At 71.6% G+C, this 56,282-nt stretch carries 53 protein-coding genes and 1 riboswitch (2 of these 54 cut by a window edge); of the genes, 34 read left to right on the top strand and 19 right to left on the bottom strand.

Translation table 11 applies throughout. From position 1 onward, the window contains the following. Together cobT and ACFC0Z_RS22225 are read right to left on the bottom strand one after the other, a co-directional pair. Positions 1 to 173, bottom strand: partial view of a nicotinate-nucleotide--dimethylbenzimidazole phosphoribosyltransferase gene (gene cobT, locus ACFC0Z_RS22220; protein ID WP_376440593.1) — the 5' portion only. 904 nt of this gene lie to the left of the window's left edge; only the first 173 of its 1,077 coding nucleotides appear in the window; its start codon is at positions 171 to 173; the stop codon falls past the left edge of the window. Positions 174 to 230: 57 nt separating this feature from the next. Next, entirely contained in the window at positions 231 to 1,436 is a 1,206-nt protein-coding gene (locus tag ACFC0Z_RS22225; RefSeq protein ID WP_376440596.1) for a bifunctional adenosylcobinamide kinase/adenosylcobinamide-phosphate guanylyltransferase, read from the bottom strand. Between the two features lie 90 nt (positions 1,437 to 1,526). Between ACFC0Z_RS22225 and ACFC0Z_RS22230 the strand changes: the two genes are divergently transcribed. After that, on the top strand, positions 1,527 to 1,733 hold the full coding sequence (locus tag ACFC0Z_RS22230) for a hypothetical protein (RefSeq protein WP_376440599.1): 207 nt from the start codon (positions 1,527 to 1,529) through the stop codon (positions 1,731 to 1,733). A gap of 110 nt (positions 1,734 to 1,843) precedes the next feature. On the opposite strand, the gene ACFC0Z_RS22235 is transcribed toward ACFC0Z_RS22230, so the two are convergent. The 3 genes from ACFC0Z_RS22235 to ACFC0Z_RS22245 form a co-directional block, all read right to left on the bottom strand. After that, complete coding sequence (locus tag ACFC0Z_RS22235; protein WP_376440602.1) at positions 1,844 to 2,941, bottom strand: S1C family serine protease; 1,098 nt, start codon at positions 2,939 to 2,941, stop codon at positions 1,844 to 1,846. Between the two features lie 76 nt (positions 2,942 to 3,017). Further along, the gene (locus ACFC0Z_RS22240; RefSeq protein ID WP_376440603.1) at positions 3,018 to 3,794 is read right to left on the bottom strand and encodes a class I SAM-dependent methyltransferase; all 777 of its coding nucleotides are present in this window, start codon (positions 3,792 to 3,794) and stop codon (positions 3,018 to 3,020) included. 38 nt (positions 3,795 to 3,832) lie between these two features. Next, entirely contained in the window at positions 3,833 to 4,435 is a 603-nt protein-coding gene (locus ACFC0Z_RS22245) for a DUF3043 domain-containing protein (protein WP_376440606.1), read from the bottom strand. A 263-nt stretch (positions 4,436 to 4,698) separates the two neighbouring features. Between ACFC0Z_RS22245 and ACFC0Z_RS22250 the strand changes: the two genes are divergently transcribed. From ACFC0Z_RS22250 to ACFC0Z_RS22270, 5 genes are all read left to right on the top strand, one after another. After that, positions 4,699 to 5,472: a PspA/IM30 family protein gene (locus ACFC0Z_RS22250; protein ID WP_376440609.1), complete on the top strand. Its 774-nt coding sequence runs from the start codon at positions 4,699 to 4,701 to the stop codon at positions 5,470 to 5,472. A gap of 21 nt (positions 5,473 to 5,493) precedes the next feature. Further along, on the top strand, positions 5,494 to 5,772 hold the full coding sequence (locus tag ACFC0Z_RS22255; RefSeq protein ID WP_376440612.1) for a hypothetical protein: 279 nt from the start codon (positions 5,494 to 5,496) through the stop codon (positions 5,770 to 5,772). Between the two features lie 201 nt (positions 5,773 to 5,973). After that, positions 5,974 to 7,233, top strand: a complete 1,260-nt coding sequence (locus ACFC0Z_RS22260) for a sensor histidine kinase (RefSeq protein WP_376440614.1) — start codon at positions 5,974 to 5,976, stop codon at positions 7,231 to 7,233. Then, a complete protein-coding gene (locus ACFC0Z_RS22265; protein WP_376440617.1) occupies positions 7,230 to 7,925 on the top strand; it encodes a response regulator in 696 nt (231 codons plus the stop codon). The genes ACFC0Z_RS22260 and ACFC0Z_RS22265 overlap by 4 nt, the downstream gene beginning before the upstream one ends. Before the next feature lie 207 nt (positions 7,926 to 8,132). Then, entirely contained in the window at positions 8,133 to 11,297 is a 3,165-nt protein-coding gene (locus ACFC0Z_RS22270; RefSeq protein ID WP_376440619.1) for an efflux RND transporter permease subunit, read from the top strand. A 67-nt stretch (positions 11,298 to 11,364) separates the two neighbouring features. On the opposite strand, the gene nadA is transcribed toward ACFC0Z_RS22270, so the two are convergent. Continuing rightward, on the bottom strand, positions 11,365 to 12,558 hold the full coding sequence (nadA, locus tag ACFC0Z_RS22275) for a quinolinate synthase NadA (protein WP_376440622.1): 1,194 nt from the start codon (positions 12,556 to 12,558) through the stop codon (positions 11,365 to 11,367). Positions 12,559 to 12,807: 249 nt separating this feature from the next. On the opposite strand from nadA, the gene ACFC0Z_RS22280 reads away from it, so the two are divergent. Beyond that, complete coding sequence (locus ACFC0Z_RS22280) at positions 12,808 to 13,164, top strand: iron-sulfur cluster assembly accessory protein (RefSeq protein WP_360802149.1); 357 nt, start codon at positions 12,808 to 12,810, stop codon at positions 13,162 to 13,164. 244 nt (positions 13,165 to 13,408) lie between these two features. Here the strand turns inward: ACFC0Z_RS22280 and ACFC0Z_RS22285 are convergent, their stop codons facing one another. Both ACFC0Z_RS22285 and ACFC0Z_RS22290 read right to left on the bottom strand, forming a co-directional pair. Further along, positions 13,409 to 14,863 carry a hypothetical protein gene (locus tag ACFC0Z_RS22285; RefSeq protein ID WP_376440624.1) on the bottom strand — a complete coding sequence of 485 codons (1,455 nt, stop codon included), beginning with the start codon at positions 14,861 to 14,863 and terminating at the stop codon, positions 13,409 to 13,411. A gap of 65 nt (positions 14,864 to 14,928) precedes the next feature. Next, positions 14,929 to 15,135, bottom strand: a complete 207-nt coding sequence (locus ACFC0Z_RS22290) for a hypothetical protein (RefSeq protein ID WP_376440627.1) — start codon at positions 15,133 to 15,135, stop codon at positions 14,929 to 14,931. Positions 15,136 to 15,265: 130 nt separating this feature from the next. On the opposite strand from ACFC0Z_RS22290, the gene ACFC0Z_RS22295 reads away from it, so the two are divergent. Next, positions 15,266 to 16,240: a carbohydrate kinase family protein gene (locus ACFC0Z_RS22295; RefSeq protein WP_376440630.1), complete on the top strand. Its 975-nt coding sequence runs from the start codon at positions 15,266 to 15,268 to the stop codon at positions 16,238 to 16,240. Positions 16,241 to 16,295: 55 nt separating this feature from the next. Here ACFC0Z_RS22295 and ACFC0Z_RS22300 read toward each other — a convergent pair whose 3' ends face one another. Next, complete coding sequence (locus tag ACFC0Z_RS22300) at positions 16,296 to 17,681, bottom strand: cysteine desulfurase/sulfurtransferase TusA family protein (RefSeq protein ID WP_376440633.1); 1,386 nt, start codon at positions 17,679 to 17,681, stop codon at positions 16,296 to 16,298. A 358-nt stretch (positions 17,682 to 18,039) separates the two neighbouring features. Between ACFC0Z_RS22300 and coxB the strand changes: the two genes are divergently transcribed. From coxB to ACFC0Z_RS22320, 4 genes are all read left to right on the top strand, one after another. Further along, positions 18,040 to 19,005 carry a cytochrome c oxidase subunit II gene (gene coxB, locus ACFC0Z_RS22305; RefSeq protein ID WP_376440636.1) on the top strand — a complete coding sequence of 322 codons (966 nt, stop codon included), beginning with the start codon at positions 18,040 to 18,042 and terminating at the stop codon, positions 19,003 to 19,005. After that, positions 19,002 to 20,738 carry a cytochrome c oxidase subunit I gene (gene ctaD, locus ACFC0Z_RS22310; RefSeq protein WP_376440638.1) on the top strand — a complete coding sequence of 579 codons (1,737 nt, stop codon included), beginning with the start codon at positions 19,002 to 19,004 and terminating at the stop codon, positions 20,736 to 20,738. Before coxB ends, ctaD begins: the two co-directional genes overlap by 4 nt. After that, positions 20,735 to 21,133: a cytochrome c oxidase subunit 4 gene (locus tag ACFC0Z_RS22315; RefSeq protein ID WP_376440641.1), complete on the top strand. Its 399-nt coding sequence runs from the start codon at positions 20,735 to 20,737 to the stop codon at positions 21,131 to 21,133. Before ctaD ends, ACFC0Z_RS22315 begins: the two co-directional genes overlap by 4 nt. Positions 21,134 to 21,268: 135 nt before the next feature. Next, positions 21,269 to 22,522 carry an Ig-like domain-containing protein gene (locus tag ACFC0Z_RS22320; RefSeq protein ID WP_376440644.1) on the top strand — a complete coding sequence of 418 codons (1,254 nt, stop codon included), beginning with the start codon at positions 21,269 to 21,271 and terminating at the stop codon, positions 22,520 to 22,522. Between the two features lie 37 nt (positions 22,523 to 22,559). Here ACFC0Z_RS22320 and ACFC0Z_RS22325 read toward each other — a convergent pair whose 3' ends face one another. After that, complete coding sequence (locus ACFC0Z_RS22325; RefSeq protein ID WP_376440646.1) at positions 22,560 to 22,961, bottom strand: hypothetical protein; 402 nt, start codon at positions 22,959 to 22,961, stop codon at positions 22,560 to 22,562. A gap of 202 nt (positions 22,962 to 23,163) precedes the next feature. Here ACFC0Z_RS22325 and ACFC0Z_RS22330 point away from each other — a divergent pair, with 202 nt between their 5' ends. The 6 genes from ACFC0Z_RS22330 (at position 23,164) to ACFC0Z_RS22355 (ending at position 30,342) form a co-directional block, all read left to right on the top strand. Continuing rightward, positions 23,164 to 23,784: a heme-copper oxidase subunit III gene (locus ACFC0Z_RS22330; RefSeq protein ID WP_141296084.1), complete on the top strand. Its 621-nt coding sequence runs from the start codon at positions 23,164 to 23,166 to the stop codon at positions 23,782 to 23,784. 76 nt (positions 23,785 to 23,860) lie between these two features. After that, the gene (locus ACFC0Z_RS22335; RefSeq protein WP_376440649.1) at positions 23,861 to 24,670 is read left to right on the top strand and encodes a c-type cytochrome; all 810 of its coding nucleotides are present in this window, start codon (positions 23,861 to 23,863) and stop codon (positions 24,668 to 24,670) included. Further along, a complete protein-coding gene (locus ACFC0Z_RS22340; RefSeq protein ID WP_376440651.1) occupies positions 24,667 to 25,719 on the top strand; it encodes a Rieske 2Fe-2S domain-containing protein in 1,053 nt (350 codons plus the stop codon). Before ACFC0Z_RS22335 ends, ACFC0Z_RS22340 begins: the two co-directional genes overlap by 4 nt. Then, on the top strand, positions 25,716 to 27,338 hold the full coding sequence (locus ACFC0Z_RS22345; protein WP_376440654.1) for a cytochrome bc complex cytochrome b subunit: 1,623 nt from the start codon (positions 25,716 to 25,718) through the stop codon (positions 27,336 to 27,338). Before ACFC0Z_RS22340 ends, ACFC0Z_RS22345 begins: the two co-directional genes overlap by 4 nt. A gap of 140 nt (positions 27,339 to 27,478) precedes the next feature. Further along, entirely contained in the window at positions 27,479 to 28,543 is a 1,065-nt protein-coding gene (gene trpD, locus ACFC0Z_RS22350; RefSeq protein ID WP_376440656.1) for an anthranilate phosphoribosyltransferase, read from the top strand. Positions 28,544 to 28,630: 87 nt separating this feature from the next. After that, positions 28,631 to 28,747, top strand: a riboswitch (SAM riboswitch). A gap of 185 nt (positions 28,748 to 28,932) precedes the next feature. After that, on the top strand, positions 28,933 to 30,342 hold the full coding sequence (locus tag ACFC0Z_RS22355) for an aminotransferase class V-fold PLP-dependent enzyme (protein WP_376440658.1): 1,410 nt from the start codon (positions 28,933 to 28,935) through the stop codon (positions 30,340 to 30,342). 90 nt (positions 30,343 to 30,432) lie between these two features. Here the strand turns inward: ACFC0Z_RS22355 and ACFC0Z_RS22360 are convergent, their stop codons facing one another. Both ACFC0Z_RS22360 and ACFC0Z_RS22365 read right to left on the bottom strand, forming a co-directional pair. Beyond that, a complete protein-coding gene (locus tag ACFC0Z_RS22360; protein WP_024755605.1) occupies positions 30,433 to 30,714 on the bottom strand; it encodes an Lrp/AsnC family transcriptional regulator in 282 nt (93 codons plus the stop codon). Continuing rightward, positions 30,711 to 31,445, bottom strand: a complete 735-nt coding sequence (locus ACFC0Z_RS22365) for a rhomboid family intramembrane serine protease (protein ID WP_376440661.1) — start codon at positions 31,443 to 31,445, stop codon at positions 30,711 to 30,713. The genes ACFC0Z_RS22360 and ACFC0Z_RS22365 overlap by 4 nt, the downstream gene beginning before the upstream one ends. A gap of 157 nt (positions 31,446 to 31,602) precedes the next feature. Between ACFC0Z_RS22365 and ACFC0Z_RS22370 the strand changes: the two genes are divergently transcribed. The 5 genes from ACFC0Z_RS22370 (at position 31,603) to ACFC0Z_RS22390 (ending at position 37,032) form a co-directional block, all read left to right on the top strand. Then, positions 31,603 to 31,845, top strand: a complete 243-nt coding sequence (locus ACFC0Z_RS22370; protein WP_055644001.1) for a hypothetical protein — start codon at positions 31,603 to 31,605, stop codon at positions 31,843 to 31,845. A gap of 33 nt (positions 31,846 to 31,878) precedes the next feature. Further along, a complete protein-coding gene (locus ACFC0Z_RS22375; protein ID WP_376440664.1) occupies positions 31,879 to 33,243 on the top strand; it encodes an NYN domain-containing protein in 1,365 nt (454 codons plus the stop codon). A gap of 268 nt (positions 33,244 to 33,511) precedes the next feature. Next, positions 33,512 to 34,561, top strand: coding sequence for an NlpC/P60 family protein (locus ACFC0Z_RS22380; RefSeq protein WP_376440666.1), 1,050 nt, complete (start codon positions 33,512 to 33,514; stop codon positions 34,559 to 34,561). A gap of 196 nt (positions 34,562 to 34,757) precedes the next feature. Next, positions 34,758 to 35,771: an NlpC/P60 family protein gene (locus tag ACFC0Z_RS22385; protein ID WP_376440669.1), complete on the top strand. Its 1,014-nt coding sequence runs from the start codon at positions 34,758 to 34,760 to the stop codon at positions 35,769 to 35,771. A 46-nt stretch (positions 35,772 to 35,817) separates the two neighbouring features. Further along, positions 35,818 to 37,032: a hypothetical protein gene (locus tag ACFC0Z_RS22390; RefSeq protein WP_376440671.1), complete on the top strand. Its 1,215-nt coding sequence runs from the start codon at positions 35,818 to 35,820 to the stop codon at positions 37,030 to 37,032. A 4-nt stretch (positions 37,033 to 37,036) separates the two neighbouring features. On the opposite strand, the gene ACFC0Z_RS22395 is transcribed toward ACFC0Z_RS22390, so the two are convergent. Next, positions 37,037 to 38,323, bottom strand: a complete 1,287-nt coding sequence (locus ACFC0Z_RS22395) for a glycosyltransferase 87 family protein (protein WP_376440674.1) — start codon at positions 38,321 to 38,323, stop codon at positions 37,037 to 37,039. A gap of 102 nt (positions 38,324 to 38,425) precedes the next feature. Here ACFC0Z_RS22395 and ACFC0Z_RS22400 point away from each other — a divergent pair, with 102 nt between their 5' ends. Then, positions 38,426 to 39,568: a glycosyltransferase family 4 protein gene (locus ACFC0Z_RS22400; protein ID WP_376440677.1), complete on the top strand. Its 1,143-nt coding sequence runs from the start codon at positions 38,426 to 38,428 to the stop codon at positions 39,566 to 39,568. A 76-nt stretch (positions 39,569 to 39,644) separates the two neighbouring features. Here the strand turns inward: ACFC0Z_RS22400 and ACFC0Z_RS22405 are convergent, their stop codons facing one another. Next, the gene (locus tag ACFC0Z_RS22405) at positions 39,645 to 41,438 is read right to left on the bottom strand and encodes an AMP-dependent synthetase/ligase (protein WP_376440680.1); all 1,794 of its coding nucleotides are present in this window, start codon (positions 41,436 to 41,438) and stop codon (positions 39,645 to 39,647) included. Positions 41,439 to 41,692: 254 nt separating this feature from the next. Here ACFC0Z_RS22405 and ACFC0Z_RS22410 point away from each other — a divergent pair, with 254 nt between their 5' ends. From ACFC0Z_RS22410 to ACFC0Z_RS22435, 6 genes are all read left to right on the top strand, one after another. After that, entirely contained in the window at positions 41,693 to 42,460 is a 768-nt protein-coding gene (locus tag ACFC0Z_RS22410) for a metallophosphoesterase (protein WP_376440682.1), read from the top strand. Positions 42,461 to 42,549: 89 nt separating this feature from the next. After that, positions 42,550 to 42,990, top strand: a complete 441-nt coding sequence (locus ACFC0Z_RS22415; RefSeq protein WP_376440685.1) for an SRPBCC family protein — start codon at positions 42,550 to 42,552, stop codon at positions 42,988 to 42,990. 43 nt (positions 42,991 to 43,033) lie between these two features. Continuing rightward, positions 43,034 to 44,203, top strand: a complete 1,170-nt coding sequence (locus tag ACFC0Z_RS22420) for an ArsA-related P-loop ATPase (RefSeq protein ID WP_376440688.1) — start codon at positions 43,034 to 43,036, stop codon at positions 44,201 to 44,203. Positions 44,204 to 44,244: 41 nt separating this feature from the next. Continuing rightward, positions 44,245 to 44,748 carry a DUF5304 domain-containing protein gene (locus ACFC0Z_RS22425; protein WP_376440691.1) on the top strand — a complete coding sequence of 168 codons (504 nt, stop codon included), beginning with the start codon at positions 44,245 to 44,247 and terminating at the stop codon, positions 44,746 to 44,748. A gap of 66 nt (positions 44,749 to 44,814) precedes the next feature. Next, the gene (locus ACFC0Z_RS22430; RefSeq protein ID WP_376440692.1) at positions 44,815 to 45,756 is read left to right on the top strand and encodes an ROK family glucokinase; all 942 of its coding nucleotides are present in this window, start codon (positions 44,815 to 44,817) and stop codon (positions 45,754 to 45,756) included. Between the two features lie 88 nt (positions 45,757 to 45,844). Further along, a complete protein-coding gene (locus ACFC0Z_RS22435) occupies positions 45,845 to 46,609 on the top strand; it encodes an endonuclease/exonuclease/phosphatase family protein (protein ID WP_376440695.1) in 765 nt (254 codons plus the stop codon). Between the two features lie 156 nt (positions 46,610 to 46,765). Here ACFC0Z_RS22435 and ACFC0Z_RS22440 read toward each other — a convergent pair whose 3' ends face one another. Continuing rightward, the gene (locus ACFC0Z_RS22440; RefSeq protein WP_376440697.1) at positions 46,766 to 47,494 is read right to left on the bottom strand and encodes a hypothetical protein; all 729 of its coding nucleotides are present in this window, start codon (positions 47,492 to 47,494) and stop codon (positions 46,766 to 46,768) included. Next, positions 47,487 to 48,278, bottom strand: a complete 792-nt coding sequence (locus tag ACFC0Z_RS22445) for an alpha/beta hydrolase (RefSeq protein ID WP_376440699.1) — start codon at positions 48,276 to 48,278, stop codon at positions 47,487 to 47,489. Before ACFC0Z_RS22445 ends, ACFC0Z_RS22440 begins: the two co-directional genes overlap by 8 nt. Before the next feature lie 189 nt (positions 48,279 to 48,467). Here ACFC0Z_RS22445 and ACFC0Z_RS22450 point away from each other — a divergent pair, with 189 nt between their 5' ends. The 4 genes from ACFC0Z_RS22450 to ACFC0Z_RS22465 all read left to right on the top strand — a co-directional run bounded on the left by ACFC0Z_RS22450 (position 48,468) and on the right by ACFC0Z_RS22465 (position 52,230). After that, on the top strand, positions 48,468 to 49,199 hold the full coding sequence (locus ACFC0Z_RS22450; RefSeq protein ID WP_376440702.1) for a lysophospholipid acyltransferase family protein: 732 nt from the start codon (positions 48,468 to 48,470) through the stop codon (positions 49,197 to 49,199). A 36-nt stretch (positions 49,200 to 49,235) separates the two neighbouring features. Continuing rightward, positions 49,236 to 50,450 (top strand): MacS family sensor histidine kinase, encoded by a 1,215-nt coding sequence (macS, locus tag ACFC0Z_RS22455; RefSeq protein WP_376440705.1) that lies wholly within the window; start codon positions 49,236 to 49,238, stop codon positions 50,448 to 50,450. Beyond that, positions 50,447 to 51,121, top strand: coding sequence for a response regulator (locus ACFC0Z_RS22460; RefSeq protein WP_376440707.1), 675 nt, complete (start codon positions 50,447 to 50,449; stop codon positions 51,119 to 51,121). Before macS ends, ACFC0Z_RS22460 begins: the two co-directional genes overlap by 4 nt. Before the next feature lie 113 nt (positions 51,122 to 51,234). Further along, complete coding sequence (locus ACFC0Z_RS22465; protein ID WP_376440710.1) at positions 51,235 to 52,230, top strand: 2-hydroxyacid dehydrogenase; 996 nt, start codon at positions 51,235 to 51,237, stop codon at positions 52,228 to 52,230. 9 nt (positions 52,231 to 52,239) lie between these two features. On the opposite strand, the gene ACFC0Z_RS22470 is transcribed toward ACFC0Z_RS22465, so the two are convergent. From ACFC0Z_RS22470 to ACFC0Z_RS22480, 3 genes are all read right to left on the bottom strand, one after another. After that, positions 52,240 to 54,111 carry an anthranilate synthase family protein gene (locus tag ACFC0Z_RS22470; RefSeq protein ID WP_376440712.1) on the bottom strand — a complete coding sequence of 624 codons (1,872 nt, stop codon included), beginning with the start codon at positions 54,109 to 54,111 and terminating at the stop codon, positions 52,240 to 52,242. 98 nt (positions 54,112 to 54,209) lie between these two features. Further along, a complete protein-coding gene (locus tag ACFC0Z_RS22475; RefSeq protein WP_376441301.1) occupies positions 54,210 to 54,269 on the bottom strand; it encodes a trp operon leader peptide in 60 nt (19 codons plus the stop codon). A gap of 97 nt (positions 54,270 to 54,366) precedes the next feature. Next, a protein-coding gene (locus tag ACFC0Z_RS22480; RefSeq protein WP_376440715.1) for an N-acetylmuramoyl-L-alanine amidase crosses the window boundary here: on the bottom strand, positions 54,367 to 56,282 show its 3' portion. It continues 910 nt past the right edge of the window; only the last 1,916 of its 2,826 coding nucleotides appear in the window; its start codon lies off the right edge, out of view — the gene reads right to left on this strand; its stop codon occupies positions 54,367 to 54,369.

The following is a 56,282-nucleotide window of genomic DNA, read 5'->3' on the forward strand; positions in this document are numbered from 1 at the left end:
TCGATCGCCCGCACCTTGACCGTCGCCTGCGCCGCGGCCAGCCACTCGCCCAGTTCGTCGAGACGCCCGAGCGCCCCCGGCGGCACGCTCAGCCGCTCGCGGCGCTCCTCGGCGTCACGCCGGATCCCGCCGTCGGGGCGCTCGATCAGATCGGAGAAGTCGTCCAGGTTCAAGGGGTTCCGCCTTGTGGCAATCGGCGAGGGCCGTCAGGGATATCGGTGATCGGAACCCTACCCGCGCAGCACGACCGCCTGTCCGGCGACCACGAGGAGAACCTCCTCGCACTCGTCGGCGAAGGCCGCGTTGAGCCGCCCCAGCTCGTCCCGGAACCGCCGCCCCGCCGGGGTCGCGGGCACCACACCCGACCCGACCTCGTTGGTCACGGCCACCACGGTCCGCCGGGTGGCCCGCACGGCGGCGACGAGCTCGGCGGTCCGCTCCCGCAGGGCGGCCTGCCCGCCGTCGGCCCACCGCTCGTCGTCCCAGGCGCCGACCTCGTCCATGACGTGCGTCAGCCACAACGACAGACAGTCGATGAGCAGCGCGCCCCCGTCGTCCTCCCGCAGCAGCGGGACGAGCTCGGTGGTCTCGGCCGTACGCCACACCCCGGGCCGCCGCTCCCGGTGCAGGGCCACCCGCTGGTCCCACTCGGCGTCCCCCTCCCGGGTGCCCCCGGTGGCCACGTACAGCACCTCGGGGAAGCTCTCCAGCCGCCGCTCGGCCTCGACGGACTTCCCGGACCGCGCCCCGCCCGTCACGAGCGTGCGCCGGGGCACGTCGGGCACCTCGTGGTAGTCGCCGACGTACAGCGTCGTCCCGTCCGGAACGGCCCTGGCCCCCGCCGCCGCGAGCCGCCGGTCCAGCTCGGCTCCGGTGGGCGCGTCGTGGTCCAGGTGCACGGCGACGACCTCGGTCGCCGGACCGACGGCACCGGTCGCCCGCAGCCGGGCGAGCCCGTCGGGCCGGCCGGTCACGTCGGCGACGACCATGTCGTACGGGACGGCCTGCCCGTCCGGCAGCCCGGCGGGAGCGCCCCCGGGCGGCAGGTACAGCAACCGCAGCCCTTCCGCCGAGGTCACCTCGTACCCCGTCCCCGGGGAATCCATCGCGACGGCCCGCACCCGGTGCCCGCTGATCAGCGTCAGCTCCCGCCCGTCCGGCACCCGCCCGGCCGTCGGCAGCCCGGCGGGCACCTCGACGGCGGGCCCGTCGTGCGGGTGGGTCAGCAGCACCTGCCGTACGCCGACGAGCGAATGTCCGGAACGGGCGGCGGCGAGGGCGGCCCCCGGCGTCAGATCGAGCAGCAGGGCCCCGTCCACGAGCAGCGCGGTGGCGGCCCGCGTACGGGTCCCGCGGGAGAGCGCGCACACGGCGCAGGGGCATTCGGGGCGGGGGAGCCCGAGGGGGGCGCCGGTGCCGAGCAGAGTCAGTTCCACCCTCAGATCCTCCCGCGCCACCGCGAGCCGTGCGCGCCCGGCTACGCTGCGGGCAGGAAACCGATCACCGGTGAGCGCCTGGAGGCGGACATGGCATGGACGTGGCGGTTCGAGAAGGCCGACGGCACGGAGGTCGAGCCCTCGGTGACGCCCGAGGAGTTCAGCACGCAGAGCGACGCCGAGAGCTGGCTCGGCGAGTGCTGGCGCGACCTCCTGGGCGGCGGCGCCGACCAGGTGACCCTCTCGGAGGACGGCACCAAGATCTACGGCCCGATGCCCCTGAACGCGGAGGCCTGACCCCCGGGGGCGCCGCGCCCGGACCGGCGCGGCGCCCCACCGCCTCGCGTGTGGCGCGGCTCGGCGGTGGGTGGCTCGGCCCGGCGGTGGGCGGCTCGGCGGTGGGCGGTCTACATCTCGCCCAGGGTCACGTCCGCCTTGTGGGTCTGCGTGCCGCGGACGTACGCCACCGTCACCACGTCCCCCGGCCGCCGCGAGGCCAGCGCCTCCGACAGGGACGTGATCGTCGTGATCTCCGTGTCGCCGAACCGGGTGATCACGTCACCCGGCTTCAGGCCCGCCTTGCCCGCCGCCCCCTCCGGCGGCGCCTCGACCACCGCCACCCCCGCCGGGTTGTAGTCGTCGTCGAGGACCGTGCGCCCGGTGATGTTGAGCGCCGCCCGCCCCGAGTCCGTCACCTTCCCGTCCTTGATGATCTGGTCGGCGACCGTCTTCACCATGGACGCGGGGATCGCGAAGCCGATCCCGGGGGCCGAGCCCCCGCCCAGCTCGGGGTCGGTCGCCGCGAGGGTCGGGATGCCGATGACCTCGCTGTCGAGGTTCACGAGCGCGCCCCCGCTGTTGCCGGGATTGATCGCCGCGGACGTCTGGACCATGTTCCCGATGGTCGCGCCGGTGCCCCCGCCCGTACGCCCCTCGCTCACCGTGCGCCCGGTCGCCGAGACGATGCCCTGGGTGACGCTGCCGGAGAGCCCGAGGGGGGAGCCCATCGCGAGGACGATCTGCCCCATGTCGACGGCGGCGGAGTCGCCGAACCTCGCCGCCTTCAGCCCCTGCGGCACGGTGGTCAGCCTGATCACCGCGAGGTCCTGCTCGGGGTACGAGGAGACGAGCCGCGCGTCCACCGGCTGCCCGCCCGTCGCGGCGGTGACCTTGAAGGTCTTCTCCTCGCCGACGACGTGCGCGTTGGTGACGATGTGCCCCTTGTCGTCGTAGACGACCCCGGACCCGAGGCTGCTCGACGCGTCGATCTGGACGACCGACGGCAGGACGTCCTTGATGACGGCCTGGTAGTCGTCCTGGAGGTCGTTGGCGGCGAGGGGCGCCGCCGCCTGGGTGGACCGGGCGGGCCCGGCCGGGTCGCCGTCGGCGGAACAGCCGACGGCCAGCGCGGCGGCACAGATCCCGGCGGTCAGGGGCAGCAGGAGGCGCCGGGCGCGCGTACGGGCGCGAGTACGGGTGCGGGCATGGGCACGGGGTACGTCCATGTTCCGGAGTATCGATTCGCCCGGGCCCGCGGGCGCGCCGAGCGCACCCGATCAGGTCCCGTCCCCGGCGGGGGCCTCAGCCTCGCACGCCGCACAGGTGCAGCAGCGCCGCCACCCGGCGGTACGGCTCCGTCCGCCCGGCCCGTTCCTCCGCGGCGAGCAGCCGGTCCAGCTCCTCGGCGGCCGGCAGGCCCGTCTCGGCGGGGACGCCGTCGGTGAAGACCCGCACCCCGTACCAGGCGTGCAGCGGCGCCGCGATGCCCGCGAGGGTGGACGTCAGGGCGTCGAGCCGGTCGGCCCGCACCTTCACCCCGTCGTCGTCGGTGTAGACGTCGCTGTCGAAGCTCGCGAGCGCCCCGGACCAGTCGCCGGCGAGCCCCGGGCGCATGGAGAGCGCCTCCGCGTTCCGTACGACCAGGGAGAGCAGGCCGCCGGGGGCCAGCATCCGGGCCAGACCGGCGAGCAGGGCGTCGGGCTCGTCCGCGTACATGAGGACGCCGTGGCAGAGGACCACGTCGAAGCTGCCCGGCAGGAAGTGGACGCCGGTCTCGCGGCCGTCGCCCTCGATCATCCGGACCCGCTCGCGGATCCCGGCGGGCTCCGTCGCGAGCGACTCGCGCGCCGTCTTCAGGAGCTCGGGGTCGGCTTCGAGGCCCGTCACCGTGTGCCCGGCACGGGCCAGCCGCAGCGCCTGGGTGCCCTGTCCCATCCCGGCGTCGAGGATCCGCAGCCGCTGCCCGACGGGATAGCGGGCGGATATCTGCTCGTCGAGCTGGCGCGCGATGAGCTCCTGCCGGATGGTGTCGCGCAGCCCGCCGTGCCCGGCGGGCCAGTGCACGACGACGGGCAGCACGGGGCCGCCCGTCACCGACGCGTCGACGCCGAAGGCGCTCAGGGTCGCTCTCCGCGCTTGACCTGCGGCTTCGGAAGCCGCAGGCGGCGCATCTGGAGCGTGCGCATGAGGCCGTAGGCCACGGCGCCACGCTTCGGCTCGTTCGGGAAGCGCTCGTTCAGCTGCTTCCGGAGACGGATCCAGATGCCGATCGAGTCGATCACGATCAGAATGATCACGCCGAGCCAGAGCAGCAGCGAGATGTTCTGCAGCGAACGGTTGGCGTTGCCGAAGAGCGACAGCACGAGGATCACCACGGCCATCGGGAGGAAGAACTCGGCGATCGCGAAGCGGGAGTCGACGAAGTCGCGGACGAACTTGCGCACCGGACCCTTGTCGCGGGCCGGCAGATAGCGCTCGTCACCGCTCGCCAGCGCCTCGCGCTGTCGGGCCAGGTCCGAGCGACGCGCCTCGCGCTGACGCTTGGCGGCCTCCTTGCGGTCGGTCGGCACCGTCGCGGCGCGCTTGCGCTGGGTCTGCGCCTCACTCCGCTTCGGTGTCGGGCGGCCCTTGGGGGCCTCGGGGTCGCGGGGCTGCTTGGAGAGGTCCGCCGTCACCTTGTCGGTGGGGGCCTTCTCATCCTTCGAACGGCTACGGAACACAAAACCCAAGGGTACGGGGTGGTGGCCGGGAACCCGATGCCGGGCGGGAACGATCCGCTAACGGACGGCGTCTTGTGACGTACGCACCGGGGGAGGTACGGGGTCCCCCTACTCCCTGGGCGGGAGGACGGGCCGCGTCCAACTCGTCCTTGGGGAGGAGCGCATCCCGCTCCGAACAGTGCGGTAATGGAGACAGGGCCCGTAGTGTGGATCCTGTTGGAGAGCTGGAGCCGAAGTCCGTCAGAAGGGGGCGCGCGAAGCCCATGAGCGGTGTCATGAAGCGTATGGGGATGATCTTCCGCGCGAAGGCGAACAAGGCCCTTGACCGGGCCGAGGATCCGCGCGAGACGCTCGACTACTCCTACCAGAAGCAGCTGGAGCTGCTGCAGAAGGTGCGCCGCGGTGTGGCCGACGTCGCCACCTCCCGCAAGCGGCTCGAACTCCAGCTGAACCAGTTGCAGGGCCAGTCCGCCAAGCTGGAGGACCAGGGCCGCAAGGCGCTGGCGCTCGGCCGCGAGGACCTGGCGCGCGAGGCGCTGTCCCGCAGGGCCGCGCTCCAGCAGCAGGTCAGCGACCTCGAAGTGCAGCACCAGACGCTCCAGGGCGAGGAGGAGAAGCTCACCCTGGCCGCGCAGCGCCTCCAGGCCAAGGTCGACGCCTTCCGCACGAAGAAGGAGACGATCAAGGCGACCTACACGGCGGCGCAGGCGCAGACCCGGATCGCCGAGTCCTTCTCCGGCATCTCGGAGGAGATGAGCGACGTCGGCCTCGCGATCCAGCGGGCCGAGGACAAGACCGCGCAGCTCCAGGCGCGGGCCGGCGCGATCGACGAGCTCCTCGCCTCCGGCGCGCTCGACGACCAGTCGGGGCTCGGCAAGGACGACATCCAGGCGGAACTGGACCGGCTCTCGGGCGGTACGGACGTCGAGCTGGAGCTCCAGCGGATGAAGGCGGAACTGGCCGGCGGCTCGTCGGCACAGCAGCAGGCGATCGAGGGCGGCGCCACGGAGCAGCCGCACCCGCGCTTCGAGAAGTAACCCCGACCGACAGGACGCGTCATGATCGTACGGATCATGGGGGAGGGCCAGCGGACGCTGGCCGACAGTCACGTCGTCGAGCTGAACAGGCTCGACGACGAGCTGCTCGCGGAAGTGGAGTCCGGCGACGAGGAGGGCTTCCGCCGCACGCTGACGGCCCTCCTCGACGGCGTCCGCCGCCTCGGCGAACCACTCCCGGACGAGGCGCTCGAACCCTCGGAGCTGATCCTCCCGGCGGAGGACGCGACGCTGGCGGAGGTCCGAGAGATGCTCTCCGACGACGGCCTGATCCCAGGCTGAACCCTTTCAGCCCCGCACCTCGGCCCCGCCGGCACCTCCAGCCCCGCCGGCGTTTGAGGCGCGCTTTCAGCCCGTCCGGCGTGTGAGGACCGGGGTCCGGGGCAGAGCCCCGGTTTCGGGAAGGGGCGGGGTGGGGTGAAGGCCCGCCGCAGGCGCACCGCCCCACCCCCGACGGCCCGCCACCCCGTACCGTTCCAGCACGTGACCCCCACCGGCCCCGCCCCCGCCGACGCCCCCGCCGCCCGCCTCCGCGCCTGGTTCCCCGCGCACCCCCTCGCTTTCGACGCCGCCATCGCCACCGGCACCTTCGTCTGCATGCTCGCCGCCTCCTTCACGGACCCCCACGGCAGCCCCGAGGGCCCGACCTTCGGGGACCGCGCTCCCGACCTGTGGAGCGTGCTGATCATGGTCGCGGGGGCGGCCGCGCTGGTGCTCCGGCGCCGCAGCCCCTTCGCGGTGCTCTGCTTCACCGTGACGATCTGCCTGGTCGAGCTGGTCAACGACACCCGCCCCGCCCCCATCGCGATGAGCGTGGTCGTCGCGCTCTACACGGTCGCCTCCCGCACCGACCGCCCCACCACCTGGCGCGTCGGCCTCGTCACGATGGCCTTGCTCACCGCCGCCGCGATGATCTTCGGGCCGACGCCCTGGTACGCGCAGGAGAACCTCGGCGTCTTCGCCTGGACCGGCATGGCCGCCGCCGCGGGCGACGCCGTCCGCAGCCGCCGGGCCTTCGTCGACGCCATCAGGGAGCGCGCCGAGCGCGCCGAGCGGACCCGCGAGGAGGAGGCGGGCCGCCGCGTCGCCGAGGAGCGGCTGCGGATCGCCCGCGACCTCCACGACGTCGTCGCCCACCACATCGCCCTGGTGAACGTGCAGGCCGGGGTCGCCGCGCACGTCATGGACAAGCGCCCCGACCAGGCGAAGGAGGCCCTCGCCCACGTCCGCGAGGCGAGCCGCTCCGCGCTCGACGAGCTCCGCGCCACCGTCGGCCTGCTGCGCCAGTCCGGCGACCCCGAGGCCCCCACCGAACCCGCCCCCGGCCTCGCCGTCCTCGACGGGCTCCTCGACAGCTTCCGGAAGGCCGGCCTGCCGGTCACCCTGGCCCGTACCGAGAGCGAGCACGACCGCCCGCTGCCCGCGACCGTCGACCTCGCCGCGTACCGGATCGTCCAGGAGGCCCTCACCAACGTGCGCAAGCACGCCGGGCCGGACGCCGAGGCCGAGGTGAGCGTCGTCAGGGTCGGCCGTACGGTCGAGATCACCGTCCTCGACAACGGGACCCCGCAGCCCCCGGCCCCGGGCTCCGAAGGGGGCGGCCACGGCCTGCTCGGCATGCGGGAACGGGTCAGCGCCCTCGGCGGCACCCTCACCACCGCACCCCGCTACGGCGGCGGCTTCCGCGTCCAGGCGATACTGCCGGTGACCACGACCCGTACGGGAGAGGGGGAGGACGCGTGACGCCGACGATCCGGGTGCTGCTCGCCGACGACCAGGCCCTGCTGCGCAGCGCCTTCAAGGTCCTCGTCGACTCCGAACCCGACATGCGGGTGGTCGGCGAGGCCGCCGACGGCGAGCAGGCCCTCGCCCTGGCCCGCTCGGAGCGGCCGGACGTCGTCCTCATGGACATCCGCATGCCGGGCACGGACGGCCTCGCCGCGACCCGCGCGATCACCGCCGACCCCGAGCTCTCCTCCGTACGGATCGTCATGCTGACGACCTTCGAGGTCGACGAGTACGTCGTGCAGTCGCTGCGCGCCGGAGCCTCGGGCTTCCTCGGCAAGGGCGCCGAGCCCGAGGAGCTGCTCGGCGCGATCCGGATCGCCCACGCGGGCGAGGCGCTGCTCTCCCCGGCCGCCACGAAGGGCCTGATCGCCAGCTTCCTCGCGCAGGGCGGCGGCCTCGACCCGGCGGGCGACGGCGGACGCCCGTACCCCGAGCGGCTCGCCGCGCTCACCGCCCGCGAGCGCGAGGTGCTCGTCCTGGTCGGCGGCGGGCTCTCCAACGACGAGATCGCCGAGCGGCTCGACGTCAGCCCGCTGACCGTGAAGACGCACGTCAACCGCACGATGGCCAAGCTCGGCGCCCGCGACCGGGCCCAGCTGGTGGTGACGGCGTACGAGTCGGGCCTGGTGCGCCCGAGGGCGGAGTAGCCCCCTCCGTACGGCACGGCGAGACTGCCCGCGTACTCCAGACGCGGTATGCGCGAGGTAAGGAAGTGGGCCTGCGGGGCGAGGACTTCCGGCCGCGCATGGCGGAGGGTAGGGGCCGGGGGGAGGCACGGCCTCGGCTGCTCCCGCCTGCCGCCGCGTACGCCGAGTACGCCGCTTACGCCGAGTACGCCACAGAAGAGAGACCCCATGTCCTGGCTGTCCAGATTCAGCCTCGCGCAACGGGCCCTGATCGGGCTGATGTCCATCGTCGCGATCGTGTTCGGCGCGATCGCGATCCCGCAGCTGAAGCAGCAGTTGTTCCCCTCGATCGAGCTGCCGATGGTCTCGATCCTCGCCCCGTACCAGGGCGCCTCTCCCGATGTGGTCGAGAAGCAGGTCGTCGAGCCGCTGGAGAGCAGCCTCAAGTCCGTCGACGGGCTGAAGGGCGTCACGGCCACCGCCTCCGAGGGCATGGCCGTCGTCATGGCCTCCTTCGACTACGGCGACGACTCCACCAAGCAGCTCGTGGCCGACGTCCAGCAGGCCGTGAACCGGGCCCGCGCCCAGCTGCCCGACACGGTCGACCCGCAGGTCATCGCCGGTTCGACGGACGACATGCCGACCGTCGTCCTCGCCGCCTCCTCCGGCAAGGACCAGCAGGCCCTGGCCGACCAGCTGGAGCGGACCGTCGTCCCCGCCCTGGAGGGCATCGAGGGCGTCGGCCAGGTCTCCGTCAGCGGCGTCCAGGACCTCCAGATCTCCGTCGTCCCGGACCAGCGCAAGCTGGCCGCGGCCGGCCTGAGCTCCATGAAGCTCGCCGAGGCCCTCCGCTCCGGCGGCGGCACGATCCCGGCCGGCTCGTTCTCGGAGGACGGCAAGAGCCGCACGATCCAGGTCGGCGGCGGCTACACCTCGATCGAGCAGATCCAGGACCTGCGCATCCCGCCGGCCGTCCCCGGCAAGGGCAAGGCCGTCCGCCTCGGCGACGTCGCCGAGGTCCGCCAGGAGGAGTCGCCGGCCGTCTCCCTGACCCGTACCAACGGCAAGCCCAGCCTCGCCGTCATGGCGACCATGGACAAGGACGGCAGCGCCGTCGCCATCTCCGACGCCGTCGAGGAGAAGCTGCCGGAGCTCCGCCGCGACCTCGGCGACGGCGCCGAGCTGACCGTCGTCTCCGACCAGGGCCCGGCCGTCGCGAAGGCCGTCTCCGGCCTGACCACGGAGGGCGCGCTCGGCCTCGTCATGGCCGTCCTGGTGATCCTGGTCTTCCTGACCTCGATCCGCTCGACCCTGGTGACCGCGGTCTCCATCCCGCTCTCGGTCGTCCTGGCCCTGATCGTGCTGTGGACCCGCGACCTGTCCCTGAACATGCTGACGCTCGGCGCGCTCACCATCGCCATCGGCCGGGTCGTCGACGACTCGATCGTGGTCCTGGAGAACATCAAGCGGCACCTCGGCTACGGCGAGGAGCGCCAGTCGGCGATCATCACCGCCGTCCGCGAGGTCGCCGGCGCGGTCACCTCCTCGACCCTCACCACCGTCGCCGTCTTCCTGCCGATCGGTCTGACCGGCGGCATGATCGGCGAGCTGTTCGGCTCGTTCTCGCTGACGGTCACGGCGGCCCTGCTCGCCTCGCTGCTCGTCTCCCTGACGGTCGTCCCCGTGCTCTCGTACTGGTTCCTCCGCGCCCCGAAGGGCACCTCGGAGGACCTGGCGGAGGCCCGCAGGCTCGCCGAGGCCAAGGAGGAGAAGAGCCGTCTCCAGCGCGCGTACGTGCCGGTGCTCCGCTTCGCGACCCGGCGCCGGCTCACCAGCCTGGCGATCGCGCTCGTCGTCCTCGTCGTCACCTTCGGCATGGCCCCGCTCCTGAAGACGAACTTCTTCGACCAGGGCGAGCAGGAGGTGCTCAGCATCCAGCAGGAGCTGCCGCCCGGCACCAGCCTGAGCGCCTCCGACGAGGCCGCGAAGAAGATCGAGAAGGTCCTCGCGGAGACCGAGGGCGTCAAGGACTACCAGGTCACCGTCGGCTCCTCCGGCTTCATGGCGGCCTTCGGCGGCGGTACGGGCTCCAACCAGGCCTCGTACAAGATCAGCCTGGAGAGCTCCGACGCGTACGAGAAGACCCGCGACGCCCTGGTGAAGGCCTTCGACGGGCTGGACGGCATCGGCGACACCACCATCGCGGCCGGTGACGGCTTCGGCAGCCAGGACCTGAGCGTGGTCGTGAAGGCGGCCGACGCGGAGGTCCTCAAGGCGGCCTCCGAGCAGGTCCGTACGGCCGTCGCCAAGATGAAGGACGTCACCGACGTCCAGAGCGACCTGGCCCAGTCCGTTCCGCGGATCTCCGTGAAGGCCAACGAGAAGGCGGCCGACGCGGGCTTCGACTCCGGTTCGCTCGGCATGATCGTCGCCCAGGCGGTCCGGGGCACCCCGGCCGCCAAGGCGATCGTCGACGACACCGAGCGGGACGTCCTCATCACCTCGGCGAAGCCGGCCACCACCCTGGCCGAGCTGAAGGCGCTGCCGCTCGGCCCGGTGAAGCTGGGCGACGTCGCGACCGTCGAGCTCGTCCCGGGCCCGGTCTCCATGACCCGGATCGACGGCGCCCGCGCGGCGACGATCTCGGCCAAGCCGACCGGCGACAACACCGGCGCGGTGAGTGCGGCGCTCCAGACCGAGATCAACGCTCTCGACCTGCCCGAGGGGGCCACCGTCAGCATCGGCGGCGTCTCCGAGGACCAGTCCGAGGCGTTCACCAACCTGTTCCTGGCGATGCTCGCGGCCGTCGCGATCGTCTTCATGCTGCTCGTGGCGACCTTCCGCTCGCTGATCCAGCCGCTGATCCTGCTGGTCTCGATCCCGTTCGCGGCGACCGGCGCCCTCGGCCTGCTCATCGTCACGGACACCGCCATGGGCGTCCCGGCGATGATCGGCATGCTGATGCTCATCGGCATCGTCGTGACCAACGCGATCGTCCTGATCGACCTGATCAACCAGTACCGGGCCCAGGGCCTGGGCGTCGTCGAGGCCGTGATCGAGGGCGGCCGCCACCGGCTCCGCCCGATCCTGATGACCGCCCTGGCGACGATCTTCGCCCTGCTGCCGATGGCCCTCGGCATCACCGGCGAGGGCGGCTTCATCGCCCAGCCGCTGGCCGTGGTCGTGATCGGCGGTCTGATCACCTCGACGCTCCTCACCCTCCTCCTCGTCCCGACGCTCTACGCGATGGTGGAGCTCCGCAAGGAGCGCCGCGCGAAGAAGAAGGCGGCGAAGAAGGCGAGGAAGGAAGGCAAGGGCGACGACGTCCTCGACATCCCGCAGCAGGCGGACGTCGACCCGGCGACGGCCTCCCTGCTCGACATCCTCGACTGATCCGCTGAACACGGCGAAGGGGCGCCCCACCACGGTGGGGCGCCCCTTCCGCGTACCTGAGGAACCGTTACGGCAGAGCGAGCATCCGCTCCAGGGCGAGCTTGGCGAAGCTCTCCGTCTCCTTGTCGACCTGGATCTGGTTGACGAGGTTGCCCTCGGCCAGCGACTCCAGGGTCCACACGAGGTGCGGCAGGTCGATGCGGTTCATCGTCGAGCAGAAGCAGACCGTCTTGTCGAGGAAGACGATCTCCTTGTCCGGGTGGGCGGCGGCCACGCGCCGGACCAGGTTCAGCTCGGTGCCGATGGCCCACTTCGAGCCGGCCGGGGCCGCGTTCAGGGTGTTGATGATGTACTCGGTCGAGCCCACGTAGTCCGCGGCGGCGACGACCTCGTGCTTGCACTCCGGGTGGACGAGCACGTTCACGCCCGGGACGCGCTCGCGGACGTCGTTGACCGAGTCCAGCGAGAAACGGCCGTGCACCGAGCAGTGGCCGCGCCACAGGATCATCTTGGCGGCGCGCAGCTCCTCGACGGTGAGCCCGCCGTTCGGCTTGTGCGGGTTGTAGACCACGCAGTCGTCCAGAGACATGCCCATGTCGCGGACGGCGGTGTTGCGGCCCAGGTGCTGGTCCGGCAGGAAGAGGACCTTTGTTGTGCCGGGCTCCCCCTGCTCGAAGGCCCAGTCCAGCGCGCGCTTGGCGTTGGACGAGGTGCAGATCGTGCCGCCGTGCTTGCCGGTGAACGCCTTGATGTCGGCCGAGGAGTTCATGTACGAGACGGGCACGACCTGCTCGGCGATCCCGGCCTCGACCAGGACGTCCCAGCACTCGGCGACCTGCTCGGCGGTGGCCATGTCGGCCATCGAGCAGCCGGCCGCGAGGTCCGGAAGGACGACCTTCTGGTCGTCGCCGGTGAGGATGTCGGCCGACTCGGCCATGAAGTGCACACCGCAGAAGACGATGTACTCGGCCTCGGGCTTGGCGGCGGCGTCGCGGGCGAGCTTGAACGAGTCGCCGGTGACGTCGGCGAACTGGATGACCTCGTCACGCTGGTAGTGGTGGCCGAGGACGAAGACCTTGTCCCCGAGCTTCTCCTTGGCGGCGCGGGCGCGCTCCACGAGGTCCGGGTCGGAGGGCGAGGGAAGGTCGCCGGGGCACTCCACGCCGCGCTCGCTCTTCGGGTCGGCCTCGCGGCCGAGCAGGAGAAGGGCGAGCGGCGTCGGCTGCACATCCAGGGGCTGGGCGGTGGTCACGTCACGCACCCTTTCTTGAGGGTCTTCTGCTGAGGGTCTTCGGGAACGCTTTTCGTCGAAATGACGCTATCTATCATAACCGCTTCGCGTCAGCATGACGATGTCCATAGTGTCGATGTGACGAATTCGCCGTCCCCGCTCCCGGGCCGGGTGTGCGAGCATGAAAGAGGAAAGACCCCACGCGGCCCGGAATGAATCCGGGGCACCGACGGTTCCACCGTTGGCAAGCAGTCTCCGTACACACCGGGAGAGAAGCAGATGTCCGTATCGGACGAACAGACCACTGTCAGCGACGGCATCCTCCTGTCCGACGCCGCCGCGGCCAAGGTCAAGGCCCTCCTCGACCAGGAAGGCCGCGAGGACCTGGCCCTGCGCGTCGCCGTTCAGCCCGGTGGCTGCTCCGGCCTGCGTTACCAGCTGTTCTTCGACGAGCGTTCGCTCGACGGCGACGTCGTGAAGGACTTCGACGGCGTCAAGGTCGTCACCGACCGCATGAGCGCCCCGTACCTGGGCGGTGCCTCGATCGACTTCGTGGACACCATCGAGAAGCAGGGCTTCACGATCGACAACCCCAACGCCACGGGCTCCTGCGCCTGCGGCGACTCGTTCAGCTAAGCCCCTAGGGCCTGTCTGACAATTCCCGCCGGGTCCGGCCCGCCCGGCACGCACGCTCGCCGTACGACCGAAACGCCCCCGTAGCTCCGCTACGAGGGCGCCCCGGCCGCACGCCGATCGCACGCACCGAACGACCCGGCCTGATCCGACGCCAATTGTCAGACAGGCCCTAGCTGTACGTCCGTGAGGGCGGCGGTCCGGTTCCCCGGGCCGCCGCCCTCACGCGTTCCCCCGACCCCCGCGGTCAGCTCCGGGGGACGTCCTCCCCGCTGGCCCCGTCCACCACGGTCCGGGAGCCGAGCGGCCGGTCGAGGGTGACCGTCTTCGTCACCTCGACGGCGATGGCGATACAGGCCCGGTCGGGATCGCGGGGCGTCTCCTTGATCCGTACGGTGACCCGGTCGGCGCTCTCCTGGGCCGTGACCGCGTAGTCGCTGCACACCCCGCCCCAGAAGGTGACGGTCAGCTTCCGGCCGTCGTCCTCCGTCCGGTACGACTGGACCTGCCGGGCCGCGGTGGGCGTGGGCGTCGGCTCGCCCGGGGCCACCCCCTGCCCGGGGACGAGGGCGCTCTGCGCCACCGTGTAGGGCGCGGTGCCCGCCGGATCGGCGGTGAAGAGCCACGAGGGCACGAGCAGCCGCTCGCCCGCCACGTCACGGGCGGCGAGCCCGAACACGGCGGCCGTGACCGGGACCTGCTCGGGCGGGGCCGAGGCGGCGGTCGGGCAGCCCTGGGGCTCCGTGGGGTTGCCGGGCGCGATCGGCTCCACGGGCGCGACGGGCTCCACCGCGGTCCCGGCGGGCGGATCGGTGGCACACCCCCCGATCCCGATCGGTCCCGTGCCCTTCGAGGCCTCGTTCAGCTCGGCGAGGGCCTTCTCCGCCCCGACGACGGGGTACGTGGCGCCCTCGACCGGCTCCTTGAGCATCCCGCTGGCGGCGACGGGCTTGCCGTCGGGCCCGATCTGGAGCCCGGTGGACCAGCCGTACGTGGGCAGTCCGCCCACCACGGGATCGGCGTTCACCATCCGCACCGAGCCGTTGACGACCTGGGTGGCCGTCACCTTGGCGTCGTCCTGCCCGACGGCCTTGAGGACGGGCGCGGCGGCCGCCTTCGCGGCGGCCTCGCTCACCGGGGAGCCGCCGGGGGAGGGCTTCGTCTCGCCGGGCGGGGGACAGGCCTTGCCCTTGAGGCAGGTGTCGCCGACGGGCCCGCCGTCGTACCAGGAGTACGTCCAGTTCCCCGGCGCCTTCCGGGCGACGTCGAGGCGGGCCCCGGAGCCGTCCTTCTCGGGCCGGATGGTCCAGACGTCGCCGACGAGCACGGGCGTACCGGGAAGGCCGAGGGCCTCGGCCAGCCTGGTCACCTCCGCCGAGGTGACCAGGCCCTGCGGCCGGTGGACCGCGGCCGAGGAGGGCCCTTGGGGGAGTGGGCCCTTGGCTGTGTAGACGGTCCCGTGGGGACCGCCGTGGGGATCGGGCTCGCCGGGCGCGATGCCGGCGCCGCTCCCCGTGGTGCCGCCCGCATCCGGGGCGGGCGGAGTGGCCGCGGGGTCGGCCAGGTTCACCGAGCCCACACCGGGCGCGGTGGCGGCGAAGGAGAGATAGACCCCGCCGCTTATGGCGAGGACGACCCCGGCCGCCACCGCGGCGGTGACTCCTCGACGCCGCCGCTTCCCGTTCTCCGTATCGCTGCTCACCACACGCTCCCTCGATCGAGCCGACCGGACGGGAATGGGACGGAGCAGGCGGACGGACGGTTCCGTCAGCCGCCGTACTCGGCGGTGGCGGCGATGAGGCGCGCGGAGGCGGCCGGCACGACGACGCCGTGGATGGACGCGGCGGAGACCGGCGCGGGGGCGGGGGCGACCGGGGTGACCCAGTGGGGGGCCATCCGAGCGCCGTCGCCGCGCAGCTCGGCCAGGCTCCACTCGGACTCGTGACGCTCGCGAGGAGCGGGGTGGATGGTCATGGGCGCACCGTATGCATCACAACGCGTCGGGGAAAAGACCTACTCTGGGGTAGTTTCCACTGTTCGGAAGTGGCGTCCTCACCCGGTAGCGTGAACTGTCATTACCGCCTTCCCGCAGGAGCATCCAGCCGTGCGTATCGCAGTCACCGGCTCCATCGCCACCGACCACCTCATGACCTTCCCCGGCCGATTCGCCGAACAGTTCGTGGCCGACCAGCTCCACACGGTGTCTCTCTCCTTCCTCGTCGACAACCTGGACGTGCGCCGGGGAGGCGTCGCGGCCAACATCTGCTTCGGCATGGGCCAGCTCGGCAGCACTCCGCTGCTCGTGGGCGCGGCCGGCTTCGACTTCGACGAGTACCGCGCCTGGCTCGACCGCCACGGCGTCGACACGTCCGCGGTCCGGATCTCCGAGGTCCTGCACACGGCCCGCTTCGTCTGCACGACGGACGCGGACCACAACCAGATCGGTTCGTTCTACACGGGCGCGATGAGCGAGGCCCGGCTGATCGAGCTCAAGGCCGTCGCCGACCGGGTGGGCGGGCTCGACCTGGTCCTGATCGGCGCGGACGACCCCGAGGCGATGCTCCGCCACACGGAGGAGTGCCGCACCCGCTCCATCCCGTTCGCGGCCGACTTCTCGCAGCAGATCGCCCGCATGGACGGCGAGGAGATCCGCACGCTGCTCGACGGGGCCACGTACCTCTTCTCGAACGAGTACGAGAAGGGCCTCATCGAGTCGAAGACCGGCTGGACCGAGCAGGAGATCCTCTCCCGCGTCGGGCACCGCATCACGACGCTCGGCTCGCGCGGTGTGCGCATCGAGCGGGTCGGGGAGCCGGCGATCGAGGTCGGCTGCCCGGAGGAGACGGCGAAGGTCGACCCGACGGGCGTCGGCGACGCGTTCCGCGCGGGCTTCCTGACGGGTCTGTCCTGGGGCGTCTCGCTGGAGCGCGCGGCGCAGATCGGCTGCATGCTGGCGACGCTCGTGATCGAGACGCTGGGCACGCAGGAGTACACCCTGGCCCGCGCCAACTTCATGGACCGCTTCACGAAGGCGTACGGCGAGACGGCGGCGACCGAGGTCCAGTCCTACCTCTCCTGACCCGACAGGGCCGTACGGGAGCCTCTCCGGCTCCCGTACGGCCCTTCCCGGCTTCTCAGGAGACGCGGCGCACCACGTACGCGACCCCGCCCTTCTCCGACGGGGACTCGCCCACGTACTCCTGGCCGCGCATCTCGCACCACGCCGGGATGTCCAGGCGCGCCGCCTCGTCGTCCGACAGGACCGTCACCGTCGCCCCCACCGGCACCTCCCCGAACACCTTCGCCAGCTCGATCACCGGGATCGGGCAGCGCTTCCCGAGGGCGTCCACGACGAGGGGGCCGGAGGAAGGGGCGGCCGCCGGAGTGCCCGCCGGGGCGCCGAGCCGTTCCCGTACCCCCGCCACCACCCCCGGCAGCACCGCCAGGAAGCGGTCCACGTCCTCCTCCGCCGTGCCCGCCGGCAGCGACACCCGGACGTTCCCCTCGCTCAGTACCCCCATCGCGCGCAGCACGTGGCTGGGCGTCAGCGTGGAACTCGTACACGACGAACCGGACGAAACGGAGAAACCCTCCCGGTCCAGTTCGTGCAGCAGCGTCTCCCCGTCGACGTACAGACAGGAGAACGTGACCAGGTGGGGGAGCCGGTCCACCGGGTCGCCCACCACCTCCACGTCCGCCACGAGCTCCGGCACCCGCGCCCGGATCCGGTCCACGAGCCCCCGCAGCCGCACCGCCTCGGCCGCCGCCTCCGCCCGCACCGCCCGCAGCGCCGCCGCCGCCGCGACGATCGCCGGAAGGTTCTCGAAGCCGGGCGCCCGCCCCGACTCCCGTTCGTCGGACGGACCTTGCGGGGCGAACCGGACACCCTTGCGTACGGCGAGGAAGCCGACGCCCGCCGGACCGCCCCACTTGTGCGCGCTCGCCGCGAGCAGCGACCAGCCGCCCGCCACCGGGCCCCAGCCCAGGGACTGCGCCGCGTCGACGAGGAGCGGCACGCCCGCCGCCCGGCAGGCCTCGGCGACCTCGCCCACCGGCTGGACCGTCCCCACCTCGTGGTTGGCGGACTGGAGGCAGGCGAGGGCGGTGTCGGGCCGCAGCGCCGAGGCGAAGGCCCCGGCGTCGACCGCGCCGGTCCGCCCCACCGGCACCTCGGTCACCGAGCCGCCGGCCGCCGCGTGGCCCTCGGCCGCGTGGAGTACGGAGGAGTGCTCGACGGCCGAGACGACGATCCCGTTCCCGACCCGCCGGCGCCCCGCGAGCGCCCCCGCGATCCCGGCGTGAACCGCGCGCGTCCCCGAAGGGGTGAACACGAGCTCGTCCGGGCGGCACCCCACGGCCTCCGCCGCGGCCTCCCGCGCCGCGTCGAGCAGCAGCCGGGCCCGCCGCCCCTCCCGGTAGAGCCGGGCCGGGTCGGCCCATCCCTCGTCCAGGGAGGCGAGGAGCGCCTGGCGGGCGACGGGGTGGAGGGGAGCGGCGGACGCGGCGTCGAAGTACGGCATCCGCCCACGGTAGGCCCAGGGGGCCGCCCGGGGCCGTCCCGCCCCGGGGGAGGGCCGACACGCCCGAACCCCCGGCCGCCCTTCCGCCACTCGTGAGGCCCCGTCAGAACACCGCCCCCCTGCGCCCACAGCCCGCCGAACGGGCGTTCAGGACCCCCCTCCGGAAGGCGGGAATCCACCCCTTCGGGGACTCGGACGGCGCGTTGGGCACCCTCCCCGCGCGACCCCAAATAGCGTCCAGTAGGGTTTGGTCCGCATAAACATCCAAACCCCTGCCCGCGGCCGGGGCGGCGACCGACCAGCGAGACGGACGGCCGTGGCCGACCAACGCGGGCCGAGACTCTCGGGAAGGCGCTACGTGAGTCCCAACGGCTCCGACCGCTCGTCGCGGCGCCCGATGCGGCGGAAGCTGCCGCAGGTGCTGACTGCGGGCCTGATCCTGGCGACAGCCACGGGCTGCTCGTACAACTGGGAAGACTTCCCCCGCCTTGGCATGCCCACCCCCGTCACGGAAGAGGCGCCTCGGATCCTCTCCCTGTGGCAGGGCTCCTGGGCTGCCGCGCTCATCACGGGCGTCCTGGTGTGGGGCCTGATTCTCTGGGCCACCATCTTCCACCGGCGCAGCCGGACCAAGGTAGAGGTACCTCCGCAGACCCGTTACAACATGCCCATCGAGGCGCTGTACACGGTCACTCCGCTCATCATCGTCTCGGTGCTCTTCTACTTCACCGCGCGCGACGAGTCGAAGCTCCTCGAGCTCTCCCCCAAGCCTGCCCACACCATCAACGTGGTCGGCTACCAGTGGAGCTGGGGCTTCAACTACGTCGAGAACGTGCCCGGTGTTAAGGGTGACGCCAAGACGGACAAGAACCTCGCGTCGATCCCGGACAAGTTCCTGGACGCGTTCCCGGAGAACGCGGGCGGTGTCTACGACGCCGGCATCCCCGGCGACCGGAACCCGCAGACCGGCAACCCGGGCCCGACCCTGTGGCTGCCGAAGGGCGAGAAGGTCCGGTTCGTCCTGACCTCGCGTGACGTCATCCACTCCTTCTGGGTGGTCCCCTTCCTCATGAAGCAGGACGTCATCCCGGGTCACACGAACTCCTTCGAGGTCACCCCGACCCAGGAAGGCACCTTCCTCGGCAAGTGCGCCGAGCTGTGCGGTGTCGACCACTCCCGGATGCTCTTCAACGTCAAGGTGGTCTCTCCGGAGCGCTACCAGCAGCACCTGAAGGAGCTGGCCGAGAAGGGGCAGACCGGCTACATTCCGTCCGGCATCGAGCAGACGGACCCGGCTAGGAATGCGGAGAAGCACCAGCTGTGAGCATCCACAACGAAACCCAGGGTGCCGCCTCGCTTGAGGACTCGTACGAGAACGAGCTTCCCGTACACCGCAAGCAGCCCGGCAACGTCGTGATCAAGTGGCTGACCACCACCGACCACAAGACGATCGGGACGATGTACCTGGTCACGTCGTTCGTCTTCTTCTGCATCGGCGGACTCATGGCGCTCTTCATGCGCGCCGAGCTGGCCCGTCCGGGTACGCAGATCATGTCGAACGAGCAGTTCAACCAGGCGTTCACGATGCACGGCACGATCATGCTGCTGATGTTCGCGACGCCGCTGTTCGCCGGATTCGCGAACTGGATCATGCCGCTGCAGATCGGCGCGCCCGACGTGGCGTTCCCGCGGCTGAACATGTTCGCGTACTGGCTGTACCTCTTCGGCTCGATCATCGCGGTCGCCGGCTTCCTCACCCCGCAGGGTGCCGCCGACTTCGGCTGGTTCGCCTACTCCCCGCTGTCGGACGCCGTCCGCTCGCCGGGTGTCGGCGCCGACATGTGGATCATGGGTCTGGCCTTCTCCGGCTTCGGCACGATCCTCGGTTCGGTCAACTTCATCACCACGATCATCTGCATGCGCGCTCCGGGCATGACGATGTTCCGCATGCCGATCTTCACCTGGAACGTGCTGCTGACCGGTGTTCTGGTCCTGCTCGCCTTCCCGGTCCTGGCGGCTGCTCTGTTCGCCCTGGAGGCGGACCGCAAGTTCGGTGCGCACGTCTTCGACGCGGCCAACGGTGGAGCGCTGCTCTGGCAGCATCTCTTCTGGTTCTTCGGCCACCCAGAGGTGTACATCATCGCGCTGCCGTTCTTCGGCATCATCTCCGAGGTCATCCCGGTCTTCAGCCGTAAGCCGATGTTCGGCTACATCGGTCTGGTGGCCGCGACCATCGCGATCGCCGGTCTCTCCGTGACCGTGTGGGCGCACCACATGTACGTCACCGGTGGCGTGCTCCTTCCGTTCTTCTCCTTCATGACGTTCCTCATCGCCGTACCGACAGGCGTGAAGTTCTTCAACTGGATCGGAACGATGTGGAAGGGCTCCCTGTCCTTCGAGACCCCGATGCTCTGGGCCGTCGGCTTCCTGATCACCTTCACCTTCGGTGGTCTGACCGGCGTCATCCTGGCCTCGCCCCCGATGGACTTCCACGTCTCCGACTCGTACTTCGTCGTGGCGCACTTCCACTACGTCATCTTCGGCACCGTCGTCTTCGCGATGTTCTCCGGCTTCCACTTCTGGTGGCCGAAGTTCACCGGCAAGATGCTCGACGAGCGCCTCGGCAAGATCACGTTCTGGACGCTGTTCGTGGGCTTCCACGGCACGTTCCTGGTGCAGCACTGGCTCGGTGCCGAGGGCATGCCGCGTCGTTACGCGGACTACCTGGACGCCGACGGCTTCACCGCGCTGAACACGATCTCGACGATCTCCTCCTTCCTGCTCGGTCTGTCGATCCTGCCGTTCTTCTACAACGTCTGGAAGACCGCCAAGTACGGCAAGAAGATCGAGGTCGACGACCCGTGGGGCTACGGCCGTTCGCTCGAGTGGGCGACGTCCTGCCCGCCGCCGCGGCACAACTTCCTCACCCTGCCGCGGATCCGTTCCGAGTCGCCGGCGTTCGACCTGCACCACCCTGAGATCGCGGCTGTCGACCAGCTCGAGAACAAGGGGCACGTGGCCGAGGCCCTCACCGCGGGCAAGGAGGCCGGCAAGTGAAGATCCAGGGCAAGATGTTCATCTGGCTGAGCGTCTTCATCCTCGCCATGGCGATCGTCTATGGCGTGTGGTCGAAGGAGCCGGTCGGCACCACGGCGCTCTTCCTCGCCTTCGGCCTGTCCATCATGATCGGCTACTACCTGGCCTTCACGGCCAAGCGTGTCGACGCGATGGCGCAGGACAACAAGGAGGCCGACGTCGCGGACGAGGCCGGTGAGCTGGGCTTCTTCGCCCCGCACAGCTGGCAGCCGCTGTCGCTGGCCATCGGTGGCGCGCTCGCCTTCCTCGCCATCGCGATGGGCTGGTGGCTGCTGTACTTCTCCGCCCCGCTGATCCTCGTCGGCCTGTTCGGCTGGGTCTTCGAGTTCTACCGCGGCGAGAACCAGAACCAGTAGCGGTACCCGCTTCCCGGCGGGCGACCGCCACCGGAGCACCCGAGGGGCCCGGACACTTCGTCACCGAAGTGTCCGGGCCCCTCTTTTGCAGCATCAGGGCGCGCTGCCGCGGGGGATTGTTCTTACGGTGAGGTCATGAACGACACGCCGCGCATTCGGACTGTTCTGAGCTGCACCCTCCTGGTCGTGACCGTCACGGCGGCCGCCACGGCGTGCGCGGGATCCGACGGCCATCCGCTGTCCGCGAGGCCGTACGACGCGGTGGACCAGCTCGCGTTCAGCGCGGCGGACGGCGGGACCAAGGTGAACCCGGAGAAGCCCCTGGAGGTCTCCGCCAAGGGCGAGGGCCGGATCGCCGACGTGACGGCCGTCGACGCGGCCGGACGGCGGCTCGCGGGCGAACTCACCGCGGACGGGCGGCGCTGGCGCTCCACGGCCGCGCTGGCGGCCGGAGCGCGCTACACGGTCCGGGTGGCCACCGAGGACGAGGACGGCGCCCCAGGCGCCCGTACGTACACGTTCGAGACGGCTCCGGCCAAACGGGCCCTGACCGTCACCTTCGGGCCGGAGGCGGGCACGTACGGCGTCGGGCAGCCCCTCACCGCCGAGCTCAGCCTCCCCGTGAAGGACAGGGCGGCCCGCGCGGTCGTCGAGCGGGCCCTCAAGGTCCGCTCCACGCCCTCCGTCGAGGGCTCCTGGTACTGGGTCGACGACAAGGAGCTCCACTTCCGGCCCAAGGAGTACTGGCCGGCCGGAGCGCTCGTCACGGCCTCGGCCAACCTCGACGGCCTCAAGGTCGGCGACAAGCTCTACGGCGGCGCCTCCAAGCCTCTGAAGCTCTCCATCGGCGACCGGCTCGAAGCGGTCGCGGACGCCGAGTCCCACTACATGACCGTGCGGCGTAACGGAGAAGTGATCAACACCATTCCGGTGACCACCGGCAAACCGGGCTTCTCCACCCGAAACGGCATCAAGGTGGTGCTCGGCAAGGAGTACTACGTCCGGATGCGCGGCACCAGCATCGGCATCTCCGAGGGCACCTCGGAGTCGTACGACCTGCCGGTCTACTACGCCACCCGGGTGACATGGAGCGGCGAGTACGTCCACGCCGCGCCCTGGTCCGTCGACTCGCAGGGCGTGGCGAACGTCAGCCACGGCTGTGTCGGCATGTCGACGGGGAACGCGGCCTGGTTCTACGAGACCGTCCGCCCCGGCGACATCGTCAGGACCGTCAACAGCTACGGCGACACGATGGACACCTTCGGGAACGGCTTCGGCGACTGGAACCTGTCCTGGGACAAGTGGCGCCAGGGCAGCGCCCTGGTGGAGAAGACCGGTGACCCGGCCGCCACGCAGGACGCCAAAGCCCGTCTGAGGCCCTCGATCTAGCCGCGTGACCCGGGGAGCGTCCCGCGACGCGCCCGGGTCACGCGTCGATCGAGAGGCGGGAGCGCAGCAGGGCCGCCAGGGACGCCGCGAACTCCACCGGTTCCACCGGATGGGTGATCGCGGCGTCGGCGCGGCTCCAGGTGGCCAGCCAGGCGTCCTGGGGGCGGCCGATGAGCACCAGGACCGGCGGGCAGCGGAAGATCTCGTCCTTGAGCTGCCGGCAGACGCCCATGCCGCCGGCGGGCACCGCCTCGCCGTCCAGGACGCAGACGTCGATGCCGCCCTCGTCCAGGGCCTTCAGGACCGCCGGGAGCGTCGCGCACTCCAGGAACTCGACCGGAGGCACGTCCGCGGCGGGCCTGCGCCCCGCGGCGAGGCGCACCTGCGCGCGGGTGTTCGCGTCGTCGCTGTAGACCAGGACCGTGGCGCTCGACTGCATCGTTCCTCCGTGGGGCAAGTCCGTGGGAAGGTCTGGGAAGGTCGTCGATCGATGCGCGGGATGCTACTCCGGTCCACACCCCGTCAACACCCGTTCAGCACCTGTTCGAAGGGGCCGGCACTGGGCCGTTCGGGCTGGACACACCCCCCTGACACTCCGAACGGCACCCCCCGGAGTGAGGGCGGGATAAGCGACCGACATAATGTCGGTCGTGGCGACAGTAACGACAGTAGAAACAGGGCACGCGCACCCCTCGGTCAATCGGCCGAACCTCACCAGCGTCGGAACCATCATCTGGTTGAGCTCCGAGCTGATGTTCTTCGCGGCCCTCTTCGCGATGTACTTCACCCTGCGATCGGTGACAGGTCCCGAGTTCTGGGCGGAAAAGGCCTCGGCCTTGAACTTCCCGTTCTCGGCGACCAACACCACGATCCTGGTGCTCTCCTCCCTCACCTGTCAGCTCGGCGTCTTCGCCGCCGAGCGGGGCGACGTGAAGAAGCTCCGGACGTGGTTCATCATCACGTTCGTGATGGGTGCGATCTTCATCGGCGGCCAGGTGTTCGAGTACACCGAGCTGGTCAAGCACGAGGGCCTCTCGCTCTCGTCGGACCCGTACGGCTCGGTCTTCTACCTGACGACCGGCTTCCACGGCCTGCACGTGACGGGCGGTCTCATCGCCTTCCTGCTGGTCCTCGGCCGGACCTACGCCGCCAAGAGGTTCACCCACGAGCAGGCAACCGCCGCCATCGTCGTGTCCTACTACTGGCACTTCGTCGATGTCGTCTGGATCGGCCTCTTCGCCACGATCTACATGATCAAGTAATCGGACCCCGCCGCCGCGGCGGGTCCGAGACATCCAGCAAGCATCGACGCAGAAGATCCTGACACCGGGGTAATCCGTGAAAAAGCTCTCCGCACGACGACGCCATCCGCTGGCGGCGGTCGTCGTCCTACTTCTCGCGCTGGCGGCCACTGGGGGGCTGTACGCCGCGTTCGCGCCCGCGGGCACGGCGAAGGCCGATGAAACCGCCCAGTCCCTCGCCATCGAGGAGGGCAAGAAGCTCTACTCCGTCGGCTGCGCCAGCTGCCACGGAACCGGCGGTCAGGGAACCACTGACGGCCCGTCCCTCGTCGGCGTCGGCTCGGCCTCGGTCGACTTCCAGGTCGGCACCGGCCGTATGCCGGCCCAGCAGCCGGGCGCCCAGGTCCCGAAGAAGAAGGTCATCTACTCGCAGGCTGAGATCGATCAGCTCGCGGCGTACGTCGCCTCTCTCGGTGCCGGCCCGATCACGCCGACCGAGGAGCAGTACAACCCGGCTGGTGCCGACATCGCCAAGGGTGGCGAGCTGTTCCGCACCAACTGCACCCAGTGCCACAACTTCACCGGTGAGGGTGGCGCGCTGAGCAACGGCAAGTACGCCCCGAGCCTCGAAGGCGTGAGCCCGAAGCACCTCTACGAGGCCATGCAGACCGGCCCGCAGAACATGCCCTCCTTCCCGGACACGACCATGCCGGAGAAGGAGAAGAAGGACATCATCGCGTACGTCCAGGCCGTCAACAGCGACAAGGCCGACAACCCGGGCGGTCTCAAGCTCGGTGGTCTCGGTCCCGTCAGCGAGGGCCTGTTCGCCTGGATCTTCGGTCTGGGCGCGCTGATCGCAGTTGCCATCTGGGTCGCGGCCCACACCGCTAAGGCCAAGAAGTCATGAGTAGCCAAGAGAATCCAGAAGAGAACCTGCCGGCAGGGCAGGACACCGCGCACGGCGCGGTGAAGGTCGCCGACGACCCGTTCGCCGACCCGGGCCTTCCGCCCCACAAGCCGCGCATCCAGGACATCGACGAGCGGGCCGCCCGCCGGTCCGAGCGTGCGGTCGCCTTCATGTTCACGCTGTCGATGCTGGCCACGATCGGCTTCATCGCGTCGTACGTGATCTTCCCGGTCGACCACATCGTGTACATCTGGCCCTTCGGCCGGGTGTCCTCGCTCAACTTCGCCCTGGGTCTGACCCTCGGCGCGGCGCTCTTCTTCATCGGCGCGGGCGCGGTCCACTGGGCCCGCACCCTGATGTCCGACGTCGAGGTCGCCGACGAGCGTCACGAGATGGCCGCCTCGCCCGAGGTCAAGGCGAAGGTCATGGCGGACTTCGCGGCCGGTGCCGCGGAGTCGGGCATGGGCCGTCGCAAGCTCATCCGCAACACGATGTTCGGTGCGCTGGCGCTCGTCCCGCTCTCCGGCGTCATGCTGCTGCGTGACATGGGCCCGCTGCCCGAGAAGAAGCTCCGGACCACCAAGTGGGCCAAGGGCAAGCAGCTCATCAACATGAACACGCACGAGCCGCTGCGTCCCGAGGACGTCGCCGTGGGTTCGCTGACCTTCGCCATGCCCGAGGGCATGTCGGAGCACGACCACGACTTCCAGACCGAGATCGCCAAGGCCGCCCTGATGATCGTCCGGATCCAGCCGGACGACATCAAGGACAAGCGCGAGCTCGAGTGGTCGCACGACGGTGTCGTCGCCTTCTCGAAGATCTGCACCCACGTGGGTTGCCCGATCTCCCTGTACGAGCAGCAGACGCACCACGTGCTCTGCCCGTGCCACCAGTCCACCTTCGACCTCTCCGACGGCGCCCGCGTCATCTTCGGCCCGGCCGGTCACGCCCTTCCGCAGCTGCGGATCGGCGTGAACGACAAGGGCTTCCTTGAGGCGCTCGGCGACTTCGACGAGCCCGTCGGTCCTGCCTTCTGGGAGCGCGGATGAGCACCGTGACCGCTACGAAGAAAGCGCCCGCCGGTGAGCGGGTAGCCGACTGGGCCGACGGTCGGCTGGGGATCTACACCCTGGCCAAGGCCAACATGCGGAAGATCTTCCCGGACCACTGGTCCTTCATGCTGGGCGAGATCTGCCTCTACAGCTTCCTCATCATCATCCTGACGGGCGTCTATCTGACGATGTTCTTCCACCCGTCGATGAACGAGGTGGAGTACGTCGGACCGTACGTCCCGCTCCAGGGACAGCTGATGTCCGAGGCGTTCAACTCGACCATGCACATCTCCTTCGAGGTGCGCGGTGGCCTGCTGATCCGGCAGATCCACCACTGGGCGGCGCTGATCTTCCTCGCCGGCATGTTCGTGCACATGATGCGCGTCTTCTTCACCGGCGCGTTCCGCAAGCCGCGTGAGATCAACTGGCTGTTCGGCTTCCTGCTGTTCTTCCTGGGCATGTTCACCGGTTTCACCGGTTACTCGCTCCCGGACGACCTGCTCTCCGGCACCGGTGTCCGCTTCATGCAGGGCGCGATCCTGTCCGTGCCGGTCGTCGGCACGTACCTCTCGATGTTCCTGTTCGGCGGCGAGTTCCCCGGCGGCGACTTCGTCGCCCGGTTCTACTCGGCGCACGTGCTGCTGCTCCCCGGCATCATGCTGGGCCTCGTGGTCGCCCACCTCATCCTGGTGTTCGTCCACAAGCACACGCACTTCGCCGGCCCCGGCCGGACGAACAAGAACGTCGTCGGCATGCCGCTGCTGCCCGTGTACATGGCGAAGGCCGGAGGCTTCTTCTTCCTGGTCTTCGGTGTCATCGCGGTCATCGCGGCGATCGCCTCGATCAACCCGATCTGGGCCATCGGCCCGTACCGTCCGGACCAGGTGTCCACCGGAGCCCAGCCCGACTGGTACATGGGCTTCGCCGAGGGTCTGATCCGTGTCATGCCGGGCTGGGAGATCAACCTCTGGGGCCACACGCTGGTCCTGGGCGTGATGATCCCGCTCGCGATCTTCCCGGCGGTCCTCGCCGCGATCGCGGTCTACCCGTTCATCGAGTCCTGGATCACCGGCGACAAGCGCGAGCACCACATCGCGCAGCGCCCGCGCAACGCTCCGACGCGCACCGCCTTCGGTGTCGCCTGGATCACCGCGTACATGATCATGCTCGTGGGTGGTGGAAACGACCTCTGGGCGACCCACTTCCACCTGTCGATCAACTCGATCACCTGGTTCGTGCGGATCTTCTTCTTCGTCGGCCCGGTCATCGCGTTCATCGCGACGAAGCGGATCTGCCTCGGCCTCCAGCGCCGCGACAAGGACAAGGTGCTGCACGGCCGCGAGTCGGGCATCATCAAGCGCCTGCCGCACGGTGAGTTCGTCGAGGTCCACGAGCCGCTCAGCCAGGGCGAGCTGCACCGCCTCACGGCGCACGAGCAGTACGAGGCCGCGGAGCTTCCGCCGGCCGTCGACGAGAACGGTGTCGAGCGCAAGGTCGGCCGCCTGGAGAAGCTCCGGGTCAAGCTGAACAAGGGCTACTACGGCGACGACAGCCAGATCGCCAAGCCCACCGTCGAGGAGTACAAGGCGATCCAGGACGGCCACGGCCACCACTGATCACCTGACCTTCCTCCGACGTAGGTCGCCACGCTGAGGAGCCCCGTCCATTCGATGGACGGGGCTCTTCGCCGTCCCCGGGGGTCGATAGGGTGGGACCGCATCCGTCACCCGTATCCGTACGATCGCCTGGAGCTGCCATGAGCGCTGCGACCCCCGCTGGAGGACCTACGTCGGCGGGCCGCTCCTGGCCCGTCGTCCTCGACGGTCTGCTGACCGGACGCGACCAGAGCGCCGACGACACCGCGTGGGCGATGGACCGCATCCTGCGGGGCGAGGCCACCGACGCCCAGATCGCCGGCTTCGTCGTCGCCCTGCGGGCCAAGGGCGAGACCGTCGACGAGATCACCGGCCTGGTCCGGACGATGTACGAGCACGCCAACACGATCGAGGTGCCGGGGCCGTCCGTCGACATCGTCGGCACCGGCGGCGACGGCGCGAAGACCGTCAACATCTCGACCATGTCGGCGATCGTCGTCGCGGGCACCGGCGCCAAGGTCGTCAAGCACGGCAACCGCGCCGCCTCCTCCGCCTCCGGGGCCTCCGACGTCCTGGAGAAGCTCGGCGTCAACCTGGAGCTGACCCCGAAGAGGGTGGCCGAGGTCGCCGAGGAGGCCGGGATCACCTTCTGCTTCGCCGTGAAGTTCCACCCGGCGCTGCGGCACGTGGCCATGGCCCGCAAGGAACTCGGCATCCGGACCGTCTTCAACTTCCTCGGCCCCCTGACGAATCCGGCCAGGGTCCGCGCCCAGGCGACCGGCGTCGCCGACGCCCGCATGGCCCCCATCGTCGCCGGCGTGCTCGCCGGGCGCGGCTCCTCCGCGCTCGTCTTCCGCGGCGACGACGGCCTCGACGAGCTGACCACGACCGCCACCTCCCGGGTGTGGATCGTGCGCGACGGGACCGTCCGCGAGGAGTCCTTCGACCCGCGCGAGGTGGGCATCCCGATCGTCCCGGTCGACGCGCTGCGCGGCGCGGACGCCTCGTACAACGCCGACGTGGCCCGCCGGCTCCTCGCGGGGGAGACCGGTCCGGTACGGGACGCGGTGCTGCTCAACGCGGCGGCGGCGCTCGCCGCCCTGGAGCCCACCGACGGCACCCTCGCGGAGCAGCTGTCGGCGGGGATCGCCAAGGCGGCCGAGTCGATCGACTCCGGCGCGGCCCGCCGCACCCTGGAGCGCTGGGTCTCCGTCAGCAACAGCTGAGTTCGCGCCACACGCACGACACGCGCCCCGTCCCGGAATGCGGACGGGGTTGCGCGTCGGCGATCCACTGAACTACGTTCTGTGCCAGGTCATGAGTGACAGTCGTCAAGCCCCGGCTGACTGTCCGGCAACCCTCCGTCCGTGGCGGGGTGCCCCGGGTGAAGACCAGGTCGCACGGCAGAAGCCCTGCGGCAAGCGCGGACCCCTGCGTCACACCCTGGGGTCCTTGGTCCTCTAGGGAGCGGTGTCTCGTGAGCAAGCGAATGCGCTAGGGCCTCTCCGGCCCCTTTCTCCACCCCTTCACCCGTGCGCGGCACCTCCTTCTCTGCGCGCTGCCCCGCGGGTCCTTCACGCCAATTCGCGCCCCTTTTATGCCGGGAGACACCGCTATGTCCGCACACTCGAACGCCGCCGCCACCACCGCTGTCGCCACCGTCGACTCCGCCGCCGAGTCCGCCGACCCCTGCTGCGCCGCCCCGCTGCCGGTCCTCGGCCGGGACGTCACCGTCCCGCTCGTCACCGGCGGCGAAGTGACCTACGCGGCCCTCGACTACGCGGCCAGCGCCCCGGCCCTCCAGCGCGTGTGGGACGACGTCGCCGCGTACGCCCCGTACTACGGCAGCGTCCACCGCGGCGCCGGGTACCTCTCCCAGCTCTCCACCGACCTCTTCGAGAACAGCCGCGAGACCGTCGCCGAGTTCCTCGACTGCCGCCCCGGCGACCAGGTCGTCTTCACCCGCTCCACCACCGACTCGCTCAACCTGCTGGCCCGGACCATCCCCGCCGACTGCGAGGTCTTCGTCTTCGAGACCGAGCACCACGCCTCGCTGCTGCCCTGGCAGGACGCCCGCGTCACCTACCTCAACGCGCCCCGCACCCCGGCCCAGGCCGTCGAGACGCTGGAGCTCGCCCTCGCCGGTCGCGACCCCTACGGCCCGGCCCTCGTCTGCGTCACCGGCGCCTCGAACGTCACCGGCGAGCTGTGGCCGGTGAAGGAGCTCGCCGCCGCCGCGCACGCCCACGGCGCCCGGATCGTCCTCGACGCCGCCCAGCTCGCGCCCCACCACCCGGTCTCCGTCAAGGAGTTGGACGTGGACTGGGTCGCCTTCTCCGGCCACAAGCTGTACGCGCCCTTCGGCTCCGGCGTCCTCGCCGGCCGCGCCGACTGGCTCCAGGAGGCCGAGCCCTACCTCGCCGGCGGCGGCGCCTCCCGCAAGGTCGCCCGCCGGGCCGACGGCGGCGTGGACGTCGAGTGGCACACCACCGCCGCCCGCCACGAGGCCGGCTCCCCGAACGTCATCGGCGTCTACTCCATCGCCTCCGCCTGCAAGGCGCTCACCGAGGCCGGCTTCGACTCCCTCGTCGCCCGCGAGCAGCACCTCATCGCGAAGGTCCGCGCGGGCCTCGCCGAGGTCCCCGAGGTGAGGATCCTGTCCCTGTTCGGCGACGACGCCCCCCGGGTCGGCGTCATCTCCTTCGTCGTCGAGGGCTGGAACAGCTCCCACTTCGCCGCCGCGCTCTCCGCCGAGTACGGCATCGGCGTCCGCGACGGCCTCTTCTGCGCCCACCCGCTCGTCCGCACCCTGCTCGGCAGCGACCCGCAGGACGTCGGCGAGTGCGGCGCGCCCGAGGCGGCCCCCGGCGAGCGCTCGCTCAACGCCATCCGGGTGAGCTTCGGCGCCGGTACGCCGGACGAGCACGTGGAGCGGTTCGTCGGCGCCGTGAAGGAGCTCGTCCGGGACGGTGCCCAGTGGAAGTACCGCACCGAGGACGGCCGCTGCGTCCCCGACCGCGGCTGATCAGTCACTCGTACAGGTGAAGGGGGCCTCCCGATCGGGAGGCCCCCTTCCTCTGTGGCGCGTATGTGTCCGGAAACCCCCGGACAGGCCTCAGGACTCCAGGCCGATGGCGAAGGCCGCCTCCAGGTCGTGCTGGGAGTAGGTGCGGAACGCCACGTGCGTGTCCGTGGCCTCGACGCCCGGGATCTTGCTGATGCTGCCGGGGATGACGTCCGCCAGGTCGTCGTGGCGCGACACCCGGACCATGGCGATCAGGTCATAGGTCCCGGTGACCGAGAAGACCTCGCTGACGCTGTCGAGCGCCGCGATCGACTCGGCGATCTCGGGGATGCGGTCCACGCTGGTCTTGATGAGCACGATCGCGGTGATCACGGCTGGCTGTCTCCCTCGGTCGCCGCGGCTGGTGCCTTCACTCTAGCCCCACCCCGGAAACGGCCCCACGCGTAGAGGAAGCCGACGCAGAAGCCCACGACGTGGGCCAGATAGGCGACCCCCGGGCCGGGACCGGCGGCCCGCGCCGCCAGCCACTGGAGCGCGAACCAGAAGATCAGCACGATCCAGGCCGGGAAGCGCAGGGGCAGGAAGAAGAGGAAGGGGAAGAGGCTCGTCACCCGGGACCGGGGGAAGAGGAAGAGGAACGCCCCGAGCACCCCGGAGATGGCCCCGGACGCCCCGACGAGCGTCTGCTCGCTCTCCGCGTGCGCCGCCGCGTACCCGAGCAGGGCCACGTACCCGGTCCCCAGGTAGAAGAGGGCGAACTCGACCGGGCCCATGCGCTCCTCGGCCATGGCGCCGAAGACGTACAGGAAGAGCATGTTCCCCAGCAGGTGCAGCCAGCTGCCGTGGACGAAGAGCGCGGTGAACGGGGTGAGCAGGGCGCCCGGCACGCCGTTCATCAGCTCGGCCGGGACCACGCCCCAGCGGCGGAAGTACGCGCTCTGCGCGGCCAGGAGCTCGTCACCCGTGCCGTACGCCGGATTGAGCCCGGAGACCGGGCCGATCACGAAGAGCAGGCAGCAGGCGGCGATGAGGCCGTACGTCACCGTGGGGCCGCCGCGCGCGCCGCGCCAGGCGCCGAGGGTCGCCGCTCGCCAGTCGATCACGGACAGATCATCGCGTACCGGGGCCGAAGTGGACAGAGTGCCTCGCCGTCAACCGTGAGGCCCGGAGGCCGTAGGGTAACGGGCAGTACGACAGCGGTTCGACGGCGCACCGCGGCTCCCGCACCTGGCACGACACGACAGGAAGAAGGACGGACCGATGACGACGGTTCCCCTGCCGACCGACGAGACCCGCTGGCGCTGCACGCTCTGCGGCAATCTGACCCGCTTCGACGTGACCCGCTCCTCCAAGGTCGTCGAGTACGTCCATCTGGACCTCGCGGGCGACCCGACGGTCGAGGAGCGTCAGGTGGTCAGTGAGACCATCGAGTCGGTCCGCTGCCGCTGGTGCAACGCGGTGGACCAGATCGAACTGGTGGACAGGCCGGGCGCCGCCTCCTGAGGGACGGCGCGGACGACATAGGGGTGACGGATCGTGGAGCAGTCCGCGCACGGTGGTGAGCCGGCCGGCGCGGCAGGTGACGCTGCCGAGACGCTCGACCACCCACTGACGGAAGGCGTACGTCGGCGGGTGGTCGCGCTGGTCGCCGACGCCTTCGGCGGCCTGACCGTCGCGGAGCTTCCGGCACCCCTGCGGCAGTACGCCCGCTTCACCGCCGCCCGCCGCGCCAAGTTCGCCGGGAACGCGATGGCGGCGGCCCTGGAGAGCGACCCGCTGTTCCGGCAGCGGATCGGCGAGCGGTTCAAGCAGGCCGAGCCCGAGCTGGCCGGTGCCGTCGAGTCCGGCACCCCGCCGGCCGCCGCCGACCCGGTCGACGTGGCAGCCGCGGCCTACGTGCTGCGGCCGGCCGGCTGGGTCAAGCTCGTCGCCGCCGCGGGCGAGGAGGCCCTGCGGGCGGACGCCGAGCGGGCCGACGAGGCCGGCCGGCGCGAGCTGGAGCGGCTGCGCGAGGAGCTGGCGACCGCTCAGGAGCGCTCCAGGAGCGAGACCGAGCAGCTCCGGCGCGACCTGGAGACGGCCCGCAAGGAAGCGGAATCGCTTCACCGCAAGCTGCGCAGCGCCCAGAGCGACGTGAAGCGCGGCGAGGCGGCGCTCCGCCGTGTCCAGGGCGAGATCGACGCGGCCAAGGCGGAGGCGGCGGCGCAGGTCTCGTCCGCCGAGAGCGAGAGCCGTCGTCTCAAGGCGCGGCTCGGCGAGGTCGAGGCGGCGCTCGAAGCGAGCCGCAGATCGGCCCGCGAGGGGCGTTCGGTGGAGGACATGCGGCTGCGGCTGCTCCTCGACACGGTCCTCGACGCGGCCCAGGGGCTGCGCCGCGAACTGGCGCTGCCGCCCGTCTCGATGCATCCGGCCGACACCGTGGACGCGGTGGAGCCGGGCCGGATGTCGCCGAAGGACATCGCGGCGCGCGCGCTGTCCGAGACCGACCCCGCCCTCCTCGACCAGCTCCTCGAACTGCCCCAGGCGCATCTGGTCGTCGACGGCTACAACGTCACCAAGACCGGTTATCCGACCATGCCGTTGGAGAAGCAGCGGCTGCGGCTGCTCGGCAGCCTCTCGGCTCTCGCGGCCCGGTCGGGTGCCGAGGTCACCTGTGTCTTCGACGGGGCGGAGCTCGCGGCCCCGGTGCTGCTCGCGCCGCCGCGCGGGGTGCGGGTGCTGTTCTCCAAGCCCGGTGTCACGGCGGACGAGTTGATCCGTCAGCTGGTGCGGGCCGAGCCGCCCGGCCGTCCGGTGGTGGTGGTCTCCACCGACCGCGAGGTGGCCGACGGCGTGGCCAAGGCCGGCGCGCGGCCCGTCACGTCCGCCTTGTTGCTGAAGCGGCTTTCGCGCCTCTCGTAGGCCCTCGGGGCGGTCTCGTAACTCCTGGGCGATATGCCCGAATTCTGGACGGCGGACCGTCAAGTGCTCATCACAGCCCGTGTGGTGCGTGTAAACAAAGTGGTGCCTGAGCGATATTTTTGCCGGTGGGATTTGAACTGATCACAACTTGGTCACTAGGGTCAGGGTTCGAACCTTCGCGCGGTAGTTCACCCATCCGGGGTGGCGGCGGAGGAACCGCCTCTCCTTCACCGGTTGGGCGGCTCTGAGGAAGAAGGAGCTCGCCTTCGTGGCGTCCCACCGTCGACCCAAGCAGCCGAGCCGCACCCGCGTGACCGTGCTCACCGCGACCGCGGCCGCCGCCGTCGCGCTCTCCGCCCAGTCGGGCGCCCAGGCGGCCCCCAAGCCGAAGATCGACGAGGTCAAGGCCAAGGTCGACGCGCTGCACCACGAGGCCGAGGAGGCCACGGAGCAGTACAACCTGGCCGACGAGCGCCGGGGCACGCTCCAGAAGGAGATCGGCGAGCTCCAGGACAAGGTGGCCCGCGGTCAGCAGGAGCTCAACACCCTGCGCGACCAGATCGGTTCGGTCGCCAGCGCCCAGTACCGCTCCGGTGGCATCGACCCGGCGATCCAGCTCTTCCTCTCCGCCGACCCGGACACCTACCTCGACAAGGCGTCCGCGATCGACCAGCTGAGCTCCCAGCAGGCCGACGTGCTCACCTCGATCCAGGCCAAGCAGCGGACCCTCGCCCAGCAGCGCGCCGAGGCGACCACGAAGCTGTCCGACCTCGAGGACGTCACCAAGACGCTCGGCGAGAAGAAGAAGAAGTACCAGGGCAAGCTGGCCGACGCCCGCGCCCTCCTCAACACCCTGACCGCCCAGGAGCGCGCGCGCCTCGAGGCCCAGGAGCGCGAGAAGGAGCAGCGCGCCAGCCGTGCCGCCGCCTCCTCCCGCGTCGACCTCGGCAACGAGGCCCCGGCCTCCGGCTTCGGTGCCATGGCGCTGAGCGCCGCCGCCACCCAGCTCGGCAAGCCGTACGTCTCCGGCGCCGAGGGCCCCAACTCGTACGACTGCTCCGGTCTGACGATGTGGGCCTACCGCCAGGCCGGCGTCCGCCTCACCCGCACCACCTACACCCAGCAGAACGACGGCGTGAAGATCGGCCGCAGCCAGCTCCGCCCCGGCGACCTGGTCTTCTTCAACGGCCTCTCGCACGTGGGTCTGTACGCGGGCAACAACACGATCCTGCACGCCCCGAAGCCGGGCGCCGTGGTCCGCTACGAGTCCATGAGCTACATGGGCACCTTCCAGTTCGGTGTCCGCATCGGCGGCTGACCCCGCCACGACCCGCTCCGGCCTGCCCCCCAATCGGGTGGTTTGCCGGGCCACTGACTGACCTGACGCCCCGCCGGTGACCTGTGTTCTCCGGCGGGGCGTCACTTTGTGTGTCCATCGGCTTCGTTGGAGACGACGTGCTCAGCGGCTAACGTCTGGCCCTCCAGTCCCCGTCGAGCCGAACGGAGCGCGACCAGTGGCCTCCCACCGCCGACCCGCGAGGGTCACCGTCCTGACCGCCGCCGCCGCGGCCACCGCGGCCGCGTCCCTCGGGGCGGTCCCCGCGAGCGCCGACCCGGGGACCTCCTCCGCGGCCACCCGCGCCACGGTCGACCGCCTCTTCGAGGAGGCCGAGAAGGCCACCGAGGGGTACAACCAGGCGGACGAGAAGGCGGACGAGCTGCGCCGTACGGTCGCCCGGGCACAGGACGGACTCGCCCGCGGCCAGGAGCGCATCAACCGCATGCGCGGCGCCCTCGGCTCGGTCGCCGGGGCCCAGTACCGCTCCGGCGGCATCGACCCCGCCCTCGCGCTGCTGCTCTCCTCCGACCCCGACAGCTACCTCGACCGCGCCTCCGCCCTCGACCGCGTCACCGCCCGGCAGAGCGCCGCGCTCGGCGAACTCCGGCACGAGCAGCGGCGCCTCGACCAGAAGCGCGCGGAGGGCCGGACCGCCCTCGCCGAGCTGGAGCGCAGCCGGACCGAGGTCGCCCGCCACAAGCGGACCGTCGAGCGGAAGCTCGCCGCCGCCCGCCGCCTCCTCGCCTCCCTCACCGTCGAGGAGCGCGCCGACTACGACCGGTCCTCCCGCTCCGGCGGCCGCGACGAGGAGATGCCGCCGCTCGCCGACCTCGGCCCCGCCTCCTCGCGGGCCTCCGCCGCCGTCGTCGCCGCGCGCAGCCAGATCGGCAAGCCGTACGTGTGGGGGGCGACCGGCCCCTCCGGCTTCGACTGCTCGGGCCTCATGGTCTGGTCGTACCGGCAGGCCGGGATCAGCCTGCCGCGGACCTCGGCGGCGCAGCGCCACGCCGGCCGCCAGGTGCCGCTCTCGCAGGCGCAGCCCGGCGACCTGGTCACGTACCGCGGCGACGCCAGCCACGTGGGCATCTACGCGGGCAACGGCCAGGTCATCCACGCCCCCTACCCGGGCGCGCGGGTCCGCTACGACCCGGTGAACATGATGTCGAACGTGACGGTGACCAGGGTCTGAGCCCTCGGGCGGCAGGCCCGGGCCGTCCCCCCGTACGATCGGGGGCGTGGCAGACCAGGGGAGCGGAGCGGCGCGCGGCGGCGCCCTGTGCCTCCTGGCCGCCCTCCTCGCCCTCGGCGGCTGCGCGGCGCCCCCGGAGTCCGGACCGGCGCACCGCGAGGTCCAGGAGCTCCTGGACCGGCACGCCGGGGCGCTCCTCGCCCGGGACGAACCCGGCTATCTCGCGGACCTCGACCCCGCCCTCGCGCCCGCCGCGCGCGCCGAGTTCGACCGGCTCGCGGACGTCCCGCTCGGCGGGGTCCGCTACCGCGTCACCGGCGTCGACGGGACCGGCGAGGGCCGGGCCACCGCCACGGCCGAGCTCGGCTACCGCATCAAGGGGTACGACTCCGGGCCCTCGACCACCGAGCGGGTCATCGGCCTCACCGAGCGGGACGGCCGCTGGTACGTCACCGCCGACCGCCCCGCCGAGGGTGCCCCCGAGCAGCTCTGGCAGCAGGGCCGGGTGGAGACGGTGACCGGCGCCCGCAGCCTCGTCCTCGGGGTGGGCCAGAGCACCGAGCGGCTGCGGGAGATCGCGGCGGCCGCGGACCGGGCCGTGCCCGCCGTCGGCGAGGCCTGGCACGGGAACTGGGCGGGCCGGATCGTGGTCCTCGTCCCCGAGTCGGTCGACGCGATGGGGCGGCTCCTCGGCGGGCCCGCCGCCTCCTACCGGGGCATCGCGGCCGTGACGACCGGTCAGCTGGGCGGCGGCCCGACGGCCCCCGCCGACCGCGTGATCGTGAACCCGGAGGCGTACGGAACACTCGGCTCCTTCGGCCGGCAGCTGGTCCTCACCCACGAGACCACCCACGTCGCCACCCGCGTCCGGACGACGAAGGCCACCCCGGTCTGGCTCTCCGAGGGCTTCGCCGACTGGGTCGCCTACCGCGACGGCGGCCGCACCCCCGCCCAGGCGGCCCCCGAGCTGCGCCGCGCGGTCCGCGCGGGCGAGGCGCCCGCCACCCTGCCGGAGGACGGCGACTTCGCCTTCGGCGGCGACACGGACGCCCTGGCGCGGGCGTACGAGAGCGGCTGGCTCGCCTGCGAGATGGTCGCGGACCGCTGGGGCGAGGAGAAGCTGGCCGCCTTCTACCGGGCGGTGGGCGCGCACCCGGCCCGGGAGGGCGCGCTGGAGAAGGCGCTCCAGGACGTGCTGGGCACGACACCGGAGCGGTTCACGGCGGACTGGCGGACGTACGTGCGGGAGCGGCTGGGCTGACTCCTCAGCGGGAGCCGGACAGGGCCTTCTCGGGCTCCGGCTGACGGGCCGACGGCGCGGCGGCCTCGGCGAGAGCGGGCTCCGTGACCGTCTGGCGCCACAGGATCCGGCAGGCGATGACGGCGGCCGCGACGAGCAGGCCGTTGCGGGTGAAGAGGATCGCGATGCCCAGCGGGTCGCTCCGCGTCACGTGCGAGAACCACACAGGGAACTCGAACTGCGTGACCGCCGTCGCCCACACCACCAGGTGGACGGGCTTGCGCATCCGGCTCGACCGGAACGCGAGGCAGACCGCGCCGAGGCCGACCAGCCACAGCACGTACTGGGGGGAGAGCACCCGGCTCGTCACCGTGAAGAGCAGCACCGCGACGAAGGCCGCGTCCGCGACCGTCGAGGAGGTGAAGCGGCGCGCCTTGAACCGCCACAGCAGGAGCCAGCCGAAGGCGACGAAGGTGAGGCCGAGGGCGATCGTCGAGACGGTCGAGACGTGCGGGCCGAGGAACTCGATCGAGCCGTAGTTCATCCGCGGCTCGCCCTCCCAGCCGAAGTGCCGGATCACGTGGAAGACCATCGAGCCCAGCGACTCGACCTCCGTGCCCCGGTCCCGCTGGTAGCCGAGGAAGGCGAGCGCCCCCGGCATCCACAGCACGCACAGCAGCAGCGTGGCCGCCGCCGCGCCCGCCGCCGCCGACCAGGAGCGGAAGGTCGCCCGGCCCTTCGGCGTCCCCGCGAGGATCAGCGCGGGCCAGACCTTCAGGACCGCGCCGAAACCGGCGAGCGCGCCGAGGACGCGAGGGCTCCGGCCGGCCGCGAGGAGCCCCGCGACCGCGACGGCGGTCACCATCACGTCGTACCGGGCGTACGCGGTCGGGCCGAGGAGGGGGACGCCCGCCAGCCAGATCCAGGCGCCGTTCAGGCTCCGGCCCGCGCGGCGGCCGGTGTACAGGAGCAGCCAGAAGACGGCCGCGTCGCACAGGAAGGCGAGGACGAAGAACGCGGAGGCGTACCCGAGGAACGGCAGCACGGCCGGCGCGAGGATCGCGAGGGCGGCGGCCGGCGGGTACTGCCAGGTCACGTCGTCCAGCGGGTAGGTGCCGGTCCGCAGGACGTCGAACCAGCCCTGGTAGATGTGCGAGACGTCGTACGTGACGTCGGGGCCCGGCACGACCACGACCTTGAAGACGCAGAGCAGCAGGACGATCCGGGTGAGCGCCCAGAGACCGACCGGAAGCCGCAGGTCGTTGCGTGTGCCGATGCGTGAACCGTTCCTCACCGCGCCGCCCGTCGTCACTGTCGCGTCCTGATCCTGTCGGTCCGCTCGCGCGGAGAGTGGTCGTGCGGGTGGTGGGTGCCATCGCGTCCCGGGGGGTGCCATCGCGTACTGTCGGCCACGATGCACAAGACCCTGATCGTAACCAACGACTTCCCGCCACGCCCCGGCGGAATCCAGGCCTTCCTGCACAACATGGCGCTGCGCCTGGATCCCGAACGGATCGTGGTCTACGCCTCCACGTGGAAGCGGAGCCGCGAGGGGATCGAGGCCACCGCTCAGTTCGACGCCGAGCAGCCTTTCACGGTTGTCCGCGATCGCACCACCATGCTGCTGCCCACGCCCCGGGTCACCGCCCGCGCCACCGCGCTCCTGCGCGAGCACGGCTGCGAGTCCGTCTGGTTCGGCGCGGCGGCGCCGCTCGGGCTGATGGGCCCCGCGCTGCGCAAGGCCGGGGCGAAGCGGCTCGTCGCCACCACGCACGGGCACGAGGCCGGCTGGGCCCAGCTCCCCGCCGCCCGGCAGCTCCTGCGCCGGATCGGCGAGGGCACGGACACGCTCACCTACCTCGGCGAGTACACCCGCTCCCGGATCGCGGGCGCCCTCACCCCGGCCGCCGCCGGCCGCATGGTCCAGCTGCCGCCGGGCGTCGACGAGAAGACCTTCCACCCCGCTTCGGGCGGCGACGAGGTCCGTGCCCGTCTCGGGCTCACGGACCGGCCCGTCGTCGTCTGCGTCTCCCGGCTCGTCCCGCGCAAGGGCCAGGACACCCTGATCAGGGCCATGCCGCTGATCCTGCGCCAGGTCCCCGACGCGGTCCTCCTGATCGTCGGCGGCGGCCCGTACGAGAAGGACCTGCACCGGCTCGCCGCCGAGACCGGCGTGACCGCATCCGTCCGGTTCACCGGCGCCGTTCCCTGGGCCGAGCTCCCCGCCCACTACGGCGCGGGCGACGTCTTCGCCATGCCCTGCCGCACCCGGCGCGGCGGCCTCGACGTCGAGGGCCTCGGCATCGTCTACCTGGAGGCCTCCGCCACCGGCCTCCCCGTCGTCGCCGGCGACTCCGGCGGCGCCCCCGACGCCGTCCTCGACGGCGAGACCGGCTGGGTCGTCCGCGGCGAGTCCGCCGAGGACGCCGCCGACCGCGTCACCACCCTCCTGCTCGACCCCGAGCTGCGCGCCCGGATGGGCGCGCGGGGCCGGGAGTGGGTCGAGGAGAAGTGGCGCTGGGACCTGCTGGCGGAGCGGCTGCGCGAGCTGCTGTAGGGCCTGCGCGGACACGGAGAAGGGCCCGGGCGCGTTTCCGCACCCGGGCCCTTCTCCGTGCGGCCGATACCGTCCGCTACGAGTAGATCGCCTCGATCTCGTCCGCGAAGTCCTTCGCCACCACGTTCCGCTTCAGCTTCAGGGACGGGGTGATGTGGCCCGCCTCCTCCGTGAACTGGGCCGGCAGGATGCGGAACTTGCGGACCGACTCCGCCTTCGAGACCGCCGCGTTGCCGTCGTCGATCGCCCGCTGCACCTCGGCCACGAGCTCCGCGTCCTCGCGCAGCGAGGCCGCCGTCGAACCGGCCGGCTTGCCGTGCTCCGCCGCCCAGCGGCCGAGGAACTCCTCGTCGATCGTGACCAGCGCGCCGACGAACGGACGGCCGTCGCCGACCACCATGCACTCCGCGACGAGCGCGTGCGCCCGGATCCGGTCCTCGATGACCGCCGGGGCGACGTTCTTCCCGCCCGCCGTCACCAGGATCTCCTTCTTGCGGCCGGTGATCGCGAGGTAGCCGTCCTCGTCGAGGGTGCCGATGTCACCCGTGTGGAACCAGCCGTCGGCGAGCGCCTCGGCGGTCGCCGCCTCGTTGTTCCAGTACCGCGAGAAGATGTGCTCGCCGTGCAGCAGCACCTCGCCGTCGTCGGCGATCCGCACCACCGAGCCCGGCAGCGGCTGCCCGACCGTGCCGATCTTCTGCCGGTCCCACGGGTTGAAGGCGGTCGCCGCGCACGACTCCGTCAGGCCGTAGCCCTCCAGGACGGTGAAGCCGATGCCGCGGAAGAAGTGGCCGAGCCGCTCGCCCAGCGGGGCGCCGCCCGAGATCGCGAACTCGCCGCGCCCGCCGAGCACCGCCCGCAGCTTGCTGTAGACCAGCTTGTCGAAGAGCTTGTGCTTCAGCTTGAGACCGAGGGACGGACCCTCGGGGGTGCCGATCGCCCGGCTGTACGCGATGGCCGTGTGCGCGGCCTTGTCGAAGATCTTGCCCTTGCCGTCGGCCTGCGCCTTCGCCCGCGCCGAGTTGTAGACCTTCTCGAAGACACGCGGCACGCCGAGGATCAGCGTCGGCCGGAACGAGGCCAGCTCGTCGGTGAGGTTCTTGATGTCCGGTACGCAGCCCAGCTTGATCGGCGCCATGATCGACGCGACCTCGACGAGCCGCCCGAAGACGTGCGCGGCCGGCAGGAAGAGCAGGACCGAGCACTCGCCCGTACGGAACAGGGGCTTGAGCCGCGCCACCACGTTGCCGCACTCGGCGAAGAACGCCCGGTGGGTCAGGACGCAGCCCTTGGGGCGACCGGTCGTGCCCGAGGTGTAGACGATCGTCGCCGGGTCGTCCGCGTTCGCCGCCGACATGCGCTCGTCGAGCAGCTCGTCGGAGACGTCCGCGCCCTCGGCGGTGAGGCGCGCGACCGCGTCGGCCTCGATCTGCCGGATGCCCTTGAGGTCCGGGAGCTGCGCGCGGACCGACTCGACCGAGGCCTCGTGGGCCGGGCTCTCCACGAGCGCGAGGGAGGCGCCCGAGTCGCCGAGGATCCACTGGATCTGCTCCGGCGAGCTGGTCTCGTACACCGGCACGGTCACCGCGCCCGCGCTCCAGATCGCGAAGTCGAGGAGGACCCACTCGAAGCGGGTGCGGGAGAGCAGCGCGACCCGGTCGCCGGGCTCGACACCTGCGGCGATCAGCCCCTTGGCGACACCGCGGACCTCGGCGAGGAACTGGGTGGCGGAGACGTCCGTCCAGACGCCGTCGACCTTGCGGCCCATCACGGCCACGTCTGGGTGCTGGGAGGCGTTGCGGCGGATGAGATCCGTCAGGTTGCCGTCCGTGGGGACCTCGTACAGGGCCGGAAGGCTGAACTCGCGCAAGACTGCTGCTCCTCATCGGGCGCCGGCGCCACGGCTCTGTGTGATGCGCCGGACTTGTCCATGATCGGGCAGGTGCTCAGTGGGGGTGAGCACGACTGGACCGACCGGACGTTACCGATCGGTAGATGGTTCCGATAGGGGGTCCCGGCCAGATGTTCCGTGCATCACACAGGCATGACGGCTCTCCGCGCACAGTAATCCACAGCTTTCCCGACTCGGAAGTAACCGCAGGTGGCAGGTCCTAGGGTGGGGCCATGCGAGTCCATGTGGTCAGTGACGTACACGGCAACGCCGGAGACCTCGCCGCGGCGGGGGAGGGCGCCGACGCCCTCATATGTCTCGGGGACCTGGTCCTCTTCCTCGACTACGCCGATCACAGCCGCGGCATCTTCCCCGACCTCTTCGGCGTCGAGAACGCCGACCTGATCGTGGAGCTGCGCACCGCCCGCCGCTTCGACGAGGCCCGTGACCTGGGCCGCCGCCTCTGGGCCGAGCTCGACGTCGACCGCGACACCGCCATCGAGGCCGCCGTCCGCCGCCAGTACGCCGAACTGTTCGCCGCCTTCCCCACCCCCACGTACGCCACCTACGGCAACGTCGACATCCCCCGTCTCTGGCCCGAGTACGCCCGCCCCGGCACCACCGTCCTCGACGGACAGCGCGTCGAGCTCGGCGGCCTCGTCTTCGGCTTCGTCGGCGGCGGCCTCCAGACCCCGATGCGCACCCCGTTCGAGATCCCGGACGAGGAGTACGCCGCCAAGGTCGAGGCCCTCGGCGAGGTCGACGTCCTCTGCTCCCACATCCCGCCGGACGTCCCCGAGCTGACCTACGACACCGTCGCCCGCCGCTTCGAGCGCGGCAGCCGCGCCCTCCTCGACGCGATCCGGCGGACCCGGCCCCGGTACGCCCTCTTCGGCCACGTCCACCAGCCGCTCGCCCGGCGGATGCGGATCGCCGCCACCGAGTGCGTCAACGTCGGTCACTTCGCCTCGACCGGCAGCCCCTTCGCCCTGGAGTGGTGACGGGGGCGCGGGCGCGGCGCGATAGCCTTCCGTAAGCACGCCTGTGCCCATTCCCTTCCCGCCGGACCGCACGTGGAGGAGCCACCGCGATGGCCGAACACACCAGCTCGAGCATCACCATCGAGGCGGCGCCGGCCGACGTCATGGGTGTGATCGCCGACTTCGCCCGCTACCCCGACTGGACGGGCGAGGTGAAGGAGGCCGAGGTCCTGGAGAAGGACGCGGCCGGCCGCGCCGAGAAGGTCCGGCTGCTGCTCGACGCCGGCGCCATCAAGGACGACCACGTCCTCGCGTACACCTGGACCGGCTCCGACGAGGTCAGCTGGACCCTGGTCAAGTCCCAGATGCTCCGCTCCCTCGACGGCTCCTACCGCCTCGCCGACCTGGGCGGGAACCGCACCGAGGTCACCTACCAGCTGACCGTCGACGTCAAGATCCCCATGCTCGGCATGATCAAGCGCAAGGCCGAGAAGGTCATCATCGACCGGGCCCTCGCCGGTCTGAAGAAGCGCGTCGAATCCGGCGTCTGACCGCCCCGAGGGCGGTCCGGCGGGCGACGGTAACGTCCTCCGCATGGAGATCATCCTTGTCACCGGCCCCGGCGGCGCCGGACGGACCACCGTCGCCGCCGCCACCGCCCTCGCCGAGGCACACGCGGGGCGGCGGGTGCTGCTGGTCTCCGAGGACGCCGACCCCGGCGTCACGGGCGCCGGCCTCGCGGGTGTGGGCGTCACGGGCCCGGGCATCACGGGCGAGGGCCCGATGCTGCTCAGGCCCGAGCCCGCCGCCGACTTCCGGCGCGAGTTCCTCGCCCTCCAGGCCCGCTCCGGCGCCGCCCTCGACCTGCTCGGCGCCGCGCCCTTCGAAGAGGCCGAGCTCACCGAGCTCCCCGGCAGCCGCCCCTTCGCCCTGCTCAGGGCCCTGCGCGACGCCGCCGCCGGACCGTACGACCTCGCCGTCGTCGACCTGCCCCCGCTCCGCGAGGCCCTCGCCCTGCTCGCCCTGCCCGAGCAGCTCCGCCGCTACCTGCGCCGCCTCCTGCCCCCCGAGCGGCAGGCCGCCCGGGCCCTGCGTCCGATGCTCGCCCAGCTCGCCGGGGTCCCCATGCCCGCGCAGTGGCTGTACGAGACCACCGCGCGCTGGGAGACCGAACTCGCCGCCGCCCAGGCCGTCGTCGAGGCCCCGGCCACCCGCGTCCGGCTCGTCCTCGAACCCGGCCCCGCCGCCGCCCGCGCCCTGCGCACCGCCCGGCTCGGCCTCGCCCTCCAGGGCCTCGCCCTCGATGCCGTCGTCGCCAACCGGCTGCTGCCCGCCGCCTCCGAGGACCCCTGGCTCGCCGGGCTCGCCGCCCGGCAGCACCGGCACCTCGCGGAGCTCCGTACCGAGGCGGGCGCCGTGTGCGAGCTGCCGCACCTCGGCCGGGACCCGCGCGGGGCCGAGGACCTCGCCCTCCTCGCGCCCGGCCCCGCGTCCGCACCCGTGCGGGAGACGCCCCGGATCGAGGACCGGCGGGCCGAGGACGGCGTCCTCGTCTGGCACATCCCGCTGCCCGGCGCGGTGAAGGAGGAGCTCTCCCTGGTCCGCAGGGGCGACGAACTGCTCCTCACCGTCGGCCCGTTCCGCCGCCACCTCGCCCTGCCGGGCGCCCTGCGCCGCTGCACCGTGAGCGGCGCGGGACTCGTCGACGGGGACCTCCGGGTCCGCTTCACCCCGGACCCGGGACTCTGGCCGCGTACCCCCTGAGGGCGTGTACCGTCGAAGTACCTGCCACGGAGGAGTACGCCATGAGCGAATCGAGCGAATCGGACGCCTGGGCTCAGGCGTGCGCCGAGGACCTGGAGGCGGAGAAGGCCCGCCGCCGCGCGGAGCGGGGCGCCGAGCCCGGCTCGGCCGCCGAGGAGTTCCGCAAGCTGTTCGACGCCGTCGCCGGGAAGATCACCGAGGGGCTCGGCGGAGCCGGCGGCCCGCTGCTCGGGGGCCTCGGCGGTCTCGGCGGCATCGGGGGACAGACCGTTCAGCAGTTCGTCAGCCAGGCGAAGGCCGTCGTCGAGCCCGTCATCGAGCGCAACCCGCAGGTCTTCGACCACCTCGCCGCCGCCGGGAGCGAACTCCTCGCCGCCTACCGCTCCGCCGTCGAGGGCCACGAGACCCGCTGGACCCGCGGCGGGACCGTCGAGGAGGACGACCCGCGCCGCGAGGCCGACGGCGGGCCCCGCAAGGAATCCCGAGGCGACTCCCGCCGCGACGACGAGGGCCCCGCGAGCGGTGAGCAGATCGACCTTGACTGATCAGTAGCCGCCTTCCCCTCGGGTACGGTGGGCCCTAGCGGGGCTCGACCGAAAACTGAGGGACACATGGGACTCACCATCGGCGTCGACATCGGCGGCACGAAGATCGCGGCCGGCGTGGTCGACGAGGAGGGCAACATCCTCGACACGCACAAGGTGCCCACCCCGCCGACCCCCGAAGGCATCGTCGACGCGATCAGCGCCGCGGTCTCCGAGGCCGGCAAGGGGCACGCGATCGAGGCTGTCGGCATCGGAGCCGCCGGCTACGTCGACGACAAGCGGGCCACCGTCCTCTTCGCGCCGAACATCGACTGGCGGCACGAGCCGCTGAAGGACAAGGTCGAGCAGCGCGTCGGCCTCCCCGTCGTCGTGGAGAACGACGCCAACGCGGCGGCCTGGGGCGAGTACCGGTTCGGCGCGGGACAGGGCCACGAGGACGTCATCTGCATCACCCTCGGCACCGGCCTCGGCGGCGGCATCATCATCGGCAACAAGCTGCGCCGCGGACGCTTCGGCGTGGCCGCCGAGTTCGGCCACATCCGGGTCGTCCCCGACGGCCTGCTCTGCGGCTGCGGCAGCCAGGGCTGCTGGGAGCAGTACGCCTCCGGGCGTGCGCTCGTGCGGTACGCGAAGCAGCGCGCCCTCGCCACCCCCGAGCGGGCCGAGGTCCTGCTCGCCCTCGGCGACGGCACCCCGGAGGGCATCGAGGGCAGGCACGTCAGCCAGGCCGCCCGCGCGGGCGACCCGGTCGCCGTCGACTCCTTCCGCGAGCTGGCCCGCTGGGCGGGCGCCGGTCTCGCCGACCTCGCCTCGCTCTTCGACCCGTCGGCGTTCATCGTCGGCGGCGGCGTCTCGGACGAGGGCGACCTCGTCCTCGACCCGATCCGCTCCTCCTTCCGCCGCTGGCTGATCGGCGGCAAGTGGCGTCCGCACGCCCAGGTCCTCGCGGCCCAGCTCGGCAACAAGGCCGGCCTGGTCGGCGCGGCGGACCTGGCCCGCCAGGGCTGAGGCCCGTACCGGCTCGGCAGCCACCGATACGCCGACCGCCCGTCGCGTCCCCTGGGACCCGGCGGGCGGTCGGCGTATGTTGCCGGACATGGCGACCAGCGAGCTCCCCGAGCTGCCCGACCTGCCCGACTCCCGTACGGAGGCGGACGGTTCGGCCGTCCTGAGGGTCCTCAGCTACAACATCCGCTCGATGCGGGACGACGAGGACGCCCTCGCCCGGGTCATCAGGGCGTGCGCGCCGGACGTCGTCTTCGTCCAGGAGGCCCCGCGCTTCTTCCGCTGGCGCAAGCACGCGGCCCGGCTCGCCGCGAAGAGCGACCTCGTCATGCTGAGCGGCGGCGCCACCGCGGCGGGACCGCTGCTCCTCTGCTCCCTGCGGGCCACCGTGGAACGCACCGAGGACGTCCTGCTGCCCCGCACCCCCGGCCTGCACCGCCGCGGCCTCGCGACCGCCGTCGTCCGCTTCGCCGGGGCCAGGGTCGGGCTGATCAGCTGCCACCTGAGCCTCGCGAAGGACGAGCGGTACGCCCAGGCGGGCCTGGTCCTCGACCGGGTCGCCGCCCTGGGAACCCCGTACGCCCTCGTCGCCGGCGACCTCAACGAGCGCCCCGGCGGCCCCGCCTTCACCCGCCTCGGCACCCGGCTGCGCGACGGCTGGACCGAACGCCCGTGGGGCGGCGAACACACCTGGCCCGCCACCGCCCCCGACCGCCGCATCGACGCCGTCCTGGCCACTCCGGGAGTGGAGATCCTCGGCTGCGGCGTCCCCCCGCACCTCCACCCGACCGACCTGAGAACGGCGACGGACCACCTGCCGGTACTGGCGGCGGTCCGTGTGCCGGCGGCGGCCTGACGGGGCGCGGCCCCGGGCCGGGGCGGCCCGGGCGCGGGGTCGGCGGACGGAGTCCGGCGCGGCCGTGCGAAGCCCGGGAGGTGCCCTCGGCACCGAGCGGTGCGAGGGCGGCGTCGGGAGCGGTGACGGGGTGGGGCTTCGGGCCGGGGCGCCGGGCTACACCACCGCGCCTCGGCCCGGGTCGTCGAAGCCGTCGTCGTCCTCGTCGTCGTGCTTCATGCGTGAGACGAGGGTCGCGAAGCCGCCCAGGAAGCCGCCGACGCAGAGCGTCGTCAGCCACCAGGTCATGTCCCACTGGAGCAGGACGGCCAGCAGCATCAGCACCGGGCCGCCGACCACGCCGAGCCAGGCGAACTTGGTCGTCGCGTCGGCCTCCGGCAGCGGCGGGGGCTCCGGCGGCACGAAGTGGCCCTCGTCGGAGCCGCCGGGGCCGTCCTCGGGCTCGGCCGGCGTGTAGTCGCGGGGGCCGGCCGGCCGTACCCCGGGGGCGAAGACCACGGAGCTGCCGAGCGCGGGCTTGCCCGTACCGGCCTCGGGCTTGTCGTCGGGGACGCCCTCGGCACCGGCGTCCGGGGCGGCGTCGGCGGCGGGGTCCGCGGCGGAGCCCGTACCGGGACCGGAGTCTCCGGCGGCGGGCTTCCGCAGGCCGGCCTCCGACTTCCAGGTGCCCGTCCCCGGCTTCGCCGGGCCCACGCTCCCGCCTCCGGTCTCGGCGTCGTCGTCGTCCTCCGGCTCCGGAAGCGACAAGGTCTCGATCGGGCGGTACGGCCTCGCGCCCGGAGGGTCCGCGGGCTCTTCCCCGTACCCGGCGACGATCGCGGCCCAGGCCGCCTCCTCGTCGATGGGCTGCGGCTCCCGCTCGCCGCCGTCCTGCTGATCAGCCACCGCTGCTGCTCCTCTTCCCCTGGGTCCCCTCGACCGGAAGCGTGGCGAGCCGCTGGACGAACGCCCAGCTCTCCTCGAAGATCCGCTCCGCGTCATGGTCCAACGTCGCGACGTGGTAGCTCTGTTCCAGCAGGATCTCCTGGACGTCCGTCGAGGAGACCCGGCTCAGTATCCGGGCGGAGTCGGCCGGTGGCACCACGTGGTCCTGCGGGCTGTGCAGCACGATCAGCGGCTGGGTGACCTTCGGAAGCTCCGCGTCGACCGTCTGGAAGAGCCGCCGCAGCGAGTGCGCCGCGTGCAGCGGCACCCGGTCGTAGCCGAGCTCCACCGCGCCCTCCTTCGCTATGTCGCTCGCGAGCCCCGAGGTCGTCCGGACCAGGTACCGGACGACGGGCAGCGCGTGCGCGGCGAGGCCGTGCACCTTGTTGCCCGGGTTGACGAGGACGAGACCGCGCACCGCGTCCCCGTGCTCCTGGGCGAGGCGCAGGGAGAGCGCGCCGCCCATGGAGAGCCCGAAGACGAAGACGGTCTCGCAGCGGGCCAGGAGCTCGCGCAGGGCCCGGTCCACCTCCGCGTACCAGTCCTGCCAGGTGGTGAGCTGCATGTCCTCCCAGCGGGTGCCGTGGCCGGGCAGCAGCGGCACCGACACCGACAGGCCGCGCTCCGCGAGGTACTCGGCCCACGGGCGCATGGACTGCGGGGAACCGGTGAATCCGTGACAGAGAAGGACGCCGACCTCTCCGCCTTCGTGGCGGTACGGCTCGGCTCCGGGAAGGACCGGCACCGGGGTCTCCTGTTCGCTCGCGACCCCGGCGTCTTCGAGTGCGCCGGAGCGACGGAAAATGGGGAAGGACCTTCACGGTACGCGACCGGAAGGACACCGACCAGGGCCGTAGCGGGGGGTGTGGGCCGGTACGGGATAAAGTCGTGGCCGACGGCACACGGAAGGCTTGGCGAGTTGATCTACGGCGCAATGAAGTTCTCCATCGGAGGGTCCCTGAAGCTTGCCTTCCGGCCCTGGGTCGAGGGCTTGGAGAACATTCCCGCCGACGGTCCCGCGATCCTGGCGAGCAACCACCTGTCGTTCTCGGACTCCTTCTTCCTGCCCGCCGTCCTCGACCGCAAGGTCACCTTCATCGCCAAGGCCGAGTACTTCACCTCGCCGGGCGTGAAGGGCAAGCTCACCGCCGCCTTCTTCAAGGGCGTCGGCCAGCTCCCCGTCGACCGCTCGGGCGCCCGCGGCGCCGGCGAGGCGGCGATCAAGGCCGGCATCGAGGTCATCGAGAAGGGCGGGCTCTTCGGGATCTACCCCGAGGGCACCCGTTCGCCCGACGGCCGCCTCTACCGGGGCAAGCCCGGCGGTCTCGCGCGGGTGGCCCTGGCCACCGGCGCGCCGGTGATCCCGGTCGCGATGATCGACACGGAGAAGATCCAGCCGCCCGGCAAGGTCGTCCCCAAGCTGATGCGCCCGGGGATCAGGATCGGCAAGCCGCTGGACTTCTCGCGGTACCACGGCATGGACGGGGACCGGTTCATCCTCCGCTCGGTGACCGACGAGGTCATGTACGAGATCATGAAGCTGTCGGGCCAGGAGTACGTCGACATCTACGCGACCGCCGCCAAGCGGCAGATCGCGGAGGCGGAGAAGGCGGCCAAGGAGGCCGTCAAGGCCGAGATCGCGGCGCGGGAAGAGTCCGGCGCGTAAGGCGCGTACGTTTCTTTCTTTCCAGGGGTGGGGGAGATGGCCAAGCGCGAGCGTGTCGTGCGCATGTCGGTCGAGCAGCCGTTGTGGCGGGCGCTGACCGGGTACCGCGTCCTGACCATGGGGTACGCGGTCCTCCTCTTCGCCCTCGACCCGCGGAGGTACGAGCGGCCCTGGGTCGCCGTCGGCTATCTGGTCGTCCTCTGCGTCTGGACCCTCGCCACGCTCCCCAAGGTGGCGAACGCGGCCGGCTGTACCAAGCGCTTCCTCGGCGCCGACCTCACCGTCGCGCTCGTCGGCATCCTGCTGACCCCGTTCGTCGACGCCCAGGCCCAGCAGATCGACGGCCCGACGCTGCCGTCGATATGGACCGCCGGCTCCGTCCTCGCGTACGCGCTCAAGGGCGGCTGGCGCTGGGCTGCGGTCGCCTCCACCCTCGTCGCCTTCGCCAACATCGTCGAGCGCGGCCACCCCAGCCGGGACACGATCCACAACGTGCTGCTCGTCTGGGTCGCCTCCATCGCCATCGGGTACGTCGTCGAGGTCGCCCGTGCCTCCGAGCGCACCCTGGCCCGGGCCCTGGAGATCGAGGCCGCGACCCGCGAGCGGGAGCGGCTCGCCCGTGACATCCACGACAGCGTCCTCCAGGTCCTCGCGATGGTGAAGCGGCGCGGTACGGAGATGGGCGGCGAGGCCGCCGTGATCGCCCGCATGGCGGGGGAGCAGGAGGTCGCGCTCCGCACCCTCGTCGCCGGCGGCCTGGTCCGGCCGAGCTTCGTCTCCGAGGACGAGTCCGAGGGGGCCGTGGTGCGGGTCGTCGAGGAGGCGGACGACCCGGACGACGACTCCCCGGTCGACCTGCGCGTGCTGCTCGCCCCGCGGGCCGGGGCCCGGGTCACGCTCTCCGAGCCCGGCGCGCCGGTCCTCCTCCCGGGCCCCGCGGCCCGCGAGCTGGCCAACGCCGTCGGCGCCGCCCTGGACAACGTACGGGTGCACGCCGGTGAGGACGCGCAGGCGTGGATCCTGATCGAGGACTGGCCGGACGAGGTCGTCGTGACCGTACGGGACGACGGCCCCGGTATCCCGGAGGGCCGCCTCGCGGAGGCCGCGGGCGAGGGCCGGATGGGGGTCGCCCTCTCCATCCGGGGCAGGCTGCGGGACCTCGGCGGGACGGCCGAGCTGATCTCGGTCCCGGGGCAGGGCACGGAAGTCGAGTTGAAGGTTCCCCGGGGGAAGGCAGGACAGGAAAGATGAGCGAGCAGCAGCGGATCACGGTGATGGTCGTCGACGACCACCCGATGTGGCGGGACGCGGTCGCCCGCGACCTCGCGGAGGCGGGCTTCGACGTGGTCGCCACGGCCGGGGACGGCGAGCAGGCCGTGCGCCGGGCGACGGCGGTCACCCCGGACGTCCTGGTCCTCGACCTGAACCTGCCGGTCAAGCCAGGCGTCCAGGTCTGCAAGGAGCTCGTCGGCGCCCGTCCGGAGCTGCGGGTCCTGGTCCTCTCGGCGAGCGGCGAGCACGCGGACGTCCTGGAGGCGGTCAAGTCCGGCGCCACCGGCTACCTCCTCAAGTCGGCCAGCACGGCGGAGCTCATCGACGCCGTGCGGCGCACGGCCGTCGGCGACGCCGTCTTCACGCCGGGCCTCGCCGGTCTCGTCCTCGGCGAGTACCGCCGCCTCGCCTCCGAGCCCGCCCCGGCGGGCGGCGGCGACGAGCCGGAGGCCCCCCGGCTGACCGACCGCGAGACCGAGGTCCTGCGGCTCGTCGCCAAGGGCCTCAGCTACAAGCAGATCGCCGAGCGCCTGGTGATCTCGCACCGCACGGTCCAGAACCACGTGCAGAACACGCTCGGGAAGCTCCAGCTGCACAACCGCGTCGAGCTCGTCCGGTACGCCATCGAGCGGGGCCTCGACGACGCGTGACGCCGCCCTGAGGAGGGGCCCGCGCCGGGCGTGGCGCCCCGGAGGGCCGTATATTCGCGATATCCGGACAGAACCGTGAATATGCGGCCCACCAGCCTCACAAGGGGAAACCCGTGGAAATCCTGGCATTCGGCGTACAGGCGGACGAGAAGCCTCTGATCGAGAAGGCGTTCGAGGGGCATCATGACGTCCGCTGCCTTGACGTCTTCCTGACCGAGGACACCGCCCCCATCGCGGCCGGCTACGAGATCGTCTCCACCAGCGTCAACGCCAGCCTCGACCACAAGGTCCTGCAGACCCTCGCCGCCGGCGGCACCCAGATGATCGCCCAGCGCTCCACGGGCTTCAACAACATCGACCTGGAGGTGGCCGAGCGCCTCGGCCTCACCGTCGCCCGCGTCTCCTACTACTCGCCGTACTCCGTCGCCGAGTTCGCCTGGACCCTGGCGATGGCCGTCAACCGCCGCATCGTCCGCGCCTCCAACCGGACCCGCGACTTCGACTTCCGCCTCGACGGGCTGATGGGCCGCGACCTGCGGGGCCGTACCGTCGGCGTCCTCGGCACCGGCAAGATCGGCGAGGCCTTCACCCGGATCGCCCACGGCTTCGGCATGAACCTGCTCGGCTGGGACGTCGCCGAGAACCCCGCCTGCGTCGAGCTCGGCATGAAGTACGTCGAGAAGGAGCGGCTCTTCGCCGAGGCCGACCTCATCAGCCTCCACGTGCCGCTCCTCCCCTCCACCCAGCACATCATCGACGCCGCCGCCCTCAAGGCGATGAAGGACGACGTCATCCTGGTGAACTCCAGCCGCGGCGGCCTCGTCGACACCGAGGCCCTCGTCACCGAGCTCCGCAGGGGCCGCTTCGCCGGAGTCGGCCTCGACGTGTACGAGGCGGAGGCCGGGCTCTTCTTCCTCGACAAGTCCCTGGAGGTCGTCGAGGACGACACCCTGGCCCGCCTGGTCACCTTCCCGAACGTGGTGGTCACCTCGCACCAGGCGTACTACACGGTGGACGCGGTGGGCCAGATCATCGACACCACGGTCCAGAACGTCCTCAACTACACGGCGGGGCGCCGCGACGAGAACGTCCTGGTACCCAAGGCCTGAACGCGCCCCTCAGACGAGCACCCCGGCGAGCAGCGAGGCCGTCAGGTTCGCCCCCTCCAGGGTGAGCACCGACTCGGGGTGGAACTGGACCCCGGCGAACCCCGGGCCGCGCAGCGCGTGCACCTCGCCCGTCTCCGCGTCCCGGCTGACCTCGATCCGGTGCAGCGCCAGCTCCGTCGCCGCCCGGTCGTCGCAGCGGGCCGTGAAGCTGTTGTAGAAGCCGACGGTCCGCTCCTGCCCGAAGAGGTCGATCCGCAGCTGGGCGCCCTGGAACGGGGTCCGCTTGCGGACGATCTCCAGGCCCAGTTCGGCGGCGATCAGCTCGTGGCCCAGGCACACGCCGAGCAGGCCGTGGCGGTGGTCCCGTACGAGCTCCGCCGTCAGCGCGCGCAGGAAGCGCATCTTCGGATCGGCCGCGTCCGCCGGGTTGCCCGGGCCGGGGCCCAGCACGACGGGCCCCTCGTGGGCGAGCGCCAGCTCGCGCAGCCCCGGCTCGTCGTAGCGGAGCACCGACACCTCAAGGCCCGAGGAGCGCAGCACGTGCGCGAGCATCGCCGTGAAGGTGTCCTCGGCGTCGATCACCAGCGCGTGCCCCGACAGCTCCGCGGAACGGGTCTGCATCTTCAGCCAGAACGGCGCGAGGTCGGCCCGCCGGGCGTCCAGCGCGGCCCGCACCCGGGGGTCGTCGGCCAGCCGCGGCGCCGCCGAGGTGTCGGCCGTGACCGGCCGCCCCTCCCGCACCCCGAGCGCCGTGAGGATCCCGGCGGCCTTCGCGTGGGTCTCGGCGACCTCGCCGTCCGGGTCCGAGTGCCGGACCAGGGTCGCGCCGACGGGCACCCGCAGCTTCCCGTCGGCCGCGATGTCCGCCGTACGGATCAGGATGGGCGAGTCGAGCGTCTGCGTACCGCTGTCGTCCGTGCCGAGCAGCGCGAGCGCGCCCGCGTAGTAGCCGCGCCCGCCGCTCTCGTGACGCTCGATCACCCGGCAGGCGTTCTGCACCGGAGAGCCCGTCACCGTCGCCGCGAACATCGTCTCCCGCAGCACCTCGCGCACGTCGAGCGAGGAACGCCCCCGCAACTCGTACTCGGTGTGCGCGAGATGGGCCATCTCCTTGAGCCGGGGCCCGATGACGACCCCGCCCATGTCGCCGACCGTGCACATCATCTTGAGCTCCTCGTCGACGACCATCGACAGCTCCTCGGTCTCCTTGCGGTCGGCGAGGAAGGCGAGCAGGTCGTCGGCGGTCGGCGCGACCCCGGCCGGGTAGCGGTACGTGCCGCTGATGGGGTTCATGACGACGGTCCCGCCCGACATGCGCACATGCACCTCGGGGCTCGCACCGACGAGCGTCCGGTCGCCGGTGTGGACGACGTACGTCCAGTACGCGCCCCGCTCGCCCGCGAGCAGCCGCCGGAAGAGCGCGAGGGCGTCGGCCCGGCCGAAGCCGGGGATCTCGCCCGTGTAGGTCCGGCGGATGACGAAGTTCGCCCCCTCGCCCGAGCCGATCTCCTCCTCGATGACCCGGCGCACGGTCCCCGCGTACTCCTCGTCGGAGACGTCGAACCCGCCGCCCTCCACGCGCACGTCGTGCGTCGGGAGCTGCCCGAGGGCCTCGGCGAGCGGCAGCTCGTACGCCTCGTCCGCGACGAGCACGGAGAGCGGGGTCCCGTCGTCACGGACGTCGAAGCCGCGCTCCCGGATCTGCCGGAAGGGCACGAGCGCGAGCGTCGGCAGCGGGCCGACGGGCAGCTCCGCGAGTCGCTCGGCCTCATGGACCCGGCCGATCAGCACCTCGACGGTGTCGTGGTCACGGCCGGGAGTACGGCGGCGGAGCAGGGCGAACGGGGGGCAGGAGTCGTCGAGGAGACGGGAGAGGTCCATGGCTTGCGTGTTCCTTCCGTGGTGTGCGGAGAGGAACGGCCCCGGGTACGAGAAAGGCCGCCCCTCGGGCGGCCTGTGTGCGTTCTGCGTACGCGCGATCAGTGGGCCGCCGGATGAGCGGGCCACCACCAGTTCTGGATCTGCGAGGCGTACGACATGCGAGCACTGTAGCCCACGGCTCACGCGAACGGGGCCCGTTCCGCACGGTAGGGGTGCGGAACGGGCCCCGTCAGGGGTGACTCGGCGGAGACGCGATCAGAAGATCATGCCGTACATCTGCCAGCCGGTGCCGACGGCCACACGCGGCGCGAACGGCGCGGTGAGGCTGCCCGTGGACTTGTAGTACCAGAGCGTGCCGGCCGTGTCGCGGGCGATCAGGTCGCCCCGGCCGTCACCACCGAGGTCGCTCGGACCGAAGACGGTCTGGTACGCGGGGAAGCCGGTGGTGACCTTGTAGCGCGTCTTGAACGGCTTGGCGCCGTCGCCCGTGCCCTCGTAGGACCAGAGGACGCCGGCGTTGTCGCGGGCGACGAGGTCGGCCTTGCCGTCGCCGTTCAGGTCACCGGTGCTGATGATCGCGCTGTACGTCTGCCAGCCGGTGCCGATCCGGGTGCGGGACGTGAAGGGGCGGGTCATGTCGCCGGTGCCCTTGAACAGGTACAGGTCGCCGGTCGCCTTCTCACGGGCGATCAGGTCGGCCTTGCCGTTGGCGGTGATGTCACGGACACCGACGATCCGGTCGTATATCGACCAGCCGGAACCGACGCTCACGCGCTTCTTGAACGGGGCGCTGGGGTTGCCGCTGCCCTGGTGGTACCAGAGCACACCGGAGGAGTCCCGGCCCACGACGTCACCGGTGCCGTCGGCGCGGAGCGCCGTCATCGGGGCGACCACGTTGTACATCTGCCAGCCGGTCCCGACCTTGAACCGCTTCAGGAACGGGGCGGAGCCGTTGCCGGTGCCCTGGTACTGCCAGGTCTCGCCCTTGGAGTCGCGGCCGATGACGTTGTAGCGGTTGGTGGTGGAGACCGGGGCGGTGGGGACCGCCTCCACGACGTCCGCCGCCTTCACCCACGCCATGCGGTGGTTGTAGCGGATCGGGATGTACATGTCGGTGCCCACGACGTTCGTCTGGGCGGAGCCGAAGAAGTCGTCGCCCTTCACCGCCGGACCGGCCTTCACGTACGCCGCACCGGATCCGAAGGCGTACTTGGACAGGTAGTTGGGGTTGTCCGTGGGGGCGGTCAGGCCGTAGGCGGCGTAGGCCGAGGTCTCGGGGTAGGAGCGGCCGTAGATCAGCGGAGTCTTGCCGGACGCGGCCTTGAGCACCCGCTTCGTGGTGTCCTTGACGACCGAGGTGTACTGGCCGCCGGGGTTGTAGAACCAGGCCTTCTGCCCGCCGTACCAGATCTGGGTCCAGTCGTTCGTGGCGCTGGCGACCACGTAGGTGCCGCCGGCGCGGACCTTGTTGGCCCAGTTGTTGCCGTACTGCCAGTTCTCCGAGAGGTAGGGGTCGGTCAATGCCTTGGTCTGGTCGGCCACGGGCTGGGTGTAGAGGTATCCGAAGTTGACCGGGAGCACGGCGCTCGTCTTCGTGACGGAGACGCCGTTCACCTTCTCGTAGTACTTCATCGCCTGCTGGTTCGCCGTGTTGAACGGCGGGACGACGCGGACGAGCTGGCCGGCCTTGAGGAGACCGCCCGCCTGGCCGGCACCCGTCGGGGCGCCGAGCAGGGACATGTAGTGGTTCCAGTCCCAGAAGGGGCCGGCGTCCCAGTGCATGCCGGCGACCGTGGCGTTGGTGTTCCCGGCGACCTCGTCGTGGCCGATGATGTTCTCGCGGTCGACCGGGATGCCGTACTTGCCCGCGAGGAACTTCACCAGGTCGGCGGAGGAACGGTACTGGGGCTCGGTGAACCAGTAGCCGTCCTTGATGGCGTAGCCCTCGTGCTCCACGCCGATGTCGTGCATGTTGTCGGACCAGTTGCCCGCGTGCCACGCGATGTTCTTGTTCTCGACCATCTGCGCGACACGGCCGTCGGAGGCGCGGACCAGGTAGTGCGCGCTGCCCCTGGCCGTCGCGCTCTGGAAGGCGCTGATCGTTCCTTCGTACGAGCCCTCCGCGTCGTGGATCACGATGCGGCGGATGCTCGGCGTGCCCTGGGCGCGGT

It is taken from the genome of Streptomyces sp. NPDC056144 (assembly GCF_042264145.1).
Classification (GTDB): domain Bacteria; phylum Actinomycetota; class Actinomycetes; order Streptomycetales; family Streptomycetaceae; genus Streptomyces.

What these genes read in the sequence shown, in the direction of transcription:
- ACFC0Z_RS22230 (WP_376440599.1), top strand. Translation starts at nt 1,527, where the DNA reads ATGGCATGGACGTGGCGGTTCGAGAAGGCCGACGGCACGGAGGTCGAG.
- ACFC0Z_RS22320 (WP_376440644.1), top strand. Translation starts at nt 21,269, where the DNA reads ATGAACGACACGCCGCGCATTCGGACTGTTCTGAGCTGCACCCTCCTG.
- ACFC0Z_RS22300 (WP_376440633.1), bottom strand. Translation starts at nt 17,681, where the DNA reads ATGCCGTACTTCGACGCCGCGTCCGCCGCTCCCCTCCACCCCGTCGCC.
- ACFC0Z_RS22430 (WP_376440692.1), top strand. Translation starts at nt 44,815, where the DNA reads ATGGGACTCACCATCGGCGTCGACATCGGCGGCACGAAGATCGCGGCC.
- ACFC0Z_RS22470 (WP_376440712.1), bottom strand. Translation starts at nt 54,111, where the DNA reads ATGGACCTCTCCCGTCTCCTCGACGACTCCTGCCCCCCGTTCGCCCTG.
- ACFC0Z_RS22400 (WP_376440677.1), top strand. Translation starts at nt 38,426, where the DNA reads ATGCACAAGACCCTGATCGTAACCAACGACTTCCCGCCACGCCCCGGC.
- ACFC0Z_RS22280 (WP_360802149.1), top strand. Translation starts at nt 12,808, where the DNA reads ATGTCCGTATCGGACGAACAGACCACTGTCAGCGACGGCATCCTCCTG.
- ACFC0Z_RS22270 (WP_376440619.1), top strand. Translation starts at nt 8,133, where the DNA reads ATGTCCTGGCTGTCCAGATTCAGCCTCGCGCAACGGGCCCTGATCGGG.
- ACFC0Z_RS22235 (WP_376440602.1), bottom strand. Translation starts at nt 2,941, where the DNA reads ATGGACGTACCCCGTGCCCATGCCCGCACCCGTACTCGCGCCCGTACG.
- ACFC0Z_RS22425 (WP_376440691.1), top strand. Translation starts at nt 44,245, where the DNA reads ATGAGCGAATCGAGCGAATCGGACGCCTGGGCTCAGGCGTGCGCCGAG.
- ACFC0Z_RS22325 (WP_376440646.1), bottom strand. Translation starts at nt 22,961, where the DNA reads ATGCAGTCGAGCGCCACGGTCCTGGTCTACAGCGACGACGCGAACACC.
- ACFC0Z_RS22345 (WP_376440654.1), top strand. Translation starts at nt 25,716, where the DNA reads ATGAGCACCGTGACCGCTACGAAGAAAGCGCCCGCCGGTGAGCGGGTA.
- ACFC0Z_RS22410 (WP_376440682.1), top strand. Translation starts at nt 41,693, where the DNA reads ATGCGAGTCCATGTGGTCAGTGACGTACACGGCAACGCCGGAGACCTC.
- ACFC0Z_RS22250 (WP_376440609.1), top strand. Translation starts at nt 4,699, where the DNA reads ATGAGCGGTGTCATGAAGCGTATGGGGATGATCTTCCGCGCGAAGGCG.
- ACFC0Z_RS22450 (WP_376440702.1), top strand. Translation starts at nt 48,468, where the DNA reads ATGAAGTTCTCCATCGGAGGGTCCCTGAAGCTTGCCTTCCGGCCCTGG.
- ACFC0Z_RS22255 (WP_376440612.1), top strand. Translation starts at nt 5,494, where the DNA reads ATGATCGTACGGATCATGGGGGAGGGCCAGCGGACGCTGGCCGACAGT.
- ACFC0Z_RS22340 (WP_376440651.1), top strand. Translation starts at nt 24,667, where the DNA reads ATGAGTAGCCAAGAGAATCCAGAAGAGAACCTGCCGGCAGGGCAGGAC.
- ACFC0Z_RS22460 (WP_376440707.1), top strand. Translation starts at nt 50,447, where the DNA reads ATGAGCGAGCAGCAGCGGATCACGGTGATGGTCGTCGACGACCACCCG.
- ACFC0Z_RS22330 (WP_141296084.1), top strand. Translation starts at nt 23,164, where the DNA reads ATGTCGGTCGTGGCGACAGTAACGACAGTAGAAACAGGGCACGCGCAC.
- ACFC0Z_RS22415 (WP_376440685.1), top strand. Translation starts at nt 42,550, where the DNA reads ATGGCCGAACACACCAGCTCGAGCATCACCATCGAGGCGGCGCCGGCC.
- ACFC0Z_RS22435 (WP_376440695.1), top strand. Translation starts at nt 45,845, where the DNA reads ATGGCGACCAGCGAGCTCCCCGAGCTGCCCGACCTGCCCGACTCCCGT.
- ACFC0Z_RS22420 (WP_376440688.1), top strand. Translation starts at nt 43,034, where the DNA reads ATGGAGATCATCCTTGTCACCGGCCCCGGCGGCGCCGGACGGACCACC.
- macS (WP_376440705.1), top strand. Translation starts at nt 49,236, where the DNA reads ATGGCCAAGCGCGAGCGTGTCGTGCGCATGTCGGTCGAGCAGCCGTTG.
- trpD (WP_376440656.1), top strand. Translation starts at nt 27,479, where the DNA reads ATGAGCGCTGCGACCCCCGCTGGAGGACCTACGTCGGCGGGCCGCTCC.
- ACFC0Z_RS22370 (WP_055644001.1), top strand. Translation starts at nt 31,603, where the DNA reads ATGACGACGGTTCCCCTGCCGACCGACGAGACCCGCTGGCGCTGCACG.
- ACFC0Z_RS22355 (WP_376440658.1), top strand. Translation starts at nt 28,933, where the DNA reads ATGTCCGCACACTCGAACGCCGCCGCCACCACCGCTGTCGCCACCGTC.
- ACFC0Z_RS22290 (WP_376440627.1), bottom strand. Translation starts at nt 15,135, where the DNA reads ATGACCATCCACCCCGCTCCTCGCGAGCGTCACGAGTCCGAGTGGAGC.